Origin of the sequence: Streptomyces sp. NPDC005533, from assembly GCF_042871845.1 — a bacterium.
GTDB lineage: Bacteria > Actinomycetota > Actinomycetes > Streptomycetales > Streptomycetaceae > Streptomyces.
Map to the genome: position 1 here is coordinate 1 of NZ_JBIAJH010000045.1, position 52,081 is coordinate 52,081.

Genomic DNA, 52,081 nt, shown 5'->3' on the forward strand with positions numbered 1-52,081 from the left:
GGCCTCCGCCAGATCCAATACCGCAGCGACATCATCGACGGCTGCCTCACCGGAACGGGGCTCACACTGACGACACCACGACTACAAGCTCAGTAGCCGGCTGCTGCCGACCGCGCAGCGGGTACGGGCCGACATCAACCAGCGGTACCGGATCGCCGTCGTCGTAGCCCTCGGGTGTGGGCTGCGCCGGGGGGAGGTCTTCGGGCTGTCGCCGGCGGACGTCGACTTCGAGCGCGGCGCATCCGCGTCCGCCGACAGGTCCAGCTCCTGTACGGGCGCCTGTACTTCAACCTCACCGAGGGCGAGAAGACCCGCGTCGTCGACATGCCGCCTTCGGGGGCCGACGAGCTGCGCGCACACTTCCTGCAGCATCCGGCTGTCGAGGTCGAGCTGCCCTGGGGCGGCCCCGAAGCCGATCGGGAGAAGCGCTCCTTCCCGCTGCTCCTCGCCACGACCTACGGCAACGCGATCCGCAGCAAAATCTTCAACGACGAGGTGTGGAAGCCCGCCCTCGCGAAGGCCGGAGTGATCCCCGTGCGGGAGAAGGGCCAGCGCTGGAAGGCGTCCCGCAAGGACGGCTTCCACGTCCTCCGGCACACCTACGCCTCCGTGATGCTCAAGGCGGGCGAGTCCGTGGTCACCCTCGCCCGGTGGCTCGGCCACTCCAGCCCGACCATCACCCTCGACCACTACGCCCACTTCATGCCCGAGGCCGGAGGCAGGGGTCGCACGGCCTTCGATGCCCTGCTCGGCATGGTGCCGGCGTACGTACCTGAAGGCCTTGTCCGGTCTCACCGTGGCATCTGAGAGCCTGTGCGGAGGGCGGCCGCCTGCGCGCGGCACCGTTCCAGTCCCACGGTCACGTCTGCCTGGTCCGGGCCGTCCTCGCCCGCCAGTAGTTCCCCTGCTGCGACCATGGCTGCCCAGAAGTCGGTGGGCGACCCCCGCCTGCCCCGGAACTGGGTCTTCGCGAAGAACAGGAAGAGCTTTGTGAGCTGCTTTGTGAGCTCCCCGCCACGAAACCAGGCGAGCAGGCTGCCGGGATAGCCCCAGCGGGCGCCAGCGGCGACCCACAACAGGTCGCGGATCCGCTCACTGCGATCGTCCAGCACCCGGTCGACAACGAATACCTGGCCGCAGACGAGGAGCGAGGCGGCGAAGTCTTCTTCTCCCGCCGCGAATTCCTCGAGCAGGGGGTGTACCTCGCGGATTCGGGCTTCGGCATCCGTCTGGGGTACGCCCAGAGCCAGACACACAGCCAACGCGCAGGCACCCCAATCGCCGGTGCGCACGGCCAGTTCGGTGAAGACCTCCTCCGCGTCCCGTCCGGCGCCAAGCATCGTGCTGGCGTCCAGAAGTAGCGAGTCCTCTCCTTCCCCATGCTTCATGGCCAGAGGCTACAGCGGAGCTTGGCCGCGTCGCTTGGGTCGGTTCGTTCGAGTGAGCGGCCGTGTTTCCGTAGACGACACGGAGGCGCAGAGTCGGCGAGGCGGCGATGAAATCCTCCTCCAAGTGACGTCTCGTCGGGTCGTCCCCTGCCGTGCGTGTGGCGGTGGTGCGGGCGCTGGGTTCAGCGGCAGAGCTCCATGATGACGTCGTCGAAGTCGGGGAACTCCTGGGCGGCCAGTTCGATCACGGCAGCTGCCGACCGGCGCCGGTGCGGTGCGAATTGTTCAGCGATGGCCGTCAGTCCCTGGTGGGGACGCGGGGTCCAGTCGGGCTCGTACGAGGTGGCAGGTTCCCAGGGGCCGAAGCCGCCCGCCAGTAGCCACAGGAAGTCGCCCAGGTCGCGCGCGACGACACCGGTCTCTCCCTCGGACCCGAGGAAGACGATGGGCTGCTCGGCCAGGGGCCGGCCTGGGCGGATCAGCCAGAACGCCGCGTACCCACCCGAGCCGTCCTGCCCGAACACGCGGAAGTCGTCGCCGTCCAGTTCGCTGTTCCCGGTCCACGCTTGGAACCAATCGGTGGTATCGGCGGCGGTCAAGAAGGCCGGGAAGGGCTCGAAGTCGATGCCGTTCTCGGCCGCGTGGTCGTATCGAACGGCCAGCGCAGTGGCCACCACGGTGGGCAGCTGTCGGTCATCGGTGGGCGTCACGTGAACAGGCTAGCCATGGGGTCCGACATCGGTGGTCTACGGGCACGGGACACCTGTCGGTCGTAGCCATCCAGGAAGAAGGGGCAGGCCTGGAACAGCGAACGGGTGGCACGGCAGACGCTGTGCCACCCGTTTCCGCTACGTCCGCCGGCATGCGCTGTTGCAGTCCGACTCCGGTCGCGAGAAGGGCAGACGCAGAGTACGGGGGAGTGCCTCGGTGGGTGCCCGACGGATTCTCCCCAGATTTTCCCCACGGGGCCTCTGCGCGCTTGATCCATGGTTCGCTTGCGCTAAGTCGATCAAGCGTGCGCGGTGGGTCGCTATAGCCAGTCGCGCTTCTTGAAGATGACGTACAGGCTGACGCAGACCACTGCCATCAGGAGGATCGCGAAGGGGTAGCCGCCTGCCCACTTCAGCTCGGGCATGGTCTCGAAGTTCATGCCGTAGATGGTTCCGACCAGGGTGGGGGCGAAGAGGATGGCGGCCCAGGAGGAGATCTTCTTGAAGTCGTCACCCTCACACCGCTGACCTGCGGGAATCGCTCGAACAAGCGGTCCGACCTGCGACGATCAGCCTTTCCGGCTCTTTCACCGTGCTGCCCGTGTGTACGGCCGATCCTCCCCAGCCGCTCCCCAATGGGGCTTCATTCTCCCCAGATTCTCCCCAGCCGAGGACACCGCAGCGAACAGATCGTGGCTGGTCAAGGCATGGTTCGGATACACGGCCCCGCTACGTGCAGTGCGCGCAGGTGCCGACCGGTGGCCGACAGAGGGTGGCCGGTTTCAACCACTTGAAGCGGAAACGTAGCTGAGGCACCCTTTCCCGGTGCCGGGTGAAGAAGCGCACCTCATAGGTGCAGAGGCCGTCCAGCGGGCGAAGAGATGGCTCGAGGGCACCATGCGCGTGGCCCAGTCGTACACCAACACGGACGGTGCCTGGGCGAAGAAGCTTACCCTCCACTGGCCGCACGGTAATGAGAAGCAGTTCTCTTACGACCTCGGCGGGGTCATGCGTGGCGGGGACTGGGATGGCCAGATGTTCTGCGCCGAGGTCAAGTGGCGCCGGAACTCAAGTGATCAAGGTACGGAGTACAAGAGCTTTCTGGCCAAGTGCTACGTCGCGCTCAGCAAGGACTACATGCTCGGCGATCACTACATGTGGATCAGCTGGGCGCCGTTCCGTGCACGCGATTGGGACGTGCTCACAGCACCGGACACGATCCGGGAAGCCGTCCTGGCCGAAGCGGTACGCGCTTTGGGCACGGAAGATCTCGACGAAGCCCGAGAACTGATCAAGGACGAGATCGTCAATGAGCTGTCGGCGCGGCTCTGGATCGTGGTCATGTCGGAGAAGCAGGAGAAGCTCGTTCCACTCGACGACTGGCGTGGAGTCGTCGCCCGCTTCTACAACAGCCAGGGGAAGACGTCATGGTGACTCCCGTCGCACCTGAGATCGATCGCGCGCTCGACCACCCCGACCCCCGTGAGGCGGTCGAACGGGTGAAGGACGTGGTGCAGCGTCGGCTGCTTGCGGTGTATCCCTCGGCCAAGATCGTCCGGACCACCTTCTTCAACCACACCTACGTTCCTGACCTGCTGATGACATGGAAGAGCGGCAGCCGGGCGGCTGAACGGCGGGTCTATCTGCGGGCTTCCTCCGATCCGGTTCTCCTCGCCAACGACGTGATGTTGCTCGAACGAGAGCAGCAACCGCTCGTCGTGCCGCTGGGGCAGGTCGGAGAAGGTCCTGCGTGGACTCGACTGGACAACATCGCGGGGGAGCGGCAGACGCTCGTTCTGGATCCCTTCGGGCTTGGGGCCCTGCCTTCCCACTCGGCGACCCGCTCGCCGGTTGCACTCGCTTCCGACGCGATCGTCGAAGGCGGTCGCGGGATCATGGGACAGGACCAGGTGGAGCAGTTCCTCGCCTCGGTGGACCTGGGAGTGGGTGCGGCCCGTGAGGGCCGGGAGGCCCCGACTCGTGCCGCCCTGACCACGCTTGGCCGGCGCACGACCCCGGGTGTGGCGCACCGGCTTTCCAGTTTCATGGCCGCAATGTGGCAAGGCAGCGGCCGGTCGATGACAGACTTCCCTGGCGAGGTGCCGCTGCGCTCGTCCCTCGACGCGACCTCTTTGAGCCTGCTGTTGTCCTCGGAGGAGATCGGCGACGAAGACTTCTGGCGGCGTATCCAGCCGCTTGTGGACATCAAGCCGCTGCTCGACAGCGGCATTACAAGCACCGAGAATCTGCAACACCTCATGCGCAGCGCCGTCGGCGCGTGGAAGGCCCATGTCTGCATGGTCGTCGAAGGGCGCAGCGCGGGCACCGGTGCGGGTGGCAGTTGGCGCTGGATGGTGGACCGAGGGCGACTGGCTTTGCAGGGGCCCGATTTCATTGCGTACATCGCTGGCAGTCGCAAGGATCTGGAGTTCCCCGAGGAGCACGAGGTTCCGTTGCTGGCCGAGGTACGTGAGCGGGCGAACAGACACGGCATCACGCTCACGTCGATTCGCATGATGACGCCGAACCGGAGTATCGGATACGACTCGCCTGGCGAAGATGTCACCAACGACCCGCAACTGGACGGCATCAGCGCGGCTCTGGGGCAGGAGGAGGGGGTCGTCGAGGCTCTGGCTATGACGCCCGGGGGGTACGCCTTGAGGTGTAACTTTTCCACACAGACGGCTGGCCCGCCCGGCGCTCGGGCGTTGCTCGTCTACGCCGATCTTTTAGGGACCGCTCTCCGCCTTCTGCGGCCATTCGGTGAGGAGAATGCGGCCGTGCTGCGCGACCTGCTGGGTGGAGGGCCTGTGCCGTCGGCACAGTGGTCGCAGCCGCCCCTGCCAGAGGCGTAAGCAGAGGACAGAGGGAAGGCCGAGTTCCGTTGATCGGGGGGCCGTGTTCCCAATCACCTCCTGGCGCCGCCGATGGACTTGCCGTCTGTATTGCGAGCTACGCCGAGCTCTGGACCCGCGAGGCAGGACTGAGCCACAAAGGGCGTGGAGCACACCCCAACGGAGCGCTTCGCTCGGACGAGGCGCGCTTCTGCGGGTCGTGCATTTCAGCTTGTCGGCAGCCGCACCGGTCCTGGCACCAGCACTGCCGGACTGCCGGACTGCCGGGCCAGCCGCGGGAGGTGGCGCGGCGGCGGGTTCGGATGTTTCCTGATCAATCGCGGACGGGTCGCATACCGTGATCTGTATGCATAGGGGGATGGAGTTAGCAGGCCGCTACCAGCTCGACAGCCGGTTGGGGCAGGGTGGCATGGGGGAGGTGTGGGCGGCGTCCGATCTGCGGCTGCGTCGTACCGTCGCCATCAAGATGGTGCTGGCCACGCATCTCCGTGATGACCGGCTCGCCGCCCAGGTCCTGGCACGCTTCCGCCGTGAAGGCGAGGCAGCCGCCCGGCTGAACCACCGCAACATCGCCGTCGTCCACGACCTCGGTGAGCACCGTGAGACGAGAGGCGATGGGCAGGAGGAAGTCTCTCCGTTCCTCGTCATGGAGTTTCTGGAAGGGCGTGATCTCGCGACGGTCCTACGTGAGGACCACCCCGGCGGGCTTCCCCTGGAGATGGTGCTGGAGTATGGCGCTCAAGTGTGCGACGGGCTGGCCGCCGCCCACGCGCAGAACATCGTCCACCGCGACATCAAACCGTCCAACCTCATGCTGCTCGACGACGGCACCGTCAAGATCTGTGACTTCGGGATCGCCCAGATCCAGGACGGCACGCTCGGCCTGACCACGACCGGAGCGCTGCTCGGCAGCCCTCTCTACATAGCTCCTGAGCAACTCCGTGGACAGACACCGACGCACGCGGCCGACCTATATGCCCTGGGCGTCAGCCTGTACGAGCTCCTCACGGGGCGCGCCCTGTTCACAGCGGACTCTGCGTACGCCGTCATCGCCATGCACCTGTACACCATTCCCGAACCGCCCAGCACCCGCCAGCCCGCCATCCCGCCCGGCATCGACACTCTCGTCACCGATCTCCTTGCCAAAGAGCCCGCCGGCCGTCCCTTCACTGCCAAAGACGTCGCCGCACTCCTGCGCTCTGTCTGCCTTGCACCCGGGGCAATCTCCGATCCGGCAGCGGAGGTCTCGGAAACCGAGGAGCAGCACCACCTGCAGGCCGCCGAAGCCGGAGACACCGAGGCCATGTTCAGCCTCGCGCTGCTGCTGGAGGACACCGGGCGCACCGCTGAGGCGGAAGCCTGGTACAGGAAAGCCGCCGACACCAGAAACACCGACGCCATGAACAACCTCGGACTGCTGCTGGAGGGCGCGGGGCGCGGGGCCGAGGCCGAAACCTGGTATTGGAAGGCCGCAAGTGCTGGGAACACCAACGCCATGCAGAACCTCGGACTGCTGTTGCTGAACTCCGGGCGCAGCGGCCAGGCGGAAGCCTGGTACCGAAAGGCCGCAGACGCCGGCAACGCCGTCTGCATGAATAACCTCGGAGTCCTGCTGCACAACAGCGGGCGCAGCGGCCCGGCGGAACGCTGGTACCGGAGAGCCGCTGCCACTGGCTACATCGACGCGATGCACAATCTCGTAGTTCTGCTGCAGGACACTGGGCGCGCCGCCCAGGCGGAGGCCTGGCACCGGAAGGCCTCTGACGCCTCTGACGGCGCATAGCCTGCGAGGGTTCCCTACCCTACCGCCACGAAAGTGGGAGCACGGGACACCGGCGACGCCGAGGGGCATCGCCGCTCACCGGCGACGGGTCACCAGCCCCGAAGGCAATGGCTAATGCCCGCACAGACCGCGCTGCGAGAATCGCCGTATCCCGATCGGAGTCTTCTGGCCGCATACGCGGGCCGGGGAACCCCGCCGGTCCCGCTATGGGGCCGAGGCGAATCCAACCTCGGCGCCGCCACAGCTGGCCGCGATGACCAGCAGGCTGACTGGTGGCCTACCCGGCGACACCACGCGTCAGTGAAGTCGTCGCCCTCACGCCGCTGACCTGCGGAAATCGGGTGTGCAGGCGGTCTGGCCTGTAGCAATCGGCCTTTCCGGCTCTTTCTTCCTGCTGCCCGCTTAGAGCTCGTAACAGGATCTTGCTGAAGTTGCCTGGTCGGCGTGACCGGTGTGAGGATTCGGCCGTTCGTGATGGTGTGAGTACTCGGCCGTGGATCGTGGATGACGACTTGTGGGCACTGATCGAGCCGTTGCTGCCGCCCTGGCCGGAGCGATCACCAGGGCCGCGGCCGGTGGCGGACCGGCTGTGCCTGCAAGGCATTTTGTACGTGCTCTGCAACGACATCGCCTGGCAACTCCTGCCGCCTGAGCTGGGGTTCGGCTCCGGCCAGACCTGTTGGCGCCGCCTGGAGCGGTGGCAGCAGGCCGGTGTCTTCGACCAGCTGCACCGCGTCCTGCTCGCCGAGCTGAATGCGGCCGGCCGGCTCGACTGGTCCCGGGCCTGCGTGGACGGTTCCCACATCCGGGCGAAAAAAGGGGCGCCGACACCGGTCCGTCGCCGGTCGACCGGCGGAAGACGGGCAGCAAACACCACCTGATCTGCGACGGACGCGGTACTCCGCTCAAGGTGATCACCACTGCAGCGAACGTCAACGACGTCACCCAGACCCTCGCCCTCGTCGACGGCATTCCGCCCGTCGCGGGCAGGCCCGGCCGGCCCCGCAGGCGTCCCGAGGCCCTGCTCGGCGACAAGGGATACGACTCGAACCCCAACCGGGAAGAACTGCGCAAACGCCGGATCCTGCCCGTCATCTCCCGCAAGGGCTGCCCGAACATCAAGGACATGGGCAAGCTCCGCTACGTCGTCGAGCAGACTTTCGCCCTGCTCCACCAGTTCAAACGACTCGCCGTCCGCTGGGAACGCCGCACCGAACTCCACGACGCCTTCGTCTCCCTCGCCTGCAGCCTCATCTGCTGGCGACGCCTCAAGAAGCCCCACTCATGATCCTGTTACGAGCTCTTATGCAGTCGATTCCCCCCAGCGGCCCCCCAACGAGGCCTCATTCCTCCCCAGCTTCCCCCAGGGCAGGCAGCTTCTGGCGGTGGATTGCCGCTGAGTGGGACTGTAGGACGAGGAGGTTGTTGTGGCCGATGAGTCTGAGCGGCCTGTTGCCGCCACCGTTGTGGTGGACAAGGGGCGGTTGCTATTGGTGCGGCGTCGCATCGCGGAAGCGCAACTGATCTGCCGACCCGACGACTCCCCGTCGGGCGTGCCCCCTGGCGAAGCCGGGCTGCAGGTCGCCAAGCGATTCTGATGAGGAGGCACGCTGGTCGTCCCTGATGTGGTGCAGGGCCTCGATCTACCAGTGTTCGTATATGAGTTCGGCGAGCATCATCCGGGACCCTCTACCGTGAGAGGGTGAAGCGGAGCCGCATCCTCGTACTGACGAGTTCGTAACCAGCCAGGCCTGGTGCGCCGAAGGGATTAGGTAGCGGGGTGATGCGGCGGCGGGTGCGGTCCAGGACGTCAGAGACGTACACGATGATGTACGTCTCGTCCGGGCCCAGGTGAGAGGCCCGTTCCACCTCGGAGTCTCCGAGGATGAACTCACCGCTGTTGCCGACCGAGGCCTTGACCTCGTACAGGTACGTCCGGTCTCCGTCGTGGATGCGGAAGTCGTAGCCCAGCCTGTCGTCCCCCAGTCCGCCGGCGATGACATGGGAACGCAGGCTGGATTTCCAGGAGGTCTCCTCGGGGACACCGAACTGCTGACGCAGCCAGGCACCCACGACCGTCTCACCGGCGAGGCCGATGGCTGTGGTCTTGTCCTGGTCGGTGGTGGGGGCGCGGTAGCCGCCGGATCCGCCGCCTGACCCCGGTGCTCGACGGGGTTTGCCAACGACCGTGGCCAGGAACCCTGTCGGCTGGGCGGGCGTGGCCAGTTGCTCGGGGGTCAGATCGCCGGCGACCGCCTGGGCAAGTTTCCTCAGTTCGTCCGGCTGGGTAGGCAGGGGCATCCCGTTGAGCAGGATGTGCGGTTCGGGTCCCCCCGCCACGGGGTTGGACCCGGAGGGTGAGCTGTTACCGGAACGCTGCCCGGGCAGTGGCACGTGAGACGTATCCAGGCCCAGTTCGGCGCGTCGGTCCGTCGCGGGCATCCCGTCGGGGCAGTAGCCGTGGCCCTTCAGCCAGCCGATGAGGACCGCAGAGGTGAGGGCCTCGAAATCGAGCAAGCCCTCTTCGTCCAGCTTCTGGACGAGGTCGGCGGCACCCGGCAGGGAGGGAGCCGATGCGGTACCTGCGCGTCGCGTCCACTCCTCGATGAGGCCTCGTAGCCTAGGCAGCGATCGGTGGACCGCGCCGATGGACGTCTCGCGGACCTCCTCCAGTGGGCGCAGGGTGATCTGTCGACGGGGCGGAGCCGGAAGTCGGGCCGCGGCCCAGGCGTCCGCGTGGAACTGGAGCAGCTCGGGTGACAGGTCCCACAGGGTCGTGTGCCACAGGGGGTCGGGCTCGAATCCCGGCAGCGAGCGCAGCCTCAGGTATCCGGCGAGGGAGCGACCCGACCGGTGCACGCCGGCGTGGGCGTCGCGGACCCGCGCGGCGAGGGCCGGCTGGTTCCGTTGCAGCCACGCCTCGAACTGCTGTCGGTGCCTGGCCTGGTGGTCGAGCGTGGGCAGCCCCAGGGTCCGCCACGCCTGGTTGGCGTCGGCCAGCGAGACCGACAGCTCCGCCAGTTGTCGCTGCCGGTCGTCATCGTCGAGCAGCCGCAGCAGCACGTCCGCACGGTGGATATCGAGCCTGCCCGCAAGCCAGTCACGCAGTCCGGCACGACCGTGGAAGCTCTCCAGGCTCCGCTGCAACTCCTCCGCGAGGTCGATGTCGACGCAGGCGAGGAGGGGGACGAGCAGGGCGCTTCCGGAGCGCCGCGAGGCCCGGTCCGCGAGGACGAGTTCCAGCCTGCGCAGGGGCACGTCGAGTGCGGCCGCGATCTGCTCGTCGTCGATCTCCTCCGTCTGCGGGCAGCGCTCCTGTAGCTCGATGAGCGCCGCACGCAGGCCCTTGGCTAGGTAGGGCGCGCCGACGAGACCGGCGAGCCCCGCCGCCGCGTTCCGCAGCAGCCGCCACTTCGTGGGCTCTCCCGTGTGCAGGATGACGAGGCACGGTTGCGTGGGGTCCTGGTGCAGGAGCGAGTGATCGGCGGCCGATTCTTCGACCCTGTGCCCGGCGACCCAGACGACGGCCTCGCGCGCCACGGTGAACTCGCACGCCTGCAAGCGCCGGAGTACTTCCGGCAGCGCTACGGGGTCCGGGCGCGAGGACCTTTCCTCATCGAGCTCCACCGCCGCTGCCACGAACGTGCGGAGCCATGAACCCGCGTATGCCAGCAGCGATTCGCGCGGTGCCTGGCCCAGGGGCAGGACCCCTGCGCGGATGTCGGTGTCGGCTTTGCTTGCGCGGCGGAGCGCGAATCCCCCTCGCGCCTTCAGGTCCCTGTGGATCCGCAGGCCGAGCATTCTGTCCTCGACCGGCAGGAGGGGAACCGGGACGCGTTCGAGTAGTTTCTGGTTCTGTGCCCCCTGCGGGTCGGGTACGTAGACGGTCTCGCCCTCCGGCACGCTCCGATGGGCCTCCAGTACGCCGGCCCGTGCGACGAGCAGGAGGTCCGGCGCTGCCAGGGAGGTTGCTGCGCCCTCGGGTGCGGAGAGCATTTCCGACCAGGCCTGCTCGTATGCCCGGCTCAGCGCGTACCGGTGCATCCCTTGGCGAAGGTACCCGTGCTCCTCCACGAGGGCGGGGAGATGACGGAGCCGGTCGGATGCGCTCCGCGGATCGTCCCAGGCGCGGATGCCCAGCAGACGCAGCCGGTCGGGCACCTCCGCGGACTGCCGCCGACGCAGCGCAGGGGGAACCACGGTCAGGTAGTCGGGTGGAGTCTCGTGGGAGTACCACCACCATGCCGTCGCGGCCGGGGCGAAGGTAACCCCGCCTCCCTGAGCAGGTATCTGAGGGATCCAGGGTGCCTGGGCGAGGAAGGCCGACAGCGGTGTCGGCCACGGAGTGCCGTAGCTGTCCGACACGGGACGGACGAACCTCGTCTCGAGATCGCTGTCCTGCCAGGTCCCAAGACCATGCACGATGAGTTCCGCGTACAACCGGCGGCTCTGCTCATCGAACTCGGCGTAGTTGTACTGGCCGGGGAGTACGGCCAGCGCCTTGCGGGACGGGTGGTATTCGACGGTGGCGTGGGCGACGGGCCGTCGATTGGGCCAGTGTTCGGCGGTGTCACGCCACTGCTTGGGGAAGTCGCCGCCCGCGTCCTTGTGCCACATGCCAGAAAACCACCATTCCGGCCTGTTGAGCCCCTCCCCTCTGACGCCGCCCGAGAACGCCTCGTAGCGGGGCCGCAGGCCATGGCGTACGCCGTTGCGTTCCAGGAACCGCAGCATGGTCTGGGGAGTCAGGCCCGATTTCCCGCAGACCTCCTCGGGTGTCAGCACGAGCCGGCCGGCGGTCGTCGCCAGTACGGGGATGCCTTGCACACCATCCAGGAAGCGGGTCAGGGTCTCGTCCACTGAACGGTGGTCCCCGGGCCAGCCGGGCCCGAACATGGCCCGGCTCGCCTCCAGCCACCCACCCCGGGTCGGTACGGTCAGTCCCTGCAGCGCGGGTGCCCTACGGCCGGCTCGCTCCAGCGCGGTTGATACCGAGCAGAGGTACCGCAGGCACTGGAACCGCAGGCTCTCGTCCTGGCCGTCGGCTCCCATGGCCGCCGTGACCACACGGAGAACGGCCTCGAACCCGTACTCCTGGACCAGGCGCTCGGACTGCAGCCAGCGCCGCCCGGAGGCCCGACGCTTGGCGCGTTTTCCGGACCAGTCAACCGACTCATGGACAAAGAGGACGTGATCGGTCAGCCCTTCGGGCAGGGCCGGGAGGGCTGACGCGGAATCGGTGCCTCGTTCGAGGAAGACGCTCTCCGCGCCGGCGGGAGCGAGGGTCATCGTGGAACTAAGGATGATCTCCTTGCCGTGCAGCGCCGAGGCATTCGGGAAGTCGACGGACAGGTCGTAGTAGAAGTCGGCCCACCAGCCCGGGTCGAGGGGATCCTTGAGGGTCCTCTGCGCCAGCCGTTCGGCCCACCCGGCAACATGAGCCGGCCCCGGGGTGAGGGCAAGCCGGCGTGCGTCGGCCAGCACGGCGAGGCGCCGCAGCCGGACAGGGTGGAGCCCGGGGTCGATGAGGTGTTCCAGGCCGGTGGCGGCGATGGCGTCCGGGGTGAACACCTTCGCGGTGTCCTGGCCGGTCCACAGGTATCCGTACCTGAAGGAGGTACGCCCGCCGGCCGGGGCGAGCACCGGCATGAACGGCACGTAGTCCAGTTCGTGGCCGAGCGCGTCGAACGCCGCTTCCAGCCGCTCCACCTGGTCCGGGCTCCAGCACATCATGTCTGTCAGTGCCCCGGCCGGCAGCGGGAGGCGCCCCCGGCCGCCGAGCAGGACCGCACGAGCGCAGGCCGTCGCGAGGGTGTCCAGCAGAAGGTTGTTCCAGGGCATGGCTTCGTTGAAGGACCGCCGGTTCAGTTCGGCGAAGAACGGCGCGTTGACGAAGCCGTTGAGCGGCGAGGAGATCTGCTCCCCCATGGGGAGGAACGTATAGAGCCGGCCGCGGTCCAGCGGATCGCCGACCGGAACGGCCACGCTGACCTCGGCCTTCTTCGCCCACACCGCCCAGTCGGGGCGCAGGGTTCCCTCATCGACGGAGGTTGCGATGGCCGTCCGCGCCAGTTGCTCGTCGACCTTCGCCCGCACCAGGATCAGGCGCATCCCCCGGCGCAACGTGACCTCTTGGACCGTGAGGCCCTGGTAGCGGTAGAGCTGGCGCACCGTGCGGTCGTAGCTCTTGCGCTGGGTCCTGCCTGCCGTCCTGCGGCCGAGGGTCACTCGTTCCAAACGGTCCAGGAAGAGCTCGAAGGGGGCCGCACCGTCCATCAGTTCACCGAGCTGATCCCGGGCGGCCTTGGCCGCTTCCGGCGAGCGCAGCGGAAGCCGGACGACGGTGACGAAACCCCGCCGCCCGAAGCGCTGGGTGGCCTCCGGCACTTCGTCCAAGGGGATCGGCACTTTGAGCCGGAAGAGGTTGTCCTCCAGGTGGGCAGCCAGGCCTTCCTGGTTGGGGTCGACTTGACGGGCCAGCCGGGCGAAGTCGCCGGGCAAGGCGAAGCGGAAGCAGAAGCCGTCGAACGTCTTCGAACCGGCCCGTGACACGCTGTACAGCTCGGGCGACTCGGTGAGTCGGAGAACGCTCTTGAAGCCGACGCCCTTGTGCCCGATGCCCTCGTCGGGGCGCTTGCTGGAGAGCCCGATGTTGCACAGGTCGACGAAGTCCCCCGCACCCAAGGGCCTTCCGCCGTTGGCGACGTACAGGGTGCCGTGTTCGCCCTCGTCCTCGTCGAGGAGGATCTCGAGGCGCCCGTCTAGGGCACGTGAGGGGTGCGCGTCGTGGGCGTTCTGCAACAGCTCGATCAGAACTCGCCCCTGGTACTCGGGTGCGATGATCCTCTCAGCGACGGATTTGAGTTCCTGGGCCGACTGCCGGCCGTCTTGCCAGTCCCGCAGGCAGCCACGGGCCTCCATGAGCGCCCGGTCCGTGACCGTCTTGCGCCAGGTGGCGGACTTGCGAGACCGCGCCTGCGCGGACCGACTACGTTCAGCACCCGTCACGTCGTACCCCCCCGAGACAACCGCAAGATGATCTTATCAGCGGGTAAGGGACTCGGCGGGGCCATCCTGCCTGAGTGACCATGGAGGAGACTTCGGCGCCTCCTCACCGCGCAAATCCATAGAATCCATGCAGGTGATTCCCGGGCCGCGCTGGCGCCGATTGCGCGGTCTCACTGAAGGCGCTACCCGGCGTCGAGCGTCGCTCCCGCGCCCACCTCGCCGCAGAGCTGTGCCCAGCGGGGCTTTGTTCTCCCCAAAATCTCCCCAGCGGAGAGCATTCGGAGACGACCGGCTGCTGCTTAGCGAGGCATCTGTGCACGATGGGCTACGCCACATTGACTCCGTGCGCCCTGGCCGAGCCGTCGATCCCGTCTACCCACTTCTGCCCGACTGCTCGGAGCTTCCAGATCGGCTCCGGCCCTCGGGGGACCTGTGTCGATACGGCTCCGCGATGACCATTGCTCTGGCGGCAGGCTCGGCGGGTGGCTGGAAGGCTCAGGGGAGGGCAGCGTATTCCCCAGCCCCCGGTGGCACCAGCGAAGCGGAAAGGTTGGTTGCGTCACTTTTTGACCAAGATCTTTATGGCCTCCCCGGCAACACGTTGAACTTGGGAGGAGCGGATGGTCGCCTTGATATGCGCGACTCAAGGTCAGCGGGCCAGCAGGTATGGGACCAGGCCGTCGCCCTTCTTTCGCCGCCAAACCGAGGCCGAGGCTTCGTCTGGCTGGCCGTCCCCTGCGCATGCGCGGAGACAGGTCAGGTCGGTGTGCTGGCTGGAGCCTTGTGGGTGGGGTGGGCCATGATGGCAGTAGGCCCAAGTAGTAGCGCACCGCCCTTCGAACAGTTTCGGGCCGCGAGTAGAAGGAATGATCATGGCGCCCCCTGTATCCGACGCCCTCCAAAGCGGGCTGCCCGGCGAACTCCCTCAGACCCATCGAGACCTACTTGCTCTGTGTGCGCTTCGCGTCAATGACAAGTCCGTGGACTGGAGCCTGCTGGCCCGCACATGCGATAGCCCCGCGGGCATCGCGGCAACGCTCGAGGGGAACATCCGGGAGCAGTCCGAAACGGCCCGTGACAGCCTGCCGATCCTGCGTACTGGCCTACCCCACCTTGCGGAGGCCCGCGCTCGCGTCGCCGTCGAGCTGGAGGCTGCGGAGCTGGCCGGTGCGCGGATCGTCACCGTGCTGGACGCCGCCTACCCCGCGAACCTGCGGCTTGTGCCGGACAGGCCCCCATTCCTCTTCCATCTAGGAGACCTGTCGGACGCTGACCGCCGTTCGGTGGCCGTAGTCGGAACGCGAGGCGCGAGTGAGGACGGAATCAGCCGCGCGATGCGGATGTCGAAGGGGCTGGTCGCGGCAGATGTCGCCGTGTACTCCGGCTTGGCGCTGGGCATCGACTCCGCCGCGCACGTAGCGGCGCTGAACGCCGGGGGTCGGACGGTGGCAGTCCTGGGCCACGGCATCGCGTCGAAGGTCTACCCCGCGGCGAACGAGGGACTGGCCAAGCGAATCGTGCACGAGGGCGGGGCGCTGTTCTCGCAGTTCTGGCCCCTGTCGAACCCGGCAAGGTGGACCTTTCCCAGGCGTAACGTCGTCACCTCAGGAAGCGCCCTGGGCAGCATCGTGATCGAGGCGTCCAGGACCTCCGGCGCCAAGATGCAGGCGAGGATTGCGTACGAGCATGGCAAGCGCGTGTTCCTCCTGCGGTCGCTGGTCGCGCAGGAGTCTTGGGCTGCCAAGATGGTCGCCGTCGGCCGGGCTGTCGAGGTGGCCACGCTTGAGGATGTTCTTGAGCGGTTGGACACGGCACCGGCTTCGCCGACTCGTGCAAAGGAGCCTTACCATCAGCTCTCGATCGCTGATCTGTAACGAAGCCTCGTCCCGCCGACTGCAGGGCTACTGCCCCCGCTTTGTCTCGCGGCACTTGGTTGGGCTGAGGGCGCAATGAGCTGGTTCAACCGTCCGTTTTCGACGGAGCCCTTGGAGGCACTGGAGTTTCTGGTGCGGTAAACGGTGCGCTAGACCGCCGCAAGCTGCTCGGCCTGGCCGTAACTAGGCTGCATGGGCTCCCAGATGATGCCCTTCGTGAGGGCACACCGGAAGGAGTCACTCCTCGGCCTCCTAGTTTTTGCATCGTTGCTCGGCCGCCCCAGCGGGAGATGGACCACACCACAATGCTGGAGCTCCTCCTCGTGGGGCAGAGGTACGCCCAGCACCTGGTGACGAACTGGTCGGCGGCGAGCTCGTTCAGGAAGTCGCGGATGCGGCGCTGGTCGCGTCCTTATAGATGTGCATCGGGTTAGCGGTGACCGGTCAGCAATGGGCCAGTCCCCAGTTGCCGGAGCGCAGCACGGTCAGCACTGCGATCTACCGTGGGCTGTCGGCACCTGGCCCGATGCCGGGAATACCGGTGTCTCCAGTGATGATCTTGCTCATCGTCTCTCGGAGCAGGTCACCGGGCCCTGTACCAAAACCAGGGGAGAGGTACTCGGTGGTGAAGTCGGCCGACGTCAGAGCATTGGGGGCGAAGGCGCTTATCGTGACGCCGGGCCGCGGGGTGAAGAGCGTGTAGGGCTTGCGGTACTTGCCGATGGTCACGCCAATGACCTGCCGGGCGCCAGCCTTGGTGAGCAGGTTCCTGGCCCAGTCCAAGCTCATGCCCTCGGTGGTGAAGTCGTCGAAGACGATTACGGTCTTTCCCCTGACGGTGCTTCGGTACTTCGGATTGAGGTGAACGGTGTTGGCCTGGGTGGCGATTGAAACGGTGTCATGGCGCCCGGTGGCGCGGGCCAGGCTGGTGTCCGTCGCCTTGCTTGCCCGGACAAGCAGGTCTCCCTTGTAGTACGAGCCCACCATGACCTTGGCGGGCTCAAGAAACTCGGCGAGTTGGTCGTTGACCCGACCAGGGGTGCTGCTTGGGTAGACGCAGAACCAGGCTCGGTGAGGCAGCGAGCCGTCCAGGTAGGCAGAGAAGAGCAGGTGCAGCATCAGGATGTCGCGCGCGCTCCCGTCCCCAATGGTCACTTTGTGGTCGTAGGTGAAGACGGTCTTCAGGTTGAAGGACGTCGGGCTGGTGCCGGGGAAGGACTCGTCGGGCTGGAAGAGCGAACGCACCCGGAGCGCACGCTTCTCATCGTCAAGGGCGAAGATCCACTGCGGCTCGTGAAGGAGGTGCCGGTCGAGCAACCAGTAGAGGTCCGCCGGGTCGTCCGCAGTCAGGGCGGTTATTTGCTTGCCTAGAGCGCTCGCCCAGCGGGCGTGGATGTAGAGCACGCCGGCGTTGATGCCGGTCATCCAGTCCCACTCCGTGGTACCGACGATCACCAGCTGGTTCTTGCGGAGGTGGAGCCGTTCGGCCACCTGGTCCAGCCAGAGTCCACTGCCTCGAGCCTTGCGGCCGGGGATGTCTTCCTGGGAAAGGTGGAGTACAGGCTGTGGCAGCCCGACCGCGCTGCAGATCTCGACGGCGTCAATCGACTGATTTGTCAGCAGTACCCAGTCCACCCCCTGCTGGTCGAGAAGGTGGAGAAGCTGGCACATGTCCGGGTGGGGGGTTGTCGTTCCGGCTTGGAACACGGCCTTGTAGTCGAAGACCGCCGCATGCACTTTGCTTGCCACCGCACCCGCCCATCCTGCCCTGCTGCTGCGGGGCGATAGATCCGCTTGGTGCTCACATGATCCCGCATCAATCGGGGGTTGGGGGCGGGATTGGGGCGTCCTGGCCCAGCGGGCTCGCCCAGTCGTGCGGGAACCGGTGTGCGTTCACAGCCCAGCCGCTGGTCGCCGGACATCTACGGAGTCGGATTGCGCATGCAGCGCAGGGCTGCGTGGACGGTCACCACGCCGCCGTACCGGCCTTCTCCAAGCCGGGCACCAACGGCCCGATTCAACGAGCACTCATGCGGTGATGTCCAGAGTTGGAGCAGCGATTGCGGTGGCACGGAAGACGTTGCGGATCTCAGTCAGGGGTTCGCGGTCACGGTTGAAGCGGAGCTTGTTGGTGAGGAGGATGGCCCAGCGGCCCTGGGCTGGGCTGATCCACATGCCTGTGCCGGTGAAGCCGTAGTGGACCCAGACGTCCGCGGCGGGGTCGGTGCCTGGGGCGGGGTGCCAGAAGAGGCCGCGGGCGGGGGTGAGGGCGCCGGTCTGGAGGCGGAGGGAGTCCTTGATCCAGGTCGGACCGAAGGCGGCCTGGGTGGGAGCGAGCATGTGGCGGAGGAAGAGGGCGAGGTCGTCGAGGACGGAGAAGGTGCCGGCGATGCCGCAGACGCCGCCGAGGAGGCGGGCGGAGAAGTCGTGGGCGGTGCCCTTGAGGTGGGTGCCGGTGGACTCGTCGTACTCGGTGGGGGCGCAGCGGGCCGCCTCGGCGGCGGGGAGGGGGCCGAAGCGGGTGTGGGCCATGCCCAGGGGGTGCCAGACGCGGGCGGTGGCGAGCCGGTCCAGGGGCTGGCCCGACAGGTGCTCGGCGAGGTAGCCGAGGATCAGGGCGGCCCGGTCGGTGTACTCGACGGCCTCGCCCGGCGGGCGGTGGAGGGCTTCGTGGAGGACGCCGTCGCGGATGTCCTGGGGGTCGGTGCCGTAGAGGTTCTTCAGGTTGGCGCGCAGGGGCAGGCCAGCGGTGTGGGTCAGGAGGTGGTAGGCCGTGGCCCGGGCCAGGGGGTGGCCGGCAACCTCGTCCCAGAAGGTGCCCAGAGGGGCGTGGAGGTCGAGCTTGCCCTCTTCGGCGAGAGTGCCGATCGTGGACCAGACGGCGAGGATCTTGGTGAGGCTGGCCACGTCGAAGACGGTGTCCAGCCGCATGGGCTCGTCGGGCCGGTCGGGATCGAGGAGGCCGACGGCTCCGCTCGCGCGGATGCCGTCGGCGTCCCCGACCGCCCACACCGCGCCGGGGTAGACCTCCTCGCGCACACCGGTCTGCAGGAGGTCTTCGATACGGGCGGTGGAGGGGGTCGTCATGGTCTCCCGATCGTCGTACGGCCGCGGGTGGTCCGCTGGCCAGCCTAGTGACGTGTCCGGGTCCGGCCCGACTGCGCCACGGGTGGTGTCAGGTGAGCCGTCGGCCCAGGTCGGTGATGGCCGAAGCGGTGGCGCTGAGGGGGAAGCGGGCGGCGTTGGTGCGGCCGGCCGCGCGGAGCAGCTCGAGCAGGCCCGGTGTGGTGCGGAGGCGCTTGAGGTCGTGGGCCGCGGTGGCCGGGGTGGTGAAGTCGGTGGCCAGGCCGGTGCCGGCGAGGGCCTCGGTGAGTCCGGGGACGGGTTGGTAGAGGACGGGGAGGCCGCAGGCCTGGGCTTCGAGGGCGACGAGGCCCATGGCCTCCAGGGTGGTGGAGGGCACGGCCAGGACGTCGTGGTCGGCGAAGACCTTCCACAGCTGCCGTCGGCGGAACCAGCCGAGGTAGCGGACGTGGACGCCGTGCTGGCGGATGACCGGTACGAGGTCCTGGAACTGTGCCCGGGGTGCGGCGACGCTCAGTTCGATGGAGGGCGTGGCGGCGACGGCTTGGAGGAGGGGTTCGAGGCCCTTCTCGGAGCTGACGCGACCTGCGAAAAGGACGCGCAGGTGGCTGGTGCGGCGTCGTGCGGGTCGGGGCGCGGTCAGGAGGTGGTCGGGGACGCCCCAGGGGATCTTCTCGATCTTGCGCCTGTCGGTCTTGGGGGCGAGCTTGAGCAGGCGGTCGGTCATCGCGTGGGTGGGGACGACGATCGCGTCGGCCGCGTTCGCCGCCTCGCGCAGGACGCGGAGCTGGGTGCTGTGGTTCTCGGCGTACAGGAGGTCAGTGCCGTGGACGAACGCGATGCGGGGGTGGCGGGGGAAGGCGCGCAGGAGGGCCGGGGTGGCGCCGAAGGCCAGGTGGTGGAGGTGCAGCACGCTGATCTGCTGCGGGTCGACGGCGGCCGTGAGGGCGTGACGGAGGTGGGTGACGTACCGGTTGAAGCGGTCGCCGCCGATGCACTTCCCGGTGGCGTGGAGGAGGTCGAGGCCGGCGGGCGTCCGGGGGCGGGGCCCGTCGGGGGCGAGCATGAAGGCGCGGGCGGGGACGGCGGGCTGCTCGCCGGTGTAGAGGTCGAGGAAGAGTTCGACGCTCCCGCCGGGGCTCGGGTAGGTGAGGTCGAGCGCGGTGGCGACGAGGGGGTTCACTGGCGTCCTCCGGGGTTCTCCTCGTAGAGGCGGGAGGTCTCGATGCCTTCGCTGGTGCGGTACTTGAGGCCGTGCTGTTGGTAGCTGGCGGGCGTGCCGTGGGTGCGGAGGAAGACGAGCTTGCCGAAGGTCATGCCCGGCCGGACGCGCACGGGACGGGTGGCCCTGATCTCCAGGGTCCAGCGGATGGCGTGGCCCTGGTGGCCGAGGGGCGCGGAGACGTGGACCCAGATGCCGAGGCATCCGGTGGCCCGGTCGCCGTTGAGGAGTTGGGCGTACGTCTCGGATCCGGTCCGCTCCAGGGTGTGGCCGAGGTAGAGGTTGCCGGGTTCGAGGACGTAACCGTCGTCGGGGACGGTGACTTCACGGAAGGCGGTGGGGGCGGCGGCGTCCAAGTCGCCCTGGCAGACGCGGAGGGTGCTGCCGAGGCGCCAGTCGTAGGCGTTGGGGGAGAGGCGGTCGGGGTCGTACGGGTCGATGGTGATGTGGCCCGCGTCGCGGGCGGCCGCGATGGCCGGTCCGGTCAGGATCACGACGTCACCGCCGAGGGGTCGAGGTCGCGCCAGTAGGCGGAGGGCTGCGGCCCCGCGGAGGCCTGGTACTTGCCCGAGTACGGGTCGATGGCGCCCTCGGAGACGAAGAACATGATCTGCCCGATCTTCATCCCGGCGTAGACGCGGACGGGGCGTGTCGGGGTGAGCATCAGCGTCCACTGCCCGTGGAAGCCGATGTCGCCGATGGGCGCGGTGATCTCGACGAACAGTCCGAGCCGACCGACGGAGGAGCGGCCGAAGAGCAGCGGTACGAACCGGTCCGAGCCCACTTCCTCCATGGTGTGTCCGAGGTACAGCTCGCCCGGCAGCAGCGTGTGGCCGCCCTCGCCGACCTGGATGCGGTGGGTGGGGTTGGGGCGGTGGGAGTCGAGGACGTCGTCCGTGTAGGTCAGCAGGGTGGGCCCGAGGCGGACGTTGTAGCTGTTCGGGTTGACCTGGGAGGAGAAGAAGGGGTCGATACGCAGCCGCCCGTCGAGCGAGGCGGAGATGATCTCCGGACCGGTCAGGATCACTGGTCGTCTCCGTTCGTCAGGGTGCTCCGGATCGCAGAGCCCAGGCGCAGGCCGACGGGACGGGTCCGGCCGCCCAGGCAGCTGTCGGCCAGGTAGTCGGTGGTCAGCACGTTCGTCAGCCCGGACGGAAGCGGGTCGGGAGAGGTGACGAGTGGCCCGACCCGCTCGGTGAGGTGGCTGAGGAGGGCTTCGGTGTCGTAGCGGTGGGCCGGTGGGATGTGGGCCTCAACCAGGGAGTTCGCGAACGGCTCGATGGCCAGCAGATCGCCAGTGGTCAGGACTTCGCCCAGGACCGTGGTCCGGAGGGCGGTCTCGTTCAGGACGACAGCGTCCCTGCCGAGGCCGCTCCGGAGCCGGTCGGCCAGTTCTTGGGCCAGGGCCCGGCGATCGAGCTGTTCGTTCCGGTACGGTTCCGCGATCCGTCCCAGCGGCTCGGCCAGCTGGGTGTCGAGTGCCGTGATCCGGTCCCGTACGGAGGCCAGCTCGGGCGGTAGGGCGTCTGCGGTGGTGTCCGCGGTGTCAGAGAACAGGGCGGTCCGACCGGCCCAGCGGTCGGGGGCGTGCGTGGCGACGGCGTAGCCGACGCCGAGCTCGCGGCCCTTCAGGACGAGGGTGCTGCCGATGTGGGTGGGGCCCGTGTGATCGCTGTGGCAGTGGCCCGCGAAGATCACGTCAAGGAAGGGGCAGGCTTCGGCGAGCCCGAGGTCCTCCTCGAAGCCGGAGTGGCTGAGGAGCACCCAGGAGTCGACCTCGTGGTGGTGCGCCAGCATCAGCTCGCGCAGGGCCTTCACCGGCTCGACGGCCCGCCGTCCCAGCCGTTGGGCGACCGGGATCGAGTTGAACGCCTGGAGCCCGATCACCCCGGTGACGGCCGTACGCCGGCCTCCGATCTCCACCACGTGAAGCCGCCGGAAGAGCGGGTTGCCGGTCGAGTCGTCGACTGCGTTCGCGCAGACGGTCCGCTTGTGGAGGGCGGGCTCGAAGTAGTGCGTCCAGCCGTGATTTCCGGGGACGATGACGTCGTACAGGCTGAGCAGGACGTCCCGTTCGAGCTCTCCCTGGCCGAGTCGGTAGTAGCCGGTGCCCTCGAAGAAGTCGCCGCAGTCCACGAGCAGGCTGTCCGACCGTGCCTCGTGGAGGTGGCCGAGGAAGGAAGCGCCGGCGCCGAGGGCGGAGTGGACGTCCGTGGTGGCCAGGATCCGGTGGACCGTTCGGCTCGCGGTCACGGGGCGACCTCACAGATGTCGGCGCCGAGCTGGAGGAGCTTGCCGGGCAGGTCGGCGTGGCCCCGGCGCAGCTGGGCGACTCCGCCGAGGGTCGTGATCCCGCGGGCGGTCAGGGCGGCCACCATGAGGGCGGAGCCGGTGCGGATGTCCGTCGCTTCGACACCGGCTCCGGTGAGGCGCTGGGGACCGGTCAGGCGGCACTCGGTGGGTGAGATCTCCTCGATGTCGGCTCCGAGCCTCGCCAGCTGGGGCAAGAGGTTGCCGTGGCGGCCGGGGTTGATCGAGTCGGCGAACAGGTGGGTGCCGGGCCGGCCCAGGGCGAGGGCCATCAGCGGCGGCTCGAAGTCCGCGTCCAGGCCCCCGGGTGCGAGGGTGGCGATGGCCCGCAGTGGCCGACCCGTCGGGCTGGCGTTGCTGCCCTCGACGAGGAGCGTCTCGCCCCGCACCGATGTGGGGATGCCCAGCCGCTGGAGCGTTGCCTGGAACGGTACGAGGTCTCGGCCGTGGATGCCTTCGATCCGTGCCTTGCCGCCGGTGGCGGCGACGGCACAGGCGAGGGTTCCCGCCTCGATCTTGTCGCCAGGCACGCGCCAGGCCGGAATCTCGTCGGTGGGCGTGGATGCCGGATCGAGGGCGAGGACCCGGTCATTCACCTTGGCCTGCCAACCCGCCGAGCCCAGCGCGTCGAGCACGGCCAGGACCTCCGGCGACAGGTTTGGGAGTCCCAGGCGCAACGCCCGGTCGGCGACGACCGCCCGCAGCACGGCGGCGATCGTCGCGCCGCGCGACCGGAAGGGCAGCGCGTGCGAGACCGTGCCGCCGCTGCCCTGCCCGCCGGCCTCCACGGCGTACCCGGCATCCTGGACGGTGACGTGGTCCCCGAACGCCTCGTACACCTTGAAGTGCAGTTCCATCCCGCGCTGCCCGATCCGGCAGCCGCCGGGCCAGGGAAGCCGGGCGCTGCCCCGTAAGGCGAGGAGGGCGGGCACCAGGTAGTACGAGGCCCGGATGGCCGAGGCGCGGCTCAGGTCGGGAACGGCGGGCGGGTGCTCGGGCGCCATGACGAGCAGGGTGTCCGGCCGCCCGACGGCCTGCGCCACGTGCCAGCCGGTCCCGTGGAGGAGGGCCACCATCGCCTGGACGTCGGCGCTGGCCGGAACGTTCTCCAGCTGGACGTTCCGACGTACGGCTGCCGCGGTCGCCAGCAGGGGAAGGGCGGCGTTCTTGGAGCCGTCGACGGTGACGGAGCCGGCGAGCGGGCTGCCGGGGCGTACGGCGATCACTTCGGCGTTCGAGGCCGAAGCGCGGGTGAGTGCCACGATCAACTCCTTTGGTCGGGAGGATTGGGGAGGGTGGAGGCCGTGGGGTGGTTCGGGCGGGCGGCGAGGTCGAACTCGGCCCAGCAGGACTTGCCTGAGGAGCCCTGTTCGACGCCGTGCTCGTCGGCGAGGGCGGCAATGATCAACAAGCCTCTGCCGTGCTCGGCGTCCGGGCGGACGGCGCGCTTCTGAGGGACGGCAGAGCTCTGGTCGCGGACCTCGAAGCGCAGCCGGTCGCCGCGCAGACGAGCGGTGATGGATGCGGTACCGGCGCCTCCGTGTCGGACGGCGTTGGCCAGGAGCTCGCCCGCCACCGTCTCCGCTCCGTGCAGGTCGTCGGTGACAGCGCTCCGGCGCCAGCCACTGACCTCGTCCATCAGCGTGCGCCGCGCGCGGGCGGCGCCTTCTGGCGTACCCGTCACCGGCAGGGTGACCTCGTGCACTTCCATGGGCGGCCTCCTGGATGGGTGCGGTTCCACCAGGCAAGCGGGCCGAGGGTGCCGCCCGCGACGCGGCACGCAGGTCGCGCATCGTTCATGCAGCTTCTGCATGGCGGGCAATTTCCCTACCGATAGGCTCGGTTGAGCAGGCAGGATCGGTCTCGGCAGAAGGGGCCGTGGCACAGATGGCCGACACACAGGGCGAGGCACACCGCATTGGTGCGCTGATCCGCCGGGCAAGGGTCTTACAGGGCCGCTCACAAGCGGACGTGGCCGCCGAACTGGGTTACCACCAGTCGAAGATCAGCCGGCTGGAAGGCGGCCGCGGAACCGACGACATCCGGGTCCTCCGCGACGTCGCCCGGGTGCTGCGGATCCCGTCGGCCCACCTCGGGCTCGCTGAGGCCGCCCGGGAAGCCGAGTCCCCCGATCCGGAGACAGCCGACATGCGCCGCCGTACCTTCCTCGCCGCCGGCGTCACCGCGCTGGCCGTACCTGTGCCCGCCGCGCACCCGGCGCTGGTCCAGGCCCTCCTGCCCGGCGTTCTCGCCGCCCCGACAACGGAGTCGGCCTCCACGGACCAGCTCCGTCTACGTGCCACCGCCATCCGCAGGCTGCTGACCACGTGCGACTACGCGGAACTGGAGCGCACGCTTCCCGGGCTGATCACGGATCTGCGCCATGCCCTCGGCAACTCGTCGCGACCCGAGGAGGTGTCCCGCTTCCTGGCCACGGCTTACCAGACCTCGGCCAGCCTCTTCCTCAAGCAGGCGGATGCAGGAACGGCCTGGCTGGCCGTCGGCCGCGCCATGGCGGAGGCCGAACGCTTCGGCGACCCCCTCGTCCTCGCCGCCAGTGTCCGGCTCCACGCGCACGTCCTCGTCCGCGAGAAGCACCCCGGCCAGGCCGTTACGCTGATCCGGCACACCGCTTCCCAGCTCACCGGCTCGTACGACCGCCGCTCCCCGCACCACCTCGCCGTCCTCGGGCTGCTCCTGCTGCGCGGAGCCACGGCCGCGAGCCGTGCGGACGACCGTCCAGCCACCGGGGAGTTCCTCGCCGAAGCGGAGGAGGTGGCCCGGTACGTCGCCCTGGACCGGCCGGACGCCTGGGCCAATTTCAGCCCGACGAACGTCACCCTGCACCGGATCAGCGCGGCGGTCTCCTTCGGCGACGCGGGCATCGCCCTCGACGCGGCTCGCCCGCTCATGCACCGCCACATCCCGGTCCCCGAGCGCCGTGCCGCACTCTGGATCGAGGCCGCCCGCGCATACGCCCAGCAGGGCCGCCTGGCCGACGGCTACCAGGCCCTGCGGATCGCCGAGACCTGCGCCGCCCAGGACGTACGCCGTCCCGCCGTCCGCGAGCTGGTCGCCGACATGGCCGCGCGGGACCGACGTCGTACGCTGCCGGAGCTCCACCATTTCAGCCGCCGACTGGGAGTACCCGCGTGACCGAGCCGCAGCCCAAGCCCTTCCTGTACGTCATCGTGTGCGCCGCCGGTATCGCCGGCGACGTCGGCAGACTCATCACCGCGGCGCAGGAACGGGGCTGGGAGGTCGGGGTCATCGCCACCCCACAGGGTCTTGAGTTCCTCGACGTCCGGGCGATCGAGGAGCAGACCGGCTACCCGGTTCGGTCCCCCTGGCGCTCGCCCGGCGAGGCACGGACGTTCCCGCGGGCCGACGCCATCGCGGTCGCGCCGGCCACGTTCAATACCGTCAACAAGTGGGCCGCCGGCTTCGCCGACAACCTGGCCCTCGGCATCCTCTGCGAAGCCCCCGGCATGGGCGTCCCCACGGTCCTGCTGCCCTACGTGAACACCGCGCTTGCCGCCCACCGTGCCTACCGGCGCAGCATCGACGAGCTTCGGGAGATGGGCGTTCTGATCGGCAGCTACGAGCCACACCGTCCGAAGTCCGGTGGTGGGGCCGATCGCTTCCCTTGGGAGGAAGCGGTCGATCTGCTCGCGCCGCTCCTCCGTGCTGGGGCAGAGCCGCAGTGAACGTGTCGTTGTCGCTCGGGGCAGCTGGCCCACCCGACCTGGAGGAGCACCATGGAGCAGCAGGGCGCTGAGGGTCGACCGGCCATCGCAGCGGCCGTCGTGGTGCACGAAGGCCGAGTGCTGATCGTGCGGCGCCGGGTCAGCGAAGGGCGGCTCTCCTGGCAGTTCCCCGCCGGTGCGGTCGAGCCGGGCGAAGCCCAGGAGGACGCCGCCGTACGCGAGTCCCTGGAGGAGACCGGCCTCGCCGTGGAGGCGCTGAAGCTGCTCGGGGAACGGGTTCACCCTGACACCGGCCGCTCGATGTCGTACACCGCTTGCGCGGTGGCCGACGGCCACGCGCATGTCGTGGACACCGACGAGCTGGCCGAACTCGCGTGGGTGGCCCACGCCGACATCTCTGAGTACATCCCGTACCGCCTGTTCGAGCCGGTGCAAGAACACCTCGACGTCGTCCTGGAACGCTGACGCGGACTGACCGCGCGCATTGGGACAACACGCCAGACGGTGGATCTCGAGGACCGCGGTGGGGCAGGTCCTAACTGTCTTCGAGAAGCCGGTCGGTGGCGTCCTGGACTCGGGCTGTCGCCCGGCGGACCGAGTCGAGTACGGCGTTCATTTGGGCGTCGGCCGGCTGGACGCCTGAATTGACGGCGCGGGTCAGCTGGTTCAGGTTGTTGCCGATCTGACCGAGCTGCCTGCGGGCAGCGAACAGCTCGCTGACGGTCTCACGGCGCCCGGCGATGGCTGCGGCGCTGTTGCCCGGGTCGTGGGCTGCGCTGAGGGCCGCTCGGGCGAAGAAGCCGGCGACGGTGCAACCGACGGCCTTGGCGGCGGTCACGACGAGCGCGTGCTCGTCGTCGTTCACGCGGACGCTGCACACTTTGGAGCGCTGGGGGTGCTTGTGGTGACGGCGTCGTGTGCGGGGCGCTGGAGGGGCAGCGGAGGTGTATGTGGCTTCGAACGCAGGCTGTTGCTCATTCCCCGGCTGCGTCCGTCCCGCGGTCGCAGCCTCCTCGTCAGGCGTCCCCCGGCGCCGGACGAGGCTCCGTCCCCCTGGGGCGGTGGGTCCTTTGGACACTCCGCCGATGGTGGAGTGTCCAAAGGGATAACTTGCTCCGTCTCGGGCTTGGGTAGGGGCTGCGTGCTGGTGGTCGCTGGGTCTCGTGGTTGCAGGGTCGTCGTGCAAGAGCGTGCCTCCTGGCGGTTGGGCTGGAACGGCTTCGGTGCTGTGGGGATAGGGCGTACGAATGCCAGCTCGCCGCGCGACGGATGCGCGGTGAGCAGCGTGACTTCGGGCGGGGCTTACGTTGCGTCCGCTCTGCCGCCGTCGAGTTCGGCCTGGACCTGCCGGGTGATCTTGTTCCGGCGGTCCTTGCCGATGGAGAGGCCGCGGGCGCGGACAGCCGTCTCGATGTGGCGGCTTGACGCGCGTCCATTGCGTCCGAGCGGGGCGGTGCGGGCGATGGTGCGGAGTTCGTCGTCCGTGGCGGAGGGCTTGCGACCGGTGCGCTTCTTCGGCGGGACGTGGGCTTCCGCCACTTGACCGGTCTCTTCCGCCACATCGCTTGATGCGCCCTGTAGGGCGTCAGCCGGAGTGGGGCGGTCGCCTTCGCGTGGAGGGCTGGGAGGGTCCACGGGCCCTTCTGGGTATGAGAGCTGCGCTGTGGCGGGGTGCGCGCGGGGACGGTCCAGGTCCGCTGGATGTGCTGCGGGCTCTCCTGCCGGACAGCGGCTGCGGCGGGAATCATCGGCGGCGACGTGGCGGTGGATCTGCCGCATGAGGACGCCGAAGGCGAAGAGCGCGGCTGCTGGTGGGACAGCGGCGACGACGTAATCGAGGGCCGGGGTCGGGGCGCCGTCGGTCCTGCTGACGCCGGCGACGTTCAGGGCGATCGAGCCCAGTGATCCGGCAGCGGTGAGGGCGATCGCCCACCCGTCGGTTTCCCGGCGGAGGCTGGCGCGGAGCATGAGCACTTCCCCGGCGACGATGAAGGCATCGAGCGTTGCCGGCCACGCCCACTGGCGGGCTGGGGAAGCGCTGAGGCCGTGCTGCCCCGCGACTTCGGCGAGATGCGCGTAGGACAGCCAGAATCCTGCTGAGGTGAGCGCGACGATGACGCAGCCTGCGAAGGCCAGGGCGTACCGCTCGGCCGTCTGCGTGCGGTGGGAGGTGGTGGTCAAGCGGGTGGTGCTCCAAGGGGTGGGCGCGTTCAAGCGGCAGGGGAGGTGCGGCGGCGGTCGGCGCCGTCGAGGACGACCCGGTGGGTCATCTCGGAGAGGCGGGAAGCGACGCGGTCGCCGAGGGCGGTGCGGAGCTGGGGGATGGGAAGGTTGGTCGTGAGCAGGGTGGGGCGCAGGTACTCGTACCGGTGGTTGATCAGCCGGTAGGTCAGCTCCTCCGTCCACTCGCTGCCCTTGGCGGCGCCGAGGTCGTCCAGGAGCAGCAGCGGGCAGCGGGCCAGGGTGTGCAGCTCACGTTCCGCGTCGAGGCCGGGGCGGGGCCTCAGGCGGGCGTACAGATCGGCGGCTGTGACCGCCTCCCAGCGCAGGCGGACGCCGGCAGCCAGCAGGGCGCGGACGGCCCCGTAGGCCTGGTGGGTCTTGCCGGTACCCGTGGGACCGGCGATGAGGAGCGAGGGGCCTTCCGCTATGCCCCGCGTACCGCTCGGGCCGGGGCGCCCGGCACGCGCGATCTCGTCCACCCAGGCGGTGACCTGGGGGTGATCGGCGCGGGCGTGCCGGTATCGCGGAGGGATCCGGGCGTCGGCCAGTTCCAGTGCGCTGACAGGCTCACGCGTGGGCTCCAGTTCCTCCGAGCCTATGACGGGCTCCATGCCCCGGCGGGCCAGGATGCCCGCCACGGCCCGGACGGCCTGGCCGGAGGGCTGGGGCAGGGTGGTGGCGGTCAGAGCGCACCCCCGTAGGCAGCGGCGACGTCGGTGGGGTTGGTCCACGGACGGTGGGTGACGGCGGTCGTGGGCGCCCCCGCGTTCATGACCTCGTGCACGACACTGGCCAGGGTCTTCGGGTGAAGGCCCTTGGTCCGCTGGCGGTCCAGACCGGCTCGTACGTGGGCGGGGTCGATGCCCTCGGCGAGGAGCTTGGCGGCTTCTCGTCCGAGCTGCCCGAGCACGCTCGTGGGCGGACGGTGTTCGCAGGCCGCGGTGTACTCGGTGACGAGGTCCTTCGCCGAGACGGTCTGGGGCGCGGGGGCGCTCGCGCCCCCCAACGGGGTAGTTCCTAGTTCCCTGTTCCTAGGTCCTAGATCCGGACGCTGAGGGCTCACGTCAGGCTCCGTGAGCGCTTCCTCAACCGGCTGTGAGGGCTCACTGAATGGCCCTTGACCTGCGGATTTTCTGCTCACGGCAGGCTCCTTGACTGCTATCTGACCCGCCCTGGAGGCCTCCGTGACGGCTCCGTGCACTGGCAGTGAGGGCTCACGCGGGACGCCGAGGTCGTGGTGCGGGCAGGACGGGATCCTGCTGATGCTGGGGCGGTTGATCTTCTGGTGGAGGGCGAAGGCGACGACGTGCAGGTACTGCCTTGCGTCCTCGCCCTCGTAGCGGCAGATCAGGCCGGCTGCGTCGAGCTGCGTCAGATCCTCCTCGACCTCCACCGGGCCGTGTTCGCGGCGTAGCGACCACAGCTGTCCGGCGATGACGGCGGCCTGGTCGCGGATGCGGCCCTTGTCGTCGGCTTGGGTGAGCAGGCCGAAGAAGGTCCGCTCGGCGCTCAGGGACACGGCCGCCAGGGACTCGGAGGCGAAGGCCTCGGGCTTGATGGTGCGGATACGGGCGATGAGATCGACCGCCTTTCGAAATCGGGGCAGGGAACCGGCGGGGCCAGGGTGCGTGGACAACACAGCCACACCTCAAGTCCAGAAGTCCAGACTTGGCTCAAGCGGCCGTGAAAGGTTCTCCGGTCGCACGACCGTAAACCCGAAACGCCGGTCGGCGAAATCACCCGCGATATTCACCGGCAGCACGGGATCGCTCACAGCAGACGGGGAATGCCTTCCCGAACCTCCGGCGGGCAAGCTACAACACACCAATGCCGCCACGCCCTCTCGAAATTGGACCCGCCGGACGCGCCGCCGCCCACGCCATCGAACGCACCCGCGTGGCCCGTGGCCACTCCCAGCGCCAGCTCGCCGCCCGGGTCACCGCACTCGGTCGCCCCATGACCTTCACCGCGCTCTCCCGCATCGAACGCACGGTCCGACGTTGCGACATCGACGACCTCGTCGCCATCGCAGCAGCCCTCGGAGCGCCGCCGCACGCACTTCTCGCTGCTCCTTCGAGCCGCTCCGAGTCGCTGAGGGTGGGCGGAATATAGCCGACGATCCCCGGTTTCCGAAACCGGGGATTCTCCGCACCATTGGTGGTCCCTGGAGGCTGCTGCGTCTGTCTGTGGCCAGTGGTCTATTTCCCCGTCTCCTGCGTAAGGAATTTCACTTGTCCGTCGTCGATCCGTTTTCCTTCGTCAGTGCCCCCGAACTTCGTCACCGTTCCACCGTCGGCCGTGCATTTCTCGGGGTCCAGGAAACGGCCGCGTATCTCGGCATTTCGCCCAAGACTCTTTACGTCTGGCGTCACCGGCGGCAGGGGCCGCCCAGCTTCCGGATGGGTGCCCGCGGGCGGGTTACGTACCGGGTCGATGCGCTCGACGCCTGGATACGCGAGCAGGAGCGGGCGGACTCCCGCTCCAACCCCGCCCTCAACCCAGTGAGCACCGCACCACAGCGGCGCGCCGCCTACCCGGCCACCGTCTGACGGCTTCCGGCCATCCGTCCCGAACGCCTAGCTGCAAGGAAACACTTGGCCGGCTACATCGAAGACCGCTGGATCAACAAGAAGAAGGACCCCGTCACCGGCAAGCGCGAGCGCACCGCCCGGTACGGAAAGGGGAGTCGCTACCGGGTCGCGGGCATCCCGGGCGTCAGGGGCATGTCGTTCGACACCCTGGAGGACGCCAAGGCGTGGCTCCGGCGGGCGGGCACCGACAGCGAGCGGGGCGAGTTCGTCGACCCGCGCGACGGCTCCATCACCCTCGCCGACTACGTCACGCGCCACTGGCAGGCGGGCGTACGAGGCGCACCGGGCACGGTCAAGCGGGTTGACGAGCGTGTGCGCCTCCACGTCCTTCCGCACATCGGCGAGGTGGCGCTGCGGGACGTCTCCGCGTCCGTCCTGCGCGGCTACATCGCCACGCTCGAAGGCGAGTGCGCACCGCGCTACGCCCGGCAGATCCTCACCACCCTCTCGAACGTCTTCGAGACGGCAATTGACGACAAGCGTCTGGTCCGCAATCCGATGCGCGCCAAGTCGGTGCGCTGGCCCAAGGCTCCCGAGGACCAGCGGGAGGCGTGGCTGCTGGAGACCGCGCAGCGGGTACGGGACGTCATCAACCAGCGGTACAGGATCGCCGTCGTCGTCGCCCTCGGGTGTGGGCTGCGCCAGGGGGAGGTCTTCGGGCTGTCTCCGGCGGACGTCGACTTCGAACGCGGCCTCATCCGCGTCCGCCGACAGGTGCAGCTCCTGTACGGCCGCTTGTACTTCACGCTTCCCAAGGGCGGGAAGACCCGCGTCGTCGACATGCCCCCTTCGGTGGCCAGCGAGCTGCGCGCACACTTCGTGCAGCATCCGGCTGTCGAGGTCGAGCTGCCCTGGGGCGGCCCCGAAGCCGATCGGGAGAAGCGCTCCTTGCCGCTGGTCCTTGCCACGACCTACGGCAACGCGATCCGCGCCAACATCTTCAACGACGAGGTGTGGAAGCCCGCCCTCGCGAAGGCCGGCGTGATCCCCGTGCGGGAGAAGGGCCAGCGCTGGAAGGCGTCCCGCAAGGACGGCTTCCACGTCCTCCGGCACACCTACGCCTCCGTGATGCTCAAGGCGGGCGAGTCCGTGGTCACCCTCGCCCGTTGGCTCGGTCACTCCAGCCCGACCATCACCCTCGACCACTACGCCCACTTCATGCCCGAGGCCGGCGGCAAGGGTCGCGCAGCAGTCGATGCGCTGCTCGGAGTGGCCCCTCAGTACGTCCCAGACGACCTTGACCTTGCCTGAGAACGGGTGGCGCAGCACATGCTGTGCCACCCGTTCTCGTTGGCGGGTCAGGCGCTGAGTCTCATGCCGCTCGACGCCACGGCAGGCGGGCGCGTCTTGCGGGCAGGCCGAGGAGTTCGTGCAACGCCTTGCCCTCGTGAGCCCAGTGGTTAAGTCGGTCGCGGTCCACCCACCGCACGCCGTGACGGTCGCCCCAGGCCATGGCGTCGCGGGTGAACGCGCCGTTGGTGACGACGACCGCGTGGTCCGCCCTGTGTGCGGGACCCGCCGTTCCGTTCACCTGGTACATCACCGACGAGCCGACCTTGCCGCCGACGCGGGTGTGCTTCGCCTGCACCACGATCCGGCCGAGGGGTATCCGGACGCCGATCACGTCCGCGGCCTGGTCCCCGCCCCCGCCCACCCTCCTGGCCGCCCAGCCGTCGCGGACGAGGAGGTCGCGCAGCGCGTACTCGAACTGCTGATCGTCCATCGCGTCCAACTCAGACAAGTCGATGCGCAGACGGGCCAGCCTCTCGCTGTCCGCGCGATGCCGGCGGGAGCCCCGTACCCGGAGGCAGGCCAAGCCGACGGCGAGGGCGAGACCGATCAGGACGAGCACCGGCCAGGCTGCGGCGGCCCTCGTCAGGAGGCGTGATGCGGCCTGTGCCAGGGCGACCGTGAGCGCGAGGGCAACGGCTGCCGCACCCAGTAGGTCTGCGGTACTGCGCGGTCGCCATCGGATCCTTCGCCGCCGCCTGGCCGTCACTGCCCGGCCGCTGGTGCGGAGACGGCGGGCTTCGGCGCAGGCTGCTGTTCGGTGCTGCTGTCGCCGAACCCGAAGACCTGGCCCCAGAGCCACACCACCGCGCACAGGCCGGCCACGGCCCAGACGCTCAGGCCCTTGGCGGACTTCAGACCCGGCTTGCGGCGGAGGTGGCTGCGTACGCGCACGTATCCATCCGGAACCTTCGGCATGCTGATTCCCTCCCCATCGGTCCGCGCCATGCGGACCTCCAGATCGGTTGTAGCTGCGGCCACTGACAGAACCTGATGCACCGTCATGATCGTGCCGGCGACAAGGGCGCAAGTCGGCCATGCCATCGCGATTCGCCGGCTGACCGCATGGCCCGCTGGCCTGCGCCTAGGCTTTCCGGCTGTGTGTCACGTAGCGGAAATGCAGGGCGGACCGAATGGCCAGTTCCTGCGGAGCGCGGCAGGCGACGACTGCGCCGGGCGCCGCCCCCGTTGAGGCGGCGGCGCTGAGGGTGGTCGACCCTCTGCCACGCATTCTCCCCAGGTTCTCCCCACGGGGCCTCTGAGGCTTTGATTCACTGTTCGCTTCCGCTAAGTCGATCAGGTATGCGAGGTGGGTTGTTAAAGCCAGTCGCGCTTCTTGAAGATGACGTACAGGCTCGTACAGACCACTGCCATCAGCAGGATCGCAAAGGGGTAGCCCGCCGCCCAGTGGAGTTCTGGCATGACCTCGAAGTTCATGCCGTAGATGGTTCCCACCAACGTGGGTGCAAAGAGGATGGCCGCCCACGAGGAGATCTTCTTGATCTCCTCGTTCTGTTCGAAGCCGGCTTCGGCCAGGGCGCGCATTTCGGCGTTCTGTTGTTGGGAGACCAGGGTGGCGTTGACCGTCAGGATTTCCGTGAGGGCCTGGCGGAAGCCGTCGACGCGTTCGCTGGTGTGCGTGACGTGGTCGGCCACGTCGCGGAGGTAGCGCTGGAGTTCCTCGTCCGTGCCGTACTTCGCGAAGCCCGCCATCAGACCGTGGAGCATGCCGACCAGGGGGCGCGTGGCGCGTTGGAACTCGACCATCTCGCGGGAGAGTTCGTAGATGCGGCGGGAGACCGCCGGGTCGCCGCGGAAGACCTCCGTCTCGATCTCGTCGATGTCGGTCTGGACGCCCTCGACCACCGGAGCGTAGCCGTCGACCACCGCGTCGAGGATGGCGTACAGCGCGGCCTCCGGGCCGAGTGAGAGGAGGTCCGGGTTCTCCTCCATGCGGCGGCGGACGGACGAGAGGTCCGGGGCTCCGCCGTGGCGGACCGTGATCAGGAAGTCCGGGCCGACGAAGATGTGGAGCTCGCTGAAGTCGACCTCCTCCTGGACGTCGAGGTAGCGGGCGGCGCGCAGGACGACGAAGAGGGTGTCGCCGTAGCGCTCCAGCTTGGGGCGCTGGTGGGCTTCGAGGGCGTCCTCGACGGCGAGTTCGTGGAGGTTGAACTCGGCCGCGAGGGAGTGCAGTTCGGGCTCGGTCGGCCGGTGGAGGCCGATCCACGCCATCCCGTCGGGCTGCTCGTGCAGCTGCCGGAAGGTGTCGGCCAGGGTGGTGGGGGAGGCGACCCGGTGCCCGTCGCGGTAGACGGCCGAGTCGATCACGCTGCGGTGGTTCGGGGGAGCGGCCGCCGGCTGTTCGGGCTGCGGGTCGGCCGGGGGTCCCGCCGGGGGTGCGGCGGCCGGGGCGGGGCCGCGCCGCCAGGGCGGGCGCTTCGCGCCGGGCGGCGGCGGGGTGCGGCGGTCTGGGCGCTCCGACATCGCAGGTCAGCTCCCGGTCGAGGTGCGTTCGTCACGGGTGTTCGTCATCGTCATGGGGCACGGCCAAGGGCAGCGTATCGGGGGCGAAGGTCGCCAGGCGTGCTCGCCAGGCGTGCAAGGAGTGGAGTTGCGGACGGAAGCTGTCCGCAAGGGCGGCTAGCTTGTCGTCATGGCCTCCACGACGACGCATCCCGTACTCGGCACCCGCGCTCTGAACCGTGCCACGCTCGCCCGCCAGTTGCTGCTCAGCCGCGCCGAGATGTCCGCGGAGGGCGCCGTCACCCACCTGCTCGGACTCCAGGCGCAGAACGTCAGGCCGCCCTACTTCCAGCTCCACGCCCGGCTCGCCGGCTTCCGGCCCGCCGAGCTCGCCGGGCTCATGGAGTCCCGCCAGGTGGTGCGGATGGTCACCATGCGCTCCACCATCCACACCCACACCGCGCACGACGCCCTGACGCTGCGCCCCCTCGTCCAGCCCGCCCGCGACCGCGAGGTCACCTACTTCCGGAAGGGGCTCGTGGGCGTCGACCTGGACCGGCTCACCGAACGGGCCCGCGGCTTCGTCGAGAGCGCGCCACGCACCATGGCCGAGATCCGCGAGGAACTGCTCCGCGAGTGGCCCGGCGCCGACCCGCAGTCGCTGTCCGTCGCCGCCCGCTGTCGGCTGCCGCTGGTCCAGGTCACCCCGCGCGGCGTCTGGGGGAGCAGCGGGCAGGTCCGGCTCACCACCGTCGAGAACTGGCTCGGGCGGACCGCCGGAGCCGCGCAGCCCCTGGACGACGTCGTCCTGCGCTACCTCGCCGCCTTCGGGCCCGCCTCCGTCAAGGACATGCAGATCTGGGCCGGGCTCACTCGGCTGCGCGAGGCCTTCGAGCGGCTGCGGCCGGGCCTGGAGGTCTTCCGGGACGAGAACGGCGTCGAGCTCTTCGACCTGCCCGACGCGCCCCGCCCCGACCCGGACACCCCGGCGCCGCCGCGCTTCCTCCCGGAGTTCGACAACCTGCTCCTCTCGCACGCCGACCGCACCCGCGTGGTCGCGCCCGAGTTCAAGGGCCGTACGTGGAGCGGGAACCAGGCCCACTGCACCCTGCTCGTCGACGGGTTCGTCGCCGGGCTCTGGAAGGCGGAGGGGGCGGTGCTCACCGTAGAGCTGTTCGGCCGGGTCTCGAAGGCGCAGAAGGAGGAGATCGTCGCCGAAGGGGAGCAGCTGATCGCCGACATGACCGGTGAGGAGAAGGGCGGGAGCGCGAGCAGGGGTCGGGACGCGGGCAGGGGCGGGGGCGCGGGCGGGGCTTCCGTGCGCTTCGGGACGGCGTACGGAAGCTGAACCCGGCGACCGGACTCGCCGGCGGTGGCCGGATCCCCGCCACCGGTCAACTCGCTCCGGGCGTCGTACTGGTGGTCCGTACGGCGGACGCGGCACGATACCTGCCATGACGACCGAAAATACGCAGAACAGCGCCACCGCCCAGTTCCTCGCCGCGCGGGACTTCCTGCTGGAGCGCCGCGGTGACTACGAGGCCGCCCACAGCGGGTTCACCTGGCCCCGCCCCCACCGCTTCAACTGGGCGCTGGACTGGTTCGACCACATCGCCGCCGGCAACGCCGCCGACGCCCTGCGCATCGTCGAGGAGGACGGCAGCAGCGAGGCGCTCACCTTCGCCGAGCTGTCCGCACGCTCCGCCGCGGCCGCCAACTGGCTGCGCGAGCAGGGCATCGCGCCCGGCGACCGGATCCTCGTCATGCTCGGCAACCAGCGCGAGCTCTGGGAGGTGATGCTCGGCGCGATGAAACTGCGCGCCGTCGTCATCCCCGCAACCCCCCTGCTCGGCCCGGCCGACCTGCGCGACCGCGTCGAGCGCGGCCGGGTACGCCACGTCGTCGCGCGCGCCGAGGACACGGCCAAGTTCGACGAGGTGCCGGGCGGCTACACCCGGATCGCCGCCGGACAGCGGATCCCGGCGGGCTGGCGGCGGCTCGCGGACATGGAGGGGGCGGACACCACCTTCACTCCCGAAGGGGAGACCCTCGCGAGCGACCCGCTGATGCTGTACTTCACCTCCGGTACCACCGACCGCCCCAAGCTCGTCGAGCACACGCACGCCTCGTACCCCATCGGGCACCTCTCCACCATGTACTGGCTCGGGCTGCGCCCCGGCGACGTGCACCTCAACATCGCCTCGCCCGGCTGGGCCAAGCACGCCTGGTCCAACCTCTTCGCCCCGTGGAACGCCGGCGCCACCGTCTTCGTCCACAACTACACCCGCTTCGACGCCGACCGGCTGATGGCCGAGATGGACCGGCACGGCGTGACCACCTTCTGCGCCCCGCCCACCGTGTGGCGGATGCTGATCCAGTCCGACCTCACCCGGCTGGCCAGGCCCCCGCGCGAGGCCGTCGCCGCCGGTGAGCCGCTCAACCCGGAGGTCATCGAGAAGGTCCGCGAGGCCTGGGGCATCACCATCCGCGACGGTTTCGGCCAGACCGAGACCACCCTCCAGGTCGGCAACTTCCCCGGGGCGCCCGTCAAGCCCGGCTCCATGGGCCGCCCGGCGCCCGGCTACGAGATCGTGCTGCTCGACCCCGTCACCGGCAAGGAGTCCCCGGACGAGGGCGAGCTCTGCGTGAACCTGGGCGCCCGGCCCGCCGGGGTGACCACCGGCTACCACGACGACCCGGAGCGCACCGCCGAGGCGATGGCGGACGGGCTCTACCGCACCGGCGACATCGCCGCGCGCGACGCCGACGGGTACCTCACCTACGTCGGCCGCTCCGACGACGTCTTCAAGGCCTCCGACTACAAGATCAGCCCGTTCGAGCTGGAGAGCGCCCTGCTGGAGCACGAGGCGGTCGCCGAGGCCGCCGTCGTCCCGGCCCCCGACGAGCTCCGGCTGGCGGTCCCGAAGGCGTACGTCACCCTCGCGGTCGGCTGGGAGCCCGGGCCGGAGACGGCCCGGGTGCTCTTCGAGCACTCCCGCGCGGTGCTGTCCCCGTACAAGAGGATCCGTCGCATCGAGTTCGGCGAGCTCCCGAAGACCGTGTCCGGCAAGATCCGCCGGGTGGAGCTGCGGGAGCTGACCGCGGCCGGCTCGACGGGGGAGTACGACGAGGCCGACCTGCGCTGACCCGGCCACCACGGGCCTCCCGTACCGCGGTCCTCCCGTACCGCCGTCCTCCCGGACGGTGCTACGCCGGGAGGTGCGCCTCGATCGCGGCGATGACCTCGGGGGCCTCGGGCTCGGTACGCGGGCGGAAGCGCGCGACGACCTCACCGGCGGGGGAGATCAGGAACTTCTCGAAGTTCCACTGGATGTCCCCCGCCTCGCCCTCCGCGTCCGGGGTCTTCACCAGCTCCTGGTACAGCGGGTGCCGGTTCTCGCCGTTGACCTCGGACTTCTCCAGGATGGGGAAGGTGACGCCGAAGCCGGCCGCGCAGAAGGTCTGGATGTCCTCGGCGTTGCCGGGCTCCTGCTCGCCGAACTGGTTGCAGGGCACACCGATGACCGTGAAGCCCTTCTCCTCGTACGTGAACTGCAGACGCGCCAGCCCCGAGTACTGCGGGGTGAGCCCGCACTGCGAGGCGGTGTTCACCAGGAGGATCGCCTTGCCCTTGTGCGCCGCGAGGCTCGTGGGCTCGTCGGACAGGGTGGTCAGCGGGATGTCGTACAGGCTCATCGGGCTCTCCTCGGCAGGCGTAAGGACGTAGGCAAGCAACGCCTACGAGCTTAAGCGCCCCTCCCGCGGATCACGCCGACGCCCGAACAGAGCTAGGTCCCCGAACCGACCAGCTCGTCCGCCGGGTCGTTGACCGGCTGCGGCATCCCGGTGAGGTCCATGACGAACAGAGGTATGCCGAGATCGTCCGCGCGGGTGCGGGCCTCCTCCGTGTACCCGGCGAGGGCGAAGTAGACGCTGGTCGCCGAAGCGGTGAGGCCGTTCAGCCAGACGCACTCCACCGCCCGCAGCCCGGCCGGCGCGGTCGTCGGGTCCACCTGGGCGACCAGTCCCGGAGCCCGCAGGTCCACGGCCGCGGAGGGGATCGGGCGCGCGTCGGGCTGGCGTACGTCCTGGAAACCGAGCCAGCGCAGGTACAGCGCGGCCGTGGCCACCGCGTCGCGGGCCGTACGGATGGTCACCGGCCGGAACGCCGGCCGCGGCAGCGGAGCGGTCGGCGGCAGCGGCACCGGGAGGGGCGCGCGGGCGGGCTGCCCGTCGGCGGGGCCGCCCGTCGGCCCTGCTCCGCGCGGGTCGAGTCCCGGCTCGCGGGGATCCGGCCGGGGGCCGGACCGGCCGCGGTCCGGGCCGCCGACGCCCGGGCCCGGGCCTGGCGCCGAGCCGGCCCTCCCCGGCCCGGGCTCGTCACCTGCGCCGGCACCACCTGCGGGAGCGCCAGGGGGAGCGTCCGCGGCCCCGTGTGCCCCGCCGTCTCCGGGTGCGACTCCCTCCAGCGGGTGCACCGGGATCCGCACCACCGTCCCGCACGATCCGCAGCCCAGCTCGGGCTGCGGCCACTCGCTCTCCCGCCCGCAGGCCGTGCACCGCACCGCCACCCAGCTGTCCGACCAGGTGCGGTGCGTCAGCGGCACCGGCGGCGCGGCCAGGTCCAGCGGGGGATTGACCGGGCTTCCGCAGGCGCAGGGGAAGACCGGTGCGGTGTAGCCGTTGTCGCGCAGGCACGCCGGGCAGCGCACCGGTACCGCTTCCGCCATGAGACCTGGACCCCCTCGTCGCTGTGCGTAGGTCCATGCTCCACCACCGGCGACCGCGGGGGCGAGAGCGCACCCCGTTTCCAGCGGATTCGGGTCGCCGGATCGGTCATTTGTGCAACTCACCGAGCGAGAAGCGGCTTTTGGTGGGTTCCGGGGTCCCCTACTGCCTTGACGTCGACGGAGCCGCCGCTTAGCTTGTTCCGTATAGCAGAACAAAACTTCCGGATGACGGAAAAGCCTGACCGCCAGACCCGCAGGAGAACCTGATGCCTCGTATGACAGCCGCCGCCGCTGCAGTTGAGATCCTCAAGCTCGAGGGTGTCGAACAAGCGTTCGGCGTGCCCGGTGCTGCGATCAACCCGTTCTACCGCGAGCTCAAGAACGTGGGCGGAATCGCGCACACGCTGGCCCGCCACGTCGAGGGCGCCTCGCACATGGCCGAGGGGTACACGCGGGCCAAGGCGGGCAACATCGGTGTTTGCATCGGTACCTCGGGCCCGGCCGGCACCGACATGATCACCGGCCTGTACTCCGCGATCGCCGACTCGATCCCGATCCTGTGCATCACCGGTCAGGCTCCGGTCTCGAAGCTCCACAAGGAGGACTTCCAGGCCGTCGACATCGCCTCGATCGCCAAGCCCGTCACCAAGAAGGCCACGACCGTCCTGGAGGCCGCGCAGGTTCCCGGCGTGTTCCAGGAGGCCTTCCACCTGATGCGCTCCGGCCGCCCCGGCCCGGTCCTGATCGACCTGCCGATCGACGTCCAGCTGACCGAGATCGAGTTCGACCCCGAGACCTACACGCCGCTGCCGGTCTACAAGCCGCAGGCCAGCCGCGCCCAGGCCGCCAAGGCCCTGCAGTTCCTGCTGGAGTCCGAGCGCCCGCTGATCGTCGCCGGTGGCGGCATCATCAACGCCGACGCCTCCGACCTGCTGGTCGAGTTCGCCGAGCTGACCGGCGTCCCCGTCATCTCCACCCTGATGGGCTGGGGCACCATCCCGGACGACCACGAGCTGGCCGCCGGCATGGTCGGTGTGCAGACCGCCCACCGCTACGGCAACGCGACGTTCCTGGAGTCGGACTTCGTCTTCGGCATCGGCAACCGCTGGGCCAACCGTCACACCGGTTACAACCTCGACGCCTACACCAAGGGCCGCAAGTTCGTCCACGTCGACATCGAGCCCACCCAGCTCGGCAAGATCTTCGCCCCGGACTTCGGCATCGCCTCCGACGCCAAGGTCGCGCTGGAGCTCTTCATCGAGATCGCCAAGGAGCTCAAGGCCGAGGGCAAGCTGCCGGACTTCTCCGCCTGGGCCGCCTCGGCGCAGGAGCGCAAGGCCACCCTGCAGCGCCGTACGCACTTCGACAACATCCCCCTGAAGCCGCAGCGCGTCTACGAGGAGATGAACAAGGTCTTCGGCCCGGAGACCCGCTACGTCACCACCATCGGTCTCTCCCAGATCGCGGCCGCGCAGTTCCTGCACGTCTACCGCCCGCGCCACTGGATCAACTGCGGCCAGGCCGGCCCGCTCGGCTGGACCATCCCGGCCGCCATCGGTGCCGCCACCGCGGACCCGCAGACCCCGATCGTCGCGCTCTCGGGCGACTACGACTTCCAGTTCATGATCGAGGAGCTCGCGGTCGCCGCGCAGCACAAGGTCCCCTACGTCCACGTCCTCGTGAACAACGCGTACCTGGGCCTCATCCGCCAGGCGCAGGGCGGCCTGGGCATCAACTTCGAGGTCAACCTCGAGTTCGAGAACATCAACACCCCCGAGCTGGGTGTCTACGGTGTCGACCACGTCAAGGTCGCCGAGGGCCTGGGCGTCAAGGCCATCCGCGTCACCGACCCGGACAAGCTGGGCGAGGCCTTCGAGGAGGCCAAGAAGCTGGCCCAGGAGTTCCAGGTCCCGGTCGTCGTCGAGGCGATCCTGGAGCGCGTCACCAACATCGCGATGAGCAAGACGGTCGACATGAGCGACGTCACCGAGTTCGAGGAGCTCGCGACCGAGCCGGGCCACGCCCCGACCGCGATCAAGGCCCTCCAGGTCTGATCGACACGTCGGGCGCGTCAGCCCGTCAGGCAGTACACGGCGACCCCCGTCCCTCCGTCAGGAGGAGCGGGGGTCGTTCCGCGTTCCGGGACCCTTCGGCGACCAGCCGGTCCCGGCCCCCGGCCGCGCATGAGCACCGCGTCCCGAGCCCCGGTCAGCAGCGCGCGGGCGCCCGCTCGGGGGACAGGACGGGAAGCCCCTCAGCCGGCGCTCCCTGAGGCCCTCGGTCCCTCCACCAGGGCGGTCAGCCGCCCCGCGGCGTCCAGCAGTGTGGTGTGCGGAGGGGCGAGGCCGGCCGCCCGGGCGTCGTAGGCGGCCTCCGCCGTGTCCAGGGGCCAGCACCGGATACGTGCCGACCCGGCCGTCCTGGAGGCCTCCACGGACGCCCGCGGCCGCGCCCCGGAGACCGTCGTCCTCGCCTCCGCACCCCCGACCGCATGCTGGTCGGCGTACCGGCCGTGGCCCTCGCGTACGGCGGGCGGCGGCGGCGGAATCCACCGCATCACCCGGCAACTCCGCACGCGGCGCGAGGACCTGCCGGCCGAGCTCACCCGCAGCCCGTACTCCTGCACCACCGGCGCCCCGATGGTGCGGATCGCGGCACGCCGTCCCGAAGGCGCCGAGGACGGCCCGACCGTCCGGACCCGTCCGGCCGGAACGGGACAACGACAAAGCGCCGAGTCACGGGACCGTCCGTGACTCGGCGCTCTGGTTGTTACCGCCCGACGGTGCGAGGCTGGCGCGACAGGACGTTCGCACCGCCGGGCGGAGTCGGTTGGGGAGGTGTGTTCCTCCGCGTGCAGGGGGCTCTGTGCGTAGCCCCTGTACGGAGAGGATTGGCTGGGACCGTGGCGGTCGGCGACGAGAACTCCGGCGTCGTCTCCCTCAGGTCAAGAGACGGGCCTCGGAACCCATTACCACCGCACTGGCTCGCACGCCCGCCACGGTCCTCGTCCTGCCCTCGCCGCGTACCACCCCTCATCCGGGTCCACGGGTCGGGCTCAGCACCCGGGGCCTGACCTCCCGTCAGGCCCCCGGTACAGCTGTGCGGCTCAGGCGTCGCGCAGGGCGCGCACGGCCTCCTCGACGCGACGGCCGTAGTCGGCGTCCGCGGCGTGGAAGTGAGCCAGGTTCTTCTCGATGACGTCCTCGAGGGTGACCTGAGACAGGCCGCCGGCGATGTTCGCCACCAGACGCTGCTTCTCGGCCTCCGACATCAGGCGGTAGAGCTCACCGGCCTGGAAGAAGTCGTCGTCCTTGGTGTGGGCCGGGGCCTCGTGGGTGCCCGTGTAGCCGGAGACGGCCTTCGGGGCGCCCAGTGCCAGGCCGGTCTCGGCCGGACCCTGGTACGAGTTGGGCTCGTAGTTCTTGTCGTGGCGCGAGCCGTTGCGCAGCGCCATGACGCCGTCGCGGCCGTAGTTGTCGGCCTTCGTCGCCTTCGGGGCGTTGACCGGCAGCAGGGTGTGGTTCACACCGAGGCGGTAGCGCTGGGCGTCGGCGTACGCGAAGAGGCGGCCCTGGAGCATCTTGTCCGGCGAGGCGGTGATGCCCGGGACGAAGTTGTTCGGGGAGAAGGCGGACTGCTCGACCTCGGCGAAGACGTTGTCCGGGTTGCGGTCGAGGACCAGACGGCCCACGCGCTGCAGCGGGTAGTCGGCGTGCGGCCACACCTTGGTGAGGTCGAACGGGTTGAAGCGGTAGTCCGCGGCCTCGGCGGCGGGCATGATCTGGACGTAGAGGGTCCAGCTCGGGTTCACACCGCGCTCGATCGCCTGGAGCAGGTCGGTCTGGTGCGAGTTGGCGTCCTTGCCGACGAGCTCGGCGGCCTGCTCGCCCGACAGGCAGCGGATGCCCTGGTTCGTCTTGAAGTGGTACTTGACGAAGAAGGCCTCGCCCTGCTCGTTCGTCCACTGGTACGTGTGGGAGCCGTAGCCGTTCATGTGACGGTACGACGCCGGGATGCCGCGGTCACCCATCAGCCAGGTGATCTGGTGCGTCGCCTCGGGGGCGTGCGCCCAGAAGTCCCAGACGTTGTCCGGCTCCTGCTTGCCCGTGAAGGGGTCGCGCTTCTGGGAGTGGATGAAGTCGGGGAACTTGATCGGGTCCTTGATGAAGAACACCGGGGTGTTGTTGCCGACGAGGTCGTAGTTGCCCTCTTCGGTGTAGAACTTCAGGGCGAAGCCGCGCGGGTCGCGGACCGCGTCCGCGCCGCCGAGCGAGTCGGCGACGGTGGAGAACCGCAGGAAGGTCTCGGTCTTCTTGCCGACCGTGTTCAGGAAGGCGGCGCTGGTGTACGCGGTGACGTCGTCCGTCACCTCGAAGTAGCCGTACGCGGCGGAGCCGCGGGCGTGCACCACGCGCTCCGGGATGCGCTCACGGTTGAAGCGGGCAAGCTTCTCGAGGAGCTGCTGGTCCTGGACCAGGAGCGGGCCACCGACGCCGGCGGTGGCGGAGTTCTGATTGTCGGCGACCGGGGCGCCAGACTCGGTCGTCAGCGTGCGCTTCGACATGGTGACCTTCCGTACGGGTAACTGCTGACGGAAAGCGTCTTCCGTCATGCGGAACAGCCTAATTTCGGCGGCAACTAAACGTCAACAGTTTGTTGAACGAAGTTGAAAAGGCGCGTGGTGATCCGGACGGCGCCGGCACTTGGGCGCGACAGGACAGGTGTCAGCACCGGCGCCATCCGGAGACTCGGATCCCCTGAAGAGGGGATGTGCTCAGATCTGAGCGCCGGAGAGGCGCTCGACCGCGCGGAGCAGGGCGGAGTGGTCCAGGCCGCCGTCACCCTGGGCGCGCAGCGAGGCGACCAGCTGGGCGACGACCGCGCCGACCGGGAGAGCCGCACCGACGTTGCGGGCGGCGTCGGTGACGATGCCCATGTCCTTGTGGTGCAGGTCGATCCGGAAACCGGGCTTGAAGTCGCGGTTCAGGAAGTTGTCCTTCTTGCGGGTCAGGACCGTGGAGCCGGCCAGACCGCCGTTGAGGACGTCCAGGGCGGCCTGGAGGTTCACGCCGGACTTCTCGAGGAAGACGACGGCCTCGGCGCACGCCTGGATGTTCACCGCGACGATGAGCTGGTTGGCGGCCTTCACCGTCTGGCCGGAGCCGTGCGGACCGCACAGGACGATGACCTTGCCGAGCGCCTCGAGGATCGGCAGAGCGGCGTCGAAGTCGGCCTGCTCGCCACCCACCATGATCGACAGGACGGCCTCGATGGCGCCGGCCTCGCCGCCGGACACCGGGGCGTCGAGGACGCGGATGCCCTTCTCGGCGGCGTTCTTCGCGAGGTCGACCGAGGTCTGCGGGGTGATCGACGACATGTCGATGATCAGCGCGCCGGACTTGGCGTTCTCGAGGATGCCGTTCTCGCCGTAGGAGATGGCCTCGACCTGCGGGGAGGCGGGCACCATCGTGATGATGACGTCGGCGTCCTTGACGGCCTCGGCGATCGAGCCGGCCGCGGAGCCGCCGGCGGCGGCGAGGCGGTCCAGCTTGTCCTGCTCCAGGGTGAAACCGGTGACCGAGTAGCCGGCCTTCAGGAGGTTCTCGGCCATGGGGGAGCCCATGATGCCGAGCCCGATCCAGGCAATCGACGGGAGCGCAGTGGGGTTGCTCATGATGAGGGTCCTTCTCTTAATGCTTTGTACGAAAAGTTCGTGACGTGCCTGGCTGATCGCCTGGACTTTGTCCGCCTACTTCGCGGCGCGGGCCTCGGCCGGCAGCCATGCGAAGGACGCGGCAGCGTCGGCGGCCTTGTACTCCAGGCCTACGTAGCCCTCGTATCCGGCCTTCTTCAGCTGGTCGAGCAGCTCCTCGAGGGGCAGCTCACCGGTGCCGGGGGCACCTCGTCCGGGCTTGTCCGCGATCTGGACGTGTCCGGTCTTGGCGGCGTACTTTTCGATGACCTCGGAGAGGTCCTCATCGTTCATCGCCAGGTGGTAAAGGTCGAGCAGGAACTTGGCGTTGCCGAGGCCGGTGGCCTCGTTCACCTTGTCCACTACCTCGATGCCGGCCGGGGCGCTCACCAGCGGGTAGAGCGGCGACTCGGGCTTGTTGAGGGTCTCGATCAGGAGGATCGCGCCGACGCGGTCCGCGGCCCGGGCCGCCACGACCAGGTTCTTCAGCGCGAGCTCGTCCTGGACGGCCGGGTCCACGCCTTCGACGCGGTTGCCGTACAGGGCGTTCAGCGCCTTGCAGCCGACCGAGGCCGCGAAGTCCGCGGCCACGTTGATGTTGGCGTTGAAGCGCTCCGACTCCTCACCGGGAACCGAGACCGCACCGCGGTCCGGGCCCGGCAGTTGGCCGGCGTAGAAGTTCAGGCCCACCAGCTGGGTGCCGGCGTCCTCAAGAGCCTTCTTGAGGGCGTCGAGCTCCTCCTGTGCGGGGGTGGGGGTCTCGATCCAGGGCCACCACAGCTCGACCGCCGTGAAGCCCGCCGCGGCAGCAGCCGCGGGACGCTCCAGGAGCGGGAGTTCCGTGAAGAGGATCGAAAGGTTTACATCGAAGCGCTGGTCCGTGTATCCCATGAGGGGTGTGCGCTCCTTCCGTATTGCGGAAGTTAGTTTCTGCTTGATGGAAGACTGCATCGGGCTTGTCCCGGATGTCAAGTACGGACTGCCGAAAAAACGAGACCGCGGGGTAGCTTGACCGCGTGCGATTGAGAGTGGAGTTCACGACCGAGCCCTTCGACCTCGAAGAGGCTCCTGCCCATGCCGTGGCCGCGCGTGAGGTCATCCAGAAGGCCCGGTTGGACGCGGTGGACGTCGGTCCGTTCGGCAACACCGCCGAGGGCGGGGCCGACCAGGTGCTGGCCGCGGTGGGGGCGCTGCTGCGCGATTCCCTGGAGGCCGGGGCCACGCGCGTCTCGCTCCAGGTCAACGTGATCGGGGAGGACACCCCATGACCGAGCCCCGCGACCACCCCTTCGTCACCGCGGTCAAGCCGCTGGTGGACGCCATGGGCGGCGAGCTGATGGACCCGGCCCTGGCGCAGCCCGACGACGTCGTGCTCAGCTGGGAGGGTCAGGACCTGCTGGCCGTGCGCCTGCCGCAGCTCTCGGACTCGCTCGACCACATCCTGGCGGCCCTGGAGCGCCGGCACGGCGTACCGTTGTCGCAGCTCGACCGGAAGTCCAAGCAGGACGTGGTGCGGATACTGGAGGCGCGGGGCGCTTTCTCCGTGCGGCACGGTGTGGAAACGGTCGCGGGCGCCCTGGGCGTAAGCCGTTTCACGGTCTACAACTACTTGAACCGGGATTCCGGCCCCAAAGGCAGCGCCAAGAGCAGCCAAGAGTGAAAGACTGCTGACCCGTAGTGACGAGCCGCCGCCCAATTCACCCGGGCGGCGGCTTTTGTGTACGGGAAGTTTCAACAAAGTGTTGACGCCGTGTTGTCGAGGGCGTTAGCTATGCGCAGCCCGTCAAAGCAACAACAGGCCACGGAGGCCTACCGTGACTTCGAGTCCGACCCCGGGTCTCACCCGGTTCAACACCTTGGACGACAGCGCGGCCACGGCCGAGCTGCACGAGGTGTGCGCCAGTTCGGCGTGGGGGAGCAAGATGCTCGCCCAGCGCCCCTTCGCCACCGCAGAGTCCCTGTTCGCCGCGAACGAAGCCGCCATGGCGGAGCTCACCGCGGAGGACCTGGGCGAAGCGATGGGAGGCCACGCGCCGATCGGCCGGCCGAAGCCGGGAGACCCGACCTCCGCCCGCGAGCAGCGTGGCATGGCCGGCGCCTCGGAGGAGCTCAAGAACGAGCTCCTCGAACTGAACCTGGCGTACCAGGAGAAGTTCGGCCACGTCTTCCTCATCTGCGCCACCGGTGCGACCGGTGAGTTCATGCGGGACGCGGTCAAGGTCCGGATCGACAACTCGCCGGAGCGGGAGCGGGAAATCGCCCGCGGCGAGCTCGTCAAGATCAACAAGATCCGCCTGACCCGCCTCGTCGAACTCGTTGAAGGAGAGTGAGACCGATCATGAGCACCGAGACCACCGCGTCGGTGTCCACGCACATCCTGGACACCAGCATCGGCAAGCCCGCCGAGGGCGTCGCCATCTCCCTGTCGGCCCGTACGGGTCCGGACGGCGAGTGGGCGGCCCTGGGCGGCTCCGCCACCGATGCGGACGGGCGCTGCAAGGACCTGCCGGCGCTGCCGGAGGGCACCACCCACGTGCGTCTCGACTTCGAGACCGAGACGTACTTTTCGAAGAAGCAAGCCGAGGCGCAGCAGGACGCCCCCCGCGTAAGGGACAGCGGTGCGTTCTTCCCCGAGGTCACCATCACCTTCGCGGTGAACCCGGGCGAGCATTACCACGTACCGCTGCTGCTCAACCCGTTCGGCTACTCCGTTTACCGAGGGAGCTAGCATGGCCACGATTCTGGGCCAGAACCAGTACGGCAAAGCAGAGAACCGCGTCGTCAAGATCACGCGGGACGGCGACACGCACCACATCAAGGACCTGAACGTCTCGGTCGCCCTCTCCGGCGACATGGACGACGTCCACTACTCCGGCTCCAACGCCAACGTCCTGCCGACGGACACCACCAAGAACACGGTGTACGCGTTCGCCAAGGAGTACGGCATCGAGTCCGCCGAGCAGTTCGGCATCCACCTGGCGCGCTGGTTCGTCAACAGCCAGGAGCCGATCCAGAAGGCGCGCATCCGGATCGAGGAGTACGCCTGGTCCCGGATCGCCACCTCGGACGCCAACTCCAAGTTCATCGGCTCCGACGAGGTGAACCACTCGTTCGTCCGCGAGGGCGGCGAGACCCGGGTCACCCAGATCACGTACGACGGCAAGAACTGGGAGGTCATCTCCGGCCTCAAGGACCTCGTCGTCATGAACTCCACGAACTCCGAGTTCTGGGGTTACGTGAAGGACAAGTACACGACCCTGAAGGAAGCGTACGACCGCATCCTCGCCACCCAGGTGTCGGCCCGCTGGCGCTTCAGCTGGTCGGACGACGACCAGCGGATGCCGAACTGGGAGAAGTCCTACGCCGAGACCCGCAAGCACATGCTGCAGGCCTTCGCGGAGACCTACTCCCTGTCGCTCCAGCAGACCCTGTACCAGATGGGTTCGCGCATCATCAACCACCGTTCGGAGATCGACGAGGTCCGCTTCTCGCTGCCGAACAAGCACCACTTCCTCGTGGACCTTGAGCCCTTCGGCCTCAAGAACGACAACGAGGTCTACTTCGCCGCGGACCGTCCGTACGGTCTGATCGAGGCGACTGTTCTCCGGGACGGCGTCGACGCCCGTATCCCCGTGGACATGACCAACCTCTGATGCGGCACGCGCGTCCCGGGGCTCCGCAGTGGCCCCGGGACCGTGCGACACGTCGCAGCTTCCTGAATCGGCACCCGGACGCATCACTCGGGGCGGCAGTACTGTCAGCTGTCAAGGCCCCCGGCTCCGGCACTCAAATCTCCTGGGCCTTGCCGTGCCCATACCGCCACTGAAAGCACGAGGAAGTCCCATGGCAGCATCGGCAGCCCCTGACAGCGCGGTCGAGCGCATCGTCATCGAGAACTGTGCGATCGCGACCGTCGACGCCAACGACACCGAGTACGCCTCGGGTCACATCGTTGTCGCCGGCAACAAGATCGAGTCGATCGGCGCGGGCAAGGCCCCCGAGAACCTCGAGAACGTCGTACGCCGCATCGACGGCACCGGGCACCTCGTGACCCCCGGTCTGGTCAACACGCACCACCACTTCTACCAGTGGATCACGCGTGGTCTGGCCACCGACCACAACCTCTTCAACTGGCTGGTCGCGCTGTACCCGACGTGGGCGCGCATCGACGAGCAGATGACGTACACGGCCGCGCAGGGCTCCCTCGCCGCGATGGCCAAGGGTGGCGTCACCACCGCGATGGACCACCACTACGTCTTCCCCAAGGGCTCCGGCGACCTCTCCGGCTCGATCATCCGCGCCGCCTCCGAGATGGGCGTCCGCTTCACCCTCGCCCGCGGCTCCATGGACCGCAGCGAGAAGGACGGCGGCCTGCCTCCGGACCACGCCGTCGAGACCCTCGAGGGTGCGCTCGCCGACACCGAGGCGACCGTGAAGAAGTTCCACGACGCCTCCTTCGACTCGATGACCCAGGTCGCCGTGGCCCCCTGCTCCCCCTTCTCGGTCTCCACCGAGCTGCTGAAGCAGGGCGCCGAGCTGGCCCGCCGCCTGGGCGTGCGCATGCACACGCACGGCTCCGAGACCGTCGAGGAAGAGCAGTTCTGCAAGGAACTGTTCGGCATGGGCCCGACCGACTACTTCGAGTCGACCGGCTGGCTCGGCGAGGACGTGTGGATGGCGCACAGCGTCCACATGAACGACTCCGACATCGCCGCGTTCGCCCGGACCAAGACCGGTGTCGCGCACTGCCCGTCCTCCAACGCCCGTCTGGCCGCCGGCATCGCCCGCGTCCCGGACATGCTCGCCGCCGGAGTCCCGGTCGGCCTCGGCGTGGACGGCACCGCCTCCAACGAGTCCGGTGAGCTGCACACCGAGCTGCGCAACGCGCTCCTCATCAACCGCCTGAACCCGGTCCACCGCGAGCGCGCCCTGAACGCGCGCCAGGCCCTGCGCCTCGGTACCCACGGCGGCGCCCAGGTCCTCGGCCGCGCCGACAACATCGGCTCGCTGGAGGTCGGCAAGTGCGCCGACCTGGTGCTGTGGAACCTGAGCACCTTCCTGCACTCCTCGATCGCCGACCCGGTCACCGCGCTGGTCTTCGGTGCAGCCGCCCCGGTGACCGCGTCGTTCGTCAACGGCAAGCAGATCGTCGAGAACAACCGCCTCCTCTTCGCCGACGAGGACGCCATCGCGGTGTCCACCCGGGAAGAGGCCCAGCGCCTGGCGCGGATCTCCGCGCAGGCCTGACCCTCCCCCGGCTACCGCTGGGAGGTACCCAGAAGTCCGGCCGGGGGGGACGGCCCCCGGCCGGCGGTCGCGGACCCGAGCGGGGTCCGCGGCAGCCGTTCCCGGGTAGCGCCCGAGGAAATCCGAGGGCGCCCCCGGGGGCGGTGACTCGTGCCACTTGCGCTGCCGCGCGCACTTCGCGCCATGGCCACGGCACCTCCAGCCCCCGCGGCTGGACCACAGCGCGGAACCGGTCTCGGGCGAATCGTTTCTGCACCTCTTGGGACACGTAGTCGCACCACCCACAACTCCATACAGGCTCGACTCGCACTCCTTTCGCACCACCTCCAAGACACCCACGTCCCTGCCGACGTGTTACCCGACCGGAGGAAGCCGTGGCCGCAATGCCCAGGTTTCGCAAAGACGCAGTCGCAGTACCGCAGGTCTCCGGGGAGAAACACCCGGTCGACGAGACCTTGCCCCCGCTGAAAATGTTCACGAGCGGTCTCCAGCACGTGGCCGCGATGTACGCGGGTGTCGTCGCCCCGCCCATGATCGTCGGCCCTGCCGTGGGGCTCTCCGCCACCGAGACCGCCTTCCTGATGGGCGCCTCGCTCTTCACCGCCGGCCTCGCCACCCTCCTCCAGACCCTCGGGTTCTGGAAGATCGGCGCCAAACTCCCCTTCGTCAACGGCGTTTCCTTCGCCGGTGTGACCCCGATGATCGCCATCGGCAAGGGTGAGGGGGACAACGCCATCCCCGTCATCTTCGGCGCGATCATCGTCGCCGGAGTCCTCGGCTTCTTCGCCGCCCCCTACTTCGGCAAGCTCGTCCGGTTCTTCCCGCCCGTGGTCACGGGCACGGTCATCACCCTGATCGGCGTCTCGCTCCTGCCCGTCGCCTTCAACTGGTCGCAGGGCGGGAACCGCACCGCCACCGACTACGGCTCGATGAAGAACATCGGCATGGCGGCCGTCACCCTCGTCATAGTCCTGCTGATGCGCAAGTTCCTGCGCGGCTTCCTCCAGCAGATCTCCATCCTGCTCGGCCTGGTCGCGGGCACGCTCATCGCCCTGCCGCTCGGCATGACCAGCTTCGACGCCGTCAAGAACGCGTCCGTGGTGGGCTTCCCGACCCCGTTCCACTTCGGCGCCCCGCAGTTCCAGGTCGCCGCGATCATCTCGATGTGCATCGTCATGCTCGTCTGCATGACCGAGTCCACCGCCGACATCCTGGCGCTGGGCAAGATCGTCGGCCGTCCGGCGGACGCGAAGACCATCGAGGGGGGCCTGCGCGCCGACACCCTGGGCAGCGCGCTCAGCCCGCTGTTCAACGGTTTCATGTGCAGTGCCTTCGCCCAGAACATCGGGCTGGTCGCCATGACCAAGGTGCGCAGCCGGTTCGTGGTCGCCGCGGGCGGCGGCATCCTGATCCTGCTGGGCCTGTGCCCGATGGCGGCCTCCGTCATCGGCGTGGTCCCCCTGCCGGTCCTCGGCGGCGCCGGGATCGTCCTCTTCGGGTCGGTCGCCGCCAGTGGCATCCAGACCCTGGCCGGCGCGGCCATGGAGAAGGGCGAGAACGCCCTGATCGTCGCCGCCTCCGTGGGCATCGGCCTGATCCCGATCGCCGCGCCCGACTTCTACCACGCCTTCCCGAAGGACCTGCTGGTCGTCCTCGACTCCGGCATCAGCACCGGCTGCGTGGTGGCCATCCTGCTGAACCTGGCCTTCAACCACCTCGGCGCCAAGAAGGACGCGGCCGTCGCAGCCGCACCCGACCCGGTGCCGGTGCACTGACCGGCCCCGCCGGACCCTACGGCGGGGGGGGGGGGGGGGGGGGGGGGGGGGGGGGGGGGGGGCCGCGCCGCCCCCCCCCCCCCGGGGGCCGCCGGGGGGGGGGGGCGCGGCGGGCCGGGCGCCCCC

47 protein-coding genes and 1 pseudogene are annotated in these 52,081 nt (G+C 69.2%); 24 read left to right on the forward strand and 24 right to left on the reverse strand.

Annotated elements, in window-relative coordinates:
• Positions 1-324: 324 nt before the first annotated feature.
• Positions 325-807 (forward strand): tyrosine-type recombinase/integrase, encoded by a 483-nt coding sequence (locus ACFYP3_RS31055; protein ID WP_388839754.1) that lies wholly within the window; start codon positions 325-327, stop codon positions 805-807.
• On the opposite strand, the gene ACFYP3_RS31060 is transcribed toward ACFYP3_RS31055, so the two are convergent.
• The 3 genes and pseudogenes from ACFYP3_RS31060 to ACFYP3_RS31070 all read right to left on the reverse strand — a co-directional run.
• The gene (locus ACFYP3_RS31060) at positions 792-1,388 is read right to left on the reverse strand and encodes a hypothetical protein (RefSeq protein WP_388839756.1); all 597 of its coding nucleotides are present in this window, start codon (positions 1,386-1,388) and stop codon (positions 792-794) included. The two genes, ACFYP3_RS31055 and ACFYP3_RS31060, sit on opposite strands and share 16 nt — an antisense overlap.
• A gap of 182 nt (positions 1,389-1,570) precedes the next feature.
• Complete coding sequence (locus tag ACFYP3_RS31065; protein WP_388839759.1) at positions 1,571-2,098, reverse strand: SMI1/KNR4 family protein; 528 nt, start codon at positions 2,096-2,098, stop codon at positions 1,571-1,573.
• Positions 2,099-2,418: 320 nt separating this feature from the next.
• A pseudogene (locus tag ACFYP3_RS31070) lies at positions 2,419-2,604 on the reverse strand (CorA family divalent cation transporter); the annotation flags it as partial.
• Positions 2,605-2,923: 319 nt separating this feature from the next.
• Between ACFYP3_RS31070 and ACFYP3_RS31075 the strand changes: the two are divergent.
• The 5 genes from ACFYP3_RS31075 to ACFYP3_RS31095 all read left to right on the forward strand — a co-directional run bounded on the left by ACFYP3_RS31075 (position 2,924) and on the right by ACFYP3_RS31095 (position 8,334).
• Positions 2,924-3,532 (forward strand): hypothetical protein, encoded by a 609-nt coding sequence (locus ACFYP3_RS31075; RefSeq protein WP_365194915.1) that lies wholly within the window; start codon positions 2,924-2,926, stop codon positions 3,530-3,532.
• Positions 3,526-4,953 carry a hypothetical protein gene (locus ACFYP3_RS31080; RefSeq protein WP_388839762.1) on the forward strand — a complete coding sequence of 476 codons (1,428 nt, stop codon included), beginning with the start codon at positions 3,526-3,528 and terminating at the stop codon, positions 4,951-4,953. The genes ACFYP3_RS31075 and ACFYP3_RS31080 overlap by 7 nt, the downstream gene beginning before the upstream one ends.
• A gap of 358 nt (positions 4,954-5,311) precedes the next feature.
• Positions 5,312-6,736, forward strand: a complete 1,425-nt coding sequence (locus tag ACFYP3_RS31085) for a serine/threonine-protein kinase (RefSeq protein WP_388839765.1) — start codon at positions 5,312-5,314, stop codon at positions 6,734-6,736.
• 479 nt (positions 6,737-7,215) lie between these two features.
• A protein-coding gene (locus tag ACFYP3_RS31090; protein ID WP_388839768.1) for an IS5 family transposase occupies positions 7,216-8,024 on the forward strand; the annotation gives its coding sequence in 2 pieces (ribosomal slippage) (positions 7,216-7,533 and positions 7,536-8,024; 807 coding nt in all).
• Between the two features lie 139 nt (positions 8,025-8,163).
• Complete coding sequence (locus tag ACFYP3_RS31095; RefSeq protein WP_388839772.1) at positions 8,164-8,334, forward strand: hypothetical protein; 171 nt, start codon at positions 8,164-8,166, stop codon at positions 8,332-8,334.
• Positions 8,335-8,425: 91 nt separating this feature from the next.
• Here ACFYP3_RS31095 and ACFYP3_RS31100 read toward each other — a convergent pair whose 3' ends face one another.
• Positions 8,426-13,744: a sacsin N-terminal ATP-binding-like domain-containing protein gene (locus tag ACFYP3_RS31100; protein ID WP_388839773.1), complete on the reverse strand. Its 5,319-nt coding sequence runs from the start codon at positions 13,742-13,744 to the stop codon at positions 8,426-8,428.
• Between the two features lie 980 nt (positions 13,745-14,724).
• Here ACFYP3_RS31100 and ACFYP3_RS31105 point away from each other — a divergent pair.
• The gene (locus ACFYP3_RS31105; RefSeq protein ID WP_388839776.1) at positions 14,725-15,618 is read left to right on the forward strand and encodes a DNA-processing protein DprA; all 894 of its coding nucleotides are present in this window, start codon (positions 14,725-14,727) and stop codon (positions 15,616-15,618) included.
• 498 nt (positions 15,619-16,116) lie between these two features.
• Here ACFYP3_RS31105 and ACFYP3_RS31110 read toward each other — a convergent pair whose 3' ends face one another.
• From ACFYP3_RS31110 to ACFYP3_RS31145, 8 genes are all read right to left on the reverse strand, one after another.
• Complete coding sequence (locus ACFYP3_RS31110; protein ID WP_388839779.1) at positions 16,117-17,367, reverse strand: hypothetical protein; 1,251 nt, start codon at positions 17,365-17,367, stop codon at positions 16,117-16,119.
• A 279-nt stretch (positions 17,368-17,646) separates the two neighbouring features.
• Positions 17,647-18,705 carry a serine hydrolase domain-containing protein gene (locus tag ACFYP3_RS31115; RefSeq protein WP_388839782.1) on the reverse strand — a complete coding sequence of 353 codons (1,059 nt, stop codon included), beginning with the start codon at positions 18,703-18,705 and terminating at the stop codon, positions 17,647-17,649.
• Between the two features lie 88 nt (positions 18,706-18,793).
• On the reverse strand, positions 18,794-19,885 hold the full coding sequence (locus ACFYP3_RS31120; protein WP_388839785.1) for a glycosyltransferase family 4 protein: 1,092 nt from the start codon (positions 19,883-19,885) through the stop codon (positions 18,794-18,796).
• The gene (locus tag ACFYP3_RS31125; RefSeq protein ID WP_388839788.1) at positions 19,882-20,418 is read right to left on the reverse strand and encodes a deoxycytidine triphosphate deaminase; all 537 of its coding nucleotides are present in this window, start codon (positions 20,416-20,418) and stop codon (positions 19,882-19,884) included. The genes ACFYP3_RS31120 and ACFYP3_RS31125 overlap by 4 nt, the downstream gene beginning before the upstream one ends.
• The gene (dcd, locus tag ACFYP3_RS31130; RefSeq protein ID WP_388839791.1) at positions 20,415-20,951 is read right to left on the reverse strand and encodes a dCTP deaminase; all 537 of its coding nucleotides are present in this window, start codon (positions 20,949-20,951) and stop codon (positions 20,415-20,417) included. The genes ACFYP3_RS31125 and dcd overlap by 4 nt, the downstream gene beginning before the upstream one ends.
• On the reverse strand, positions 20,948-22,177 hold the full coding sequence (locus tag ACFYP3_RS31135; protein WP_388839794.1) for a bifunctional metallophosphatase/5'-nucleotidase: 1,230 nt from the start codon (positions 22,175-22,177) through the stop codon (positions 20,948-20,950). Before ACFYP3_RS31135 ends, dcd begins: the two co-directional genes overlap by 4 nt.
• Complete coding sequence (locus ACFYP3_RS31140; protein ID WP_388839797.1) at positions 22,174-23,496, reverse strand: UDP-N-acetylglucosamine 1-carboxyvinyltransferase; 1,323 nt, start codon at positions 23,494-23,496, stop codon at positions 22,174-22,176. Before ACFYP3_RS31140 ends, ACFYP3_RS31135 begins: the two co-directional genes overlap by 4 nt.
• Before the next feature lie 2 nt (positions 23,497-23,498).
• The gene (locus ACFYP3_RS31145) at positions 23,499-23,945 is read right to left on the reverse strand and encodes an ATP-binding protein (RefSeq protein ID WP_359238781.1); all 447 of its coding nucleotides are present in this window, start codon (positions 23,943-23,945) and stop codon (positions 23,499-23,501) included.
• 176 nt (positions 23,946-24,121) lie between these two features.
• On the opposite strand from ACFYP3_RS31145, the gene ACFYP3_RS31150 reads away from it, so the two are divergent.
• From ACFYP3_RS31150 to ACFYP3_RS31160, 3 genes are read left to right on the forward strand one after another with little or no spacing between them, the layout of a single operon-like run.
• Positions 24,122-25,390: a helix-turn-helix domain-containing protein gene (locus ACFYP3_RS31150; protein WP_388839800.1), complete on the forward strand. Its 1,269-nt coding sequence runs from the start codon at positions 24,122-24,124 to the stop codon at positions 25,388-25,390.
• The gene (locus ACFYP3_RS31155; RefSeq protein WP_388839803.1) at positions 25,387-25,941 is read left to right on the forward strand and encodes a flavoprotein; all 555 of its coding nucleotides are present in this window, start codon (positions 25,387-25,389) and stop codon (positions 25,939-25,941) included. Before ACFYP3_RS31150 ends, ACFYP3_RS31155 begins: the two co-directional genes overlap by 4 nt.
• A 51-nt stretch (positions 25,942-25,992) precedes the next feature.
• Positions 25,993-26,406, forward strand: a complete 414-nt coding sequence (locus tag ACFYP3_RS31160; RefSeq protein ID WP_388839806.1) for an NUDIX hydrolase — start codon at positions 25,993-25,995, stop codon at positions 26,404-26,406.
• A gap of 70 nt (positions 26,407-26,476) precedes the next feature.
• On the opposite strand, the gene ACFYP3_RS31165 is transcribed toward ACFYP3_RS31160, so the two are convergent.
• The 4 genes from ACFYP3_RS31165 to ACFYP3_RS31180 all read right to left on the reverse strand — a co-directional run bounded on the left by ACFYP3_RS31165 (position 26,477) and on the right by ACFYP3_RS31180 (position 29,740).
• Positions 26,477-27,019 carry a MobC family plasmid mobilization relaxosome protein gene (locus ACFYP3_RS31165; RefSeq protein ID WP_388839809.1) on the reverse strand — a complete coding sequence of 181 codons (543 nt, stop codon included), beginning with the start codon at positions 27,017-27,019 and terminating at the stop codon, positions 26,477-26,479.
• Positions 27,020-27,243: 224 nt separating this feature from the next.
• Positions 27,244-28,155: a DUF2637 domain-containing protein gene (locus tag ACFYP3_RS31170; RefSeq protein WP_388839812.1), complete on the reverse strand. Its 912-nt coding sequence runs from the start codon at positions 28,153-28,155 to the stop codon at positions 27,244-27,246.
• Positions 28,152-28,775 (reverse strand): ATP-binding protein, encoded by a 624-nt coding sequence (locus ACFYP3_RS31175; protein WP_388839863.1) that lies wholly within the window; start codon positions 28,773-28,775, stop codon positions 28,152-28,154. Before ACFYP3_RS31175 ends, ACFYP3_RS31170 begins: the two co-directional genes overlap by 4 nt.
• A 71-nt stretch (positions 28,776-28,846) precedes the next feature.
• The gene (locus ACFYP3_RS31180) at positions 28,847-29,740 is read right to left on the reverse strand and encodes a hypothetical protein (RefSeq protein WP_388839865.1); all 894 of its coding nucleotides are present in this window, start codon (positions 29,738-29,740) and stop codon (positions 28,847-28,849) included.
• 251 nt (positions 29,741-29,991) lie between these two features.
• Here ACFYP3_RS31180 and ACFYP3_RS31185 point away from each other — a divergent pair, with 251 nt between their 5' ends.
• The 3 genes from ACFYP3_RS31185 to ACFYP3_RS31195 all read left to right on the forward strand — a co-directional run bounded on the left by ACFYP3_RS31185 (position 29,992) and on the right by ACFYP3_RS31195 (position 32,006).
• Positions 29,992-30,276 carry a helix-turn-helix domain-containing protein gene (locus ACFYP3_RS31185; protein ID WP_388839815.1) on the forward strand — a complete coding sequence of 95 codons (285 nt, stop codon included), beginning with the start codon at positions 29,992-29,994 and terminating at the stop codon, positions 30,274-30,276.
• A gap of 119 nt (positions 30,277-30,395) precedes the next feature.
• A complete protein-coding gene (locus ACFYP3_RS31190) occupies positions 30,396-30,713 on the forward strand; it encodes a helix-turn-helix transcriptional regulator (RefSeq protein WP_388839818.1) in 318 nt (105 codons plus the stop codon).
• A gap of 45 nt (positions 30,714-30,758) precedes the next feature.
• Positions 30,759-32,006 carry a tyrosine-type recombinase/integrase gene (locus ACFYP3_RS31195; RefSeq protein WP_388839821.1) on the forward strand — a complete coding sequence of 416 codons (1,248 nt, stop codon included), beginning with the start codon at positions 30,759-30,761 and terminating at the stop codon, positions 32,004-32,006.
• 61 nt (positions 32,007-32,067) lie between these two features.
• Here ACFYP3_RS31195 and ACFYP3_RS31200 read toward each other — a convergent pair whose 3' ends face one another.
• From ACFYP3_RS31200 to ACFYP3_RS31210, 3 genes are all read right to left on the reverse strand, one after another.
• Positions 32,068-32,697: a restriction endonuclease gene (locus ACFYP3_RS31200; RefSeq protein ID WP_388839868.1), complete on the reverse strand. Its 630-nt coding sequence runs from the start codon at positions 32,695-32,697 to the stop codon at positions 32,068-32,070.
• A gap of 53 nt (positions 32,698-32,750) precedes the next feature.
• Positions 32,751-32,939, reverse strand: coding sequence for a hypothetical protein (locus ACFYP3_RS31205; RefSeq protein ID WP_388839824.1), 189 nt, complete (start codon positions 32,937-32,939; stop codon positions 32,751-32,753).
• 423 nt (positions 32,940-33,362) lie between these two features.
• Positions 33,363-34,532, reverse strand: coding sequence for a magnesium and cobalt transport protein CorA (locus ACFYP3_RS31210; protein WP_388839827.1), 1,170 nt, complete (start codon positions 34,530-34,532; stop codon positions 33,363-33,365).
• A gap of 169 nt (positions 34,533-34,701) precedes the next feature.
• On the opposite strand from ACFYP3_RS31210, the gene ACFYP3_RS31215 reads away from it, so the two are divergent.
• A complete protein-coding gene (locus tag ACFYP3_RS31215) occupies positions 34,702-35,859 on the forward strand; it encodes a winged helix DNA-binding domain-containing protein (RefSeq protein ID WP_388839830.1) in 1,158 nt (385 codons plus the stop codon).
• Positions 35,860-35,965: 106 nt separating this feature from the next.
• Complete coding sequence (locus ACFYP3_RS31220; RefSeq protein ID WP_388839833.1) at positions 35,966-37,657, forward strand: AMP-binding protein; 1,692 nt, start codon at positions 35,966-35,968, stop codon at positions 37,655-37,657.
• Positions 37,658-37,718: 61 nt separating this feature from the next.
• Here ACFYP3_RS31220 and ACFYP3_RS31225 read toward each other — a convergent pair whose 3' ends face one another.
• Both ACFYP3_RS31225 and ACFYP3_RS31230 read right to left on the reverse strand, forming a co-directional pair.
• The gene (locus ACFYP3_RS31225) at positions 37,719-38,207 is read right to left on the reverse strand and encodes a glutathione peroxidase (RefSeq protein WP_388839836.1); all 489 of its coding nucleotides are present in this window, start codon (positions 38,205-38,207) and stop codon (positions 37,719-37,721) included.
• A gap of 92 nt (positions 38,208-38,299) precedes the next feature.
• Positions 38,300-39,241 carry a hypothetical protein gene (locus tag ACFYP3_RS31230; protein WP_388839839.1) on the reverse strand — a complete coding sequence of 314 codons (942 nt, stop codon included), beginning with the start codon at positions 39,239-39,241 and terminating at the stop codon, positions 38,300-38,302.
• 266 nt (positions 39,242-39,507) lie between these two features.
• Between ACFYP3_RS31230 and gcl the strand changes: the two genes are divergently transcribed.
• Together gcl and ACFYP3_RS31240 are read left to right on the forward strand one after the other, a co-directional pair.
• Positions 39,508-41,295, forward strand: a complete 1,788-nt coding sequence (gene gcl, locus ACFYP3_RS31235; protein WP_388839842.1) for a glyoxylate carboligase — start codon at positions 39,508-39,510, stop codon at positions 41,293-41,295.
• Between the two features lie 324 nt (positions 41,296-41,619).
• Positions 41,620-41,994: a hypothetical protein gene (locus ACFYP3_RS31240; RefSeq protein ID WP_388839845.1), complete on the forward strand. Its 375-nt coding sequence runs from the start codon at positions 41,620-41,622 to the stop codon at positions 41,992-41,994.
• Positions 41,995-42,347: 353 nt separating this feature from the next.
• On the opposite strand, the gene ACFYP3_RS31245 is transcribed toward ACFYP3_RS31240, so the two are convergent.
• The 3 genes from ACFYP3_RS31245 to ACFYP3_RS31255 form a co-directional block, all read right to left on the reverse strand.
• Entirely contained in the window at positions 42,348-43,805 is a 1,458-nt protein-coding gene (locus ACFYP3_RS31245) for a catalase (RefSeq protein WP_388839871.1), read from the reverse strand.
• Positions 43,806-44,015: 210 nt separating this feature from the next.
• A complete protein-coding gene (locus ACFYP3_RS31250) occupies positions 44,016-44,915 on the reverse strand; it encodes a 2-hydroxy-3-oxopropionate reductase (protein WP_388839848.1) in 900 nt (299 codons plus the stop codon).
• Positions 44,916-44,990: 75 nt separating this feature from the next.
• Complete coding sequence (locus ACFYP3_RS31255; protein ID WP_361947596.1) at positions 44,991-45,824, reverse strand: TIM barrel protein; 834 nt, start codon at positions 45,822-45,824, stop codon at positions 44,991-44,993.
• Positions 45,825-45,949: 125 nt separating this feature from the next.
• Between ACFYP3_RS31255 and ACFYP3_RS31260 the strand changes: the two genes are divergently transcribed.
• The 7 genes from ACFYP3_RS31260 to ACFYP3_RS31290 all read left to right on the forward strand — a co-directional run bounded on the left by ACFYP3_RS31260 (position 45,950) and on the right by ACFYP3_RS31290 (position 51,955).
• The gene (locus ACFYP3_RS31260; protein ID WP_388839851.1) at positions 45,950-46,201 is read left to right on the forward strand and encodes a hypothetical protein; all 252 of its coding nucleotides are present in this window, start codon (positions 45,950-45,952) and stop codon (positions 46,199-46,201) included.
• Positions 46,198-46,593: a helix-turn-helix domain-containing protein gene (locus ACFYP3_RS31265; protein ID WP_030715200.1), complete on the forward strand. Its 396-nt coding sequence runs from the start codon at positions 46,198-46,200 to the stop codon at positions 46,591-46,593. The genes ACFYP3_RS31260 and ACFYP3_RS31265 overlap by 4 nt, the downstream gene beginning before the upstream one ends.
• A gap of 154 nt (positions 46,594-46,747) precedes the next feature.
• A complete protein-coding gene (gene uraD, locus ACFYP3_RS31270; protein WP_376613137.1) occupies positions 46,748-47,263 on the forward strand; it encodes a 2-oxo-4-hydroxy-4-carboxy-5-ureidoimidazoline decarboxylase in 516 nt (171 codons plus the stop codon).
• A gap of 8 nt (positions 47,264-47,271) precedes the next feature.
• Positions 47,272-47,661 (forward strand): hydroxyisourate hydrolase, encoded by a 390-nt coding sequence (uraH, locus tag ACFYP3_RS31275; RefSeq protein ID WP_388839855.1) that lies wholly within the window; start codon positions 47,272-47,274, stop codon positions 47,659-47,661.
• 1 nt (position 47,662) lies between these two features.
• Positions 47,663-48,586 carry a factor-independent urate hydroxylase gene (gene pucL / locus ACFYP3_RS31280; protein WP_361769801.1) on the forward strand — a complete coding sequence of 308 codons (924 nt, stop codon included), beginning with the start codon at positions 47,663-47,665 and terminating at the stop codon, positions 48,584-48,586.
• 190 nt (positions 48,587-48,776) lie between these two features.
• Positions 48,777-50,180: an 8-oxoguanine deaminase gene (locus tag ACFYP3_RS31285; protein ID WP_376613133.1), complete on the forward strand. Its 1,404-nt coding sequence runs from the start codon at positions 48,777-48,779 to the stop codon at positions 50,178-50,180.
• A 383-nt stretch (positions 50,181-50,563) separates the two neighbouring features.
• Entirely contained in the window at positions 50,564-51,955 is a 1,392-nt protein-coding gene (locus ACFYP3_RS31290; protein ID WP_388839860.1) for a nucleobase:cation symporter-2 family protein, read from the forward strand.
• The last annotated feature ends 126 nt before the right edge of the window (positions 51,956-52,081 follow it).

Coding starts and splice junctions, on each gene's coding strand:
- ACFYP3_RS31150 (WP_388839800.1), top strand. CDS start 24,122: ATGGCCGACACACAGGGCGAGGCACACCGCATTGGTGCGCTGATCCGC.
- ACFYP3_RS31215 (WP_388839830.1), top strand. CDS start 34,702: ATGGCCTCCACGACGACGCATCCCGTACTCGGCACCCGCGCTCTGAAC.
- ACFYP3_RS31225 (WP_388839836.1), bottom strand. CDS start 38,207: ATGAGCCTGTACGACATCCCGCTGACCACCCTGTCCGACGAGCCCACG.
- ACFYP3_RS31230 (WP_388839839.1), bottom strand. CDS start 39,241: ATGGCGGAAGCGGTACCGGTGCGCTGCCCGGCGTGCCTGCGCGACAAC.
- ACFYP3_RS31055 (WP_388839754.1), top strand. CDS start 325: ATGCCGCCTTCGGGGGCCGACGAGCTGCGCGCACACTTCCTGCAGCAT.
- ACFYP3_RS31115 (WP_388839782.1), bottom strand. CDS start 18,705: ATGACGACCCCCTCCACCGCCCGTATCGAAGACCTCCTGCAGACCGGT.
- ACFYP3_RS31185 (WP_388839815.1), top strand. CDS start 29,992: ATGCCGCCACGCCCTCTCGAAATTGGACCCGCCGGACGCGCCGCCGCC.
- pucL (WP_361769801.1), top strand. CDS start 47,663: ATGGCCACGATTCTGGGCCAGAACCAGTACGGCAAAGCAGAGAACCGC.
- ACFYP3_RS31160 (WP_388839806.1), top strand. CDS start 25,993: ATGGAGCAGCAGGGCGCTGAGGGTCGACCGGCCATCGCAGCGGCCGTC.
- ACFYP3_RS31250 (WP_388839848.1), bottom strand. CDS start 44,915: ATGAGCAACCCCACTGCGCTCCCGTCGATTGCCTGGATCGGGCTCGGC.
- ACFYP3_RS31265 (WP_030715200.1), top strand. CDS start 46,198: ATGACCGAGCCCCGCGACCACCCCTTCGTCACCGCGGTCAAGCCGCTG.
- ACFYP3_RS31145 (WP_359238781.1), bottom strand. CDS start 23,945: ATGGAAGTGCACGAGGTCACCCTGCCGGTGACGGGTACGCCAGAAGGC.
- ACFYP3_RS31085 (WP_388839765.1), top strand. CDS start 5,312: ATGGAGTTAGCAGGCCGCTACCAGCTCGACAGCCGGTTGGGGCAGGGT.
- ACFYP3_RS31255 (WP_361947596.1), bottom strand. CDS start 45,824: ATGGGATACACGGACCAGCGCTTCGATGTAAACCTTTCGATCCTCTTC.
- ACFYP3_RS31080 (WP_388839762.1), top strand. CDS start 3,526: ATGGTGACTCCCGTCGCACCTGAGATCGATCGCGCGCTCGACCACCCC.
- ACFYP3_RS31210 (WP_388839827.1), bottom strand. CDS start 34,532: ATGTCGGAGCGCCCAGACCGCCGCACCCCGCCGCCGCCCGGCGCGAAG.
- ACFYP3_RS31285 (WP_376613133.1), top strand. CDS start 48,777: ATGGCAGCATCGGCAGCCCCTGACAGCGCGGTCGAGCGCATCGTCATC.
- ACFYP3_RS31245 (WP_388839871.1), bottom strand. CDS start 43,805: ATGTCGAAGCGCACGCTGACGACCGAGTCTGGCGCCCCGGTCGCCGAC.
- ACFYP3_RS31175 (WP_388839863.1), bottom strand. CDS start 28,775: ATGGAGCCCGTCATAGGCTCGGAGGAACTGGAGCCCACGCGTGAGCCT.
- ACFYP3_RS31060 (WP_388839756.1), bottom strand. CDS start 1,388: ATGAAGCATGGGGAAGGAGAGGACTCGCTACTTCTGGACGCCAGCACG.
- ACFYP3_RS31290 (WP_388839860.1), top strand. CDS start 50,564: ATGCCCAGGTTTCGCAAAGACGCAGTCGCAGTACCGCAGGTCTCCGGG.
- gcl (WP_388839842.1), top strand. CDS start 39,508: ATGCCTCGTATGACAGCCGCCGCCGCTGCAGTTGAGATCCTCAAGCTC.
- uraH (WP_388839855.1), top strand. CDS start 47,272: ATGAGCACCGAGACCACCGCGTCGGTGTCCACGCACATCCTGGACACC.
- ACFYP3_RS31220 (WP_388839833.1), top strand. CDS start 35,966: ATGACGACCGAAAATACGCAGAACAGCGCCACCGCCCAGTTCCTCGCC.